59 protein-coding genes and 1 tRNA gene (1 of these 60 cut by a window edge) are annotated in these 57,671 nt (G+C 43.8%); 33 read left to right on the forward strand and 27 right to left on the reverse strand.

Annotated elements, in window-relative coordinates; genetic code table 11:
* Together MAMP_RS14925 and ylqF are read right to left on the reverse strand one after the other, a co-directional pair.
* On the reverse strand, nucleotides 1-402 hold the 5' portion of the coding sequence (locus tag MAMP_RS14925; RefSeq protein WP_007146934.1) for a Slp family lipoprotein. The gene continues 120 nt to the left of window position 1, outside the view; 402 of the gene's 522 nt are visible here — the first part of the coding sequence; the start codon lies at nucleotides 400-402; its stop codon lies beyond the left edge, outside the window.
* A gap of 51 nt (nucleotides 403-453) precedes the next feature.
* A complete protein-coding gene (ylqF, locus tag MAMP_RS14930; protein ID WP_040576637.1) occupies nucleotides 454-1,371 on the reverse strand; it encodes a ribosome biogenesis GTPase YlqF in 918 nt (305 codons plus the stop codon).
* A 157-nt stretch (nucleotides 1,372-1,528) separates the two neighbouring features.
* Here ylqF and efpL point away from each other — a divergent pair, with 157 nt between their 5' ends.
* Genes efpL through MAMP_RS14950 form a run of 4 tightly spaced genes read left to right on the forward strand, consistent with a single transcriptional unit; the run spans nucleotide 1,529 to nucleotide 3,507 of the window.
* Nucleotides 1,529-2,095, forward strand: coding sequence for an elongation factor P-like protein EfpL (gene efpL / locus MAMP_RS14935; protein WP_007146936.1), 567 nt, complete (start codon nucleotides 1,529-1,531; stop codon nucleotides 2,093-2,095).
* 9 nt (nucleotides 2,096-2,104) lie between these two features.
* Nucleotides 2,105-2,479 (forward strand): YbaN family protein, encoded by a 375-nt coding sequence (locus MAMP_RS14940; protein ID WP_007146937.1) that lies wholly within the window; start codon nucleotides 2,105-2,107, stop codon nucleotides 2,477-2,479.
* Between the two features lie 4 nt (nucleotides 2,480-2,483).
* Nucleotides 2,484-3,152, forward strand: a complete 669-nt coding sequence (locus MAMP_RS14945; RefSeq protein WP_007146938.1) for a nitroreductase — start codon at nucleotides 2,484-2,486, stop codon at nucleotides 3,150-3,152.
* A gap of 10 nt (nucleotides 3,153-3,162) precedes the next feature.
* Nucleotides 3,163-3,507, forward strand: coding sequence for a HopJ type III effector protein (locus tag MAMP_RS14950; protein WP_007146939.1), 345 nt, complete (start codon nucleotides 3,163-3,165; stop codon nucleotides 3,505-3,507).
* 71 nt (nucleotides 3,508-3,578) lie between these two features.
* On the opposite strand, the gene MAMP_RS14955 is transcribed toward MAMP_RS14950, so the two are convergent.
* Nucleotides 3,579-7,436 (reverse strand): DUF3683 domain-containing protein, encoded by a 3,858-nt coding sequence (locus MAMP_RS14955; protein ID WP_040576639.1) that lies wholly within the window; start codon nucleotides 7,434-7,436, stop codon nucleotides 3,579-3,581.
* A 132-nt stretch (nucleotides 7,437-7,568) separates the two neighbouring features.
* On the opposite strand from MAMP_RS14955, the gene MAMP_RS14960 reads away from it, so the two are divergent.
* The 4 genes from MAMP_RS14960 (at nucleotide 7,569) to MAMP_RS14975 (ending at nucleotide 9,896) form a co-directional block, all read left to right on the forward strand.
* Entirely contained in the window at nucleotides 7,569-8,366 is a 798-nt protein-coding gene (locus MAMP_RS14960) for an undecaprenyl-diphosphate phosphatase (protein ID WP_007146941.1), read from the forward strand.
* 85 nt (nucleotides 8,367-8,451) lie between these two features.
* Nucleotides 8,452-8,880 (forward strand): 50S ribosomal protein L13, encoded by a 429-nt coding sequence (gene rplM / locus MAMP_RS14965; RefSeq protein WP_007146942.1) that lies wholly within the window; start codon nucleotides 8,452-8,454, stop codon nucleotides 8,878-8,880.
* A gap of 12 nt (nucleotides 8,881-8,892) precedes the next feature.
* Nucleotides 8,893-9,282, forward strand: coding sequence for a 30S ribosomal protein S9 (rpsI, locus tag MAMP_RS14970; protein ID WP_007146943.1), 390 nt, complete (start codon nucleotides 8,893-8,895; stop codon nucleotides 9,280-9,282).
* 131 nt (nucleotides 9,283-9,413) lie between these two features.
* Nucleotides 9,414-9,896, forward strand: coding sequence for an acyloxyacyl hydrolase (locus tag MAMP_RS14975; protein WP_007146944.1), 483 nt, complete (start codon nucleotides 9,414-9,416; stop codon nucleotides 9,894-9,896).
* On the opposite strand, the gene lpxL is transcribed toward MAMP_RS14975, so the two are convergent.
* Nucleotides 9,897-10,814 carry an LpxL/LpxP family Kdo(2)-lipid IV(A) lauroyl/palmitoleoyl acyltransferase gene (gene lpxL, locus MAMP_RS14980; RefSeq protein ID WP_007146946.1) on the reverse strand — a complete coding sequence of 306 codons (918 nt, stop codon included), beginning with the start codon at nucleotides 10,812-10,814 and terminating at the stop codon, nucleotides 9,897-9,899.
* Nucleotides 10,815-10,890: 76 nt separating this feature from the next.
* On the opposite strand from lpxL, the gene waaA reads away from it, so the two are divergent.
* A complete protein-coding gene (gene waaA, locus MAMP_RS14985; protein ID WP_202796145.1) occupies nucleotides 10,891-12,159 on the forward strand; it encodes a lipid IV(A) 3-deoxy-D-manno-octulosonic acid transferase in 1,269 nt (422 codons plus the stop codon).
* Nucleotides 12,152-12,604 (forward strand): tRNA adenosine(34) deaminase TadA, encoded by a 453-nt coding sequence (gene tadA, locus MAMP_RS14990; protein ID WP_040576640.1) that lies wholly within the window; start codon nucleotides 12,152-12,154, stop codon nucleotides 12,602-12,604. The genes waaA and tadA overlap by 8 nt, the downstream gene beginning before the upstream one ends.
* Here tadA and trhP read toward each other — a convergent pair.
* The gene (gene trhP, locus MAMP_RS14995) at nucleotides 12,601-13,947 is read right to left on the reverse strand and encodes a prephenate-dependent tRNA uridine(34) hydroxylase TrhP (protein ID WP_007146948.1); all 1,347 of its coding nucleotides are present in this window, start codon (nucleotides 13,945-13,947) and stop codon (nucleotides 12,601-12,603) included. The two genes, tadA and trhP, sit on opposite strands and share 4 nt — an antisense overlap.
* Nucleotides 13,948-14,104: 157 nt before the next feature.
* Between trhP and mltF the strand changes: the two genes are divergently transcribed.
* The gene (gene mltF / locus MAMP_RS15000; RefSeq protein ID WP_007146949.1) at nucleotides 14,105-15,505 is read left to right on the forward strand and encodes a membrane-bound lytic murein transglycosylase MltF; all 1,401 of its coding nucleotides are present in this window, start codon (nucleotides 14,105-14,107) and stop codon (nucleotides 15,503-15,505) included.
* Nucleotides 15,506-15,535: 30 nt separating this feature from the next.
* On the opposite strand, the gene MAMP_RS15005 is transcribed toward mltF, so the two are convergent.
* From MAMP_RS15005 to MAMP_RS15020, 4 genes are all read right to left on the reverse strand, one after another.
* Complete coding sequence (locus MAMP_RS15005) at nucleotides 15,536-16,171, reverse strand: thiol:disulfide interchange protein DsbA/DsbL (RefSeq protein ID WP_007146950.1); 636 nt, start codon at nucleotides 16,169-16,171, stop codon at nucleotides 15,536-15,538.
* Between the two features lie 30 nt (nucleotides 16,172-16,201).
* Entirely contained in the window at nucleotides 16,202-17,359 is a 1,158-nt protein-coding gene (gene ccsB / locus MAMP_RS15010) for a c-type cytochrome biogenesis protein CcsB (protein ID WP_007146951.1), read from the reverse strand.
* 42 nt (nucleotides 17,360-17,401) lie between these two features.
* Nucleotides 17,402-19,405, reverse strand: a complete 2,004-nt coding sequence (locus MAMP_RS15015; protein ID WP_007146952.1) for a cytochrome c biogenesis protein ResB — start codon at nucleotides 19,403-19,405, stop codon at nucleotides 17,402-17,404.
* 90 nt (nucleotides 19,406-19,495) lie between these two features.
* Nucleotides 19,496-20,104, reverse strand: a complete 609-nt coding sequence (locus MAMP_RS15020; protein ID WP_007146953.1) for a c-type cytochrome — start codon at nucleotides 20,102-20,104, stop codon at nucleotides 19,496-19,498.
* A gap of 91 nt (nucleotides 20,105-20,195) precedes the next feature.
* Between MAMP_RS15020 and yihA the strand changes: the two genes are divergently transcribed.
* The 11 genes from yihA to MAMP_RS15075 all read left to right on the forward strand — a co-directional run bounded on the left by yihA (nucleotide 20,196) and on the right by MAMP_RS15075 (nucleotide 30,822).
* Entirely contained in the window at nucleotides 20,196-20,822 is a 627-nt protein-coding gene (yihA, locus tag MAMP_RS15025; RefSeq protein ID WP_040576641.1) for a ribosome biogenesis GTP-binding protein YihA/YsxC, read from the forward strand.
* 12 nt (nucleotides 20,823-20,834) lie between these two features.
* The gene (gene soxC / locus MAMP_RS15030) at nucleotides 20,835-22,091 is read left to right on the forward strand and encodes a sulfite dehydrogenase (RefSeq protein ID WP_007146956.1); all 1,257 of its coding nucleotides are present in this window, start codon (nucleotides 20,835-20,837) and stop codon (nucleotides 22,089-22,091) included.
* Nucleotides 22,057-22,608 (forward strand): c-type cytochrome, encoded by a 552-nt coding sequence (locus MAMP_RS15035; protein WP_007146957.1) that lies wholly within the window; start codon nucleotides 22,057-22,059, stop codon nucleotides 22,606-22,608. The genes soxC and MAMP_RS15035 overlap by 35 nt, the downstream gene beginning before the upstream one ends.
* Before the next feature lie 20 nt (nucleotides 22,609-22,628).
* A complete protein-coding gene (locus tag MAMP_RS15040) occupies nucleotides 22,629-25,130 on the forward strand; it encodes a glycogen/starch/alpha-glucan phosphorylase (protein ID WP_007146958.1) in 2,502 nt (833 codons plus the stop codon).
* A gap of 102 nt (nucleotides 25,131-25,232) precedes the next feature.
* Nucleotides 25,233-25,309, forward strand: a tRNA-Arg gene (locus tag MAMP_RS15045).
* 167 nt (nucleotides 25,310-25,476) lie between these two features.
* On the forward strand, nucleotides 25,477-25,878 hold the full coding sequence (locus MAMP_RS15050) for a hypothetical protein (RefSeq protein WP_007146959.1): 402 nt from the start codon (nucleotides 25,477-25,479) through the stop codon (nucleotides 25,876-25,878).
* Nucleotides 25,879-26,191: 313 nt separating this feature from the next.
* Nucleotides 26,192-27,250 (forward strand): phosphate ABC transporter substrate-binding protein PstS, encoded by a 1,059-nt coding sequence (gene pstS, locus MAMP_RS15055; RefSeq protein WP_007146960.1) that lies wholly within the window; start codon nucleotides 26,192-26,194, stop codon nucleotides 27,248-27,250.
* A 122-nt stretch (nucleotides 27,251-27,372) separates the two neighbouring features.
* The gene (gene pstC / locus MAMP_RS15060) at nucleotides 27,373-28,350 is read left to right on the forward strand and encodes a phosphate ABC transporter permease subunit PstC (protein WP_007146961.1); all 978 of its coding nucleotides are present in this window, start codon (nucleotides 27,373-27,375) and stop codon (nucleotides 28,348-28,350) included.
* Entirely contained in the window at nucleotides 28,347-29,252 is a 906-nt protein-coding gene (gene pstA, locus MAMP_RS15065) for a phosphate ABC transporter permease PstA (protein WP_007146962.1), read from the forward strand. The genes pstC and pstA overlap by 4 nt, the downstream gene beginning before the upstream one ends.
* 14 nt (nucleotides 29,253-29,266) lie before the next feature.
* Complete coding sequence (gene pstB / locus MAMP_RS15070; protein ID WP_007146963.1) at nucleotides 29,267-30,094, forward strand: phosphate ABC transporter ATP-binding protein PstB; 828 nt, start codon at nucleotides 29,267-29,269, stop codon at nucleotides 30,092-30,094.
* 14 nt (nucleotides 30,095-30,108) lie between these two features.
* Nucleotides 30,109-30,822 carry a hypothetical protein gene (locus MAMP_RS15075; RefSeq protein ID WP_007146964.1) on the forward strand — a complete coding sequence of 238 codons (714 nt, stop codon included), beginning with the start codon at nucleotides 30,109-30,111 and terminating at the stop codon, nucleotides 30,820-30,822.
* Here MAMP_RS15075 and MAMP_RS15080 read toward each other — a convergent pair whose 3' ends face one another.
* The gene (locus MAMP_RS15080; protein WP_007146965.1) at nucleotides 30,823-31,122 is read right to left on the reverse strand and encodes a hypothetical protein; all 300 of its coding nucleotides are present in this window, start codon (nucleotides 31,120-31,122) and stop codon (nucleotides 30,823-30,825) included.
* A gap of 502 nt (nucleotides 31,123-31,624) precedes the next feature.
* Between MAMP_RS15080 and MAMP_RS15085 the strand changes: the two genes are divergently transcribed.
* Nucleotides 31,625-33,397, forward strand: a complete 1,773-nt coding sequence (locus tag MAMP_RS15085; protein WP_007146966.1) for a methanol/ethanol family PQQ-dependent dehydrogenase — start codon at nucleotides 31,625-31,627, stop codon at nucleotides 33,395-33,397.
* Between the two features lie 568 nt (nucleotides 33,398-33,965).
* Here the strand turns inward: MAMP_RS15085 and MAMP_RS15090 are convergent.
* From MAMP_RS15090 to MAMP_RS15100, 3 genes are all read right to left on the reverse strand, one after another.
* On the reverse strand, nucleotides 33,966-34,802 hold the full coding sequence (locus MAMP_RS15090) for an OmpA family protein (RefSeq protein ID WP_007146968.1): 837 nt from the start codon (nucleotides 34,800-34,802) through the stop codon (nucleotides 33,966-33,968).
* 159 nt (nucleotides 34,803-34,961) lie between these two features.
* A complete protein-coding gene (locus MAMP_RS15095; RefSeq protein ID WP_007146969.1) occupies nucleotides 34,962-36,104 on the reverse strand; it encodes a PilT/PilU family type 4a pilus ATPase in 1,143 nt (380 codons plus the stop codon).
* A gap of 11 nt (nucleotides 36,105-36,115) precedes the next feature.
* A complete protein-coding gene (locus MAMP_RS15100; protein ID WP_007146970.1) occupies nucleotides 36,116-37,153 on the reverse strand; it encodes a type IV pilus twitching motility protein PilT in 1,038 nt (345 codons plus the stop codon).
* A 90-nt stretch (nucleotides 37,154-37,243) separates the two neighbouring features.
* On the opposite strand from MAMP_RS15100, the gene MAMP_RS15105 reads away from it, so the two are divergent.
* The 6 genes from MAMP_RS15105 (at nucleotide 37,244) to pyrE (ending at nucleotide 41,832) form a co-directional block, all read left to right on the forward strand.
* On the forward strand, nucleotides 37,244-37,933 hold the full coding sequence (locus MAMP_RS15105) for a YggS family pyridoxal phosphate-dependent enzyme (RefSeq protein WP_007146971.1): 690 nt from the start codon (nucleotides 37,244-37,246) through the stop codon (nucleotides 37,931-37,933).
* A 48-nt stretch (nucleotides 37,934-37,981) separates the two neighbouring features.
* Nucleotides 37,982-38,815 (forward strand): pyrroline-5-carboxylate reductase, encoded by an 834-nt coding sequence (gene proC, locus MAMP_RS15110; protein ID WP_007146972.1) that lies wholly within the window; start codon nucleotides 37,982-37,984, stop codon nucleotides 38,813-38,815.
* The gene (locus MAMP_RS15115; RefSeq protein WP_007146973.1) at nucleotides 38,808-39,377 is read left to right on the forward strand and encodes a YggT family protein; all 570 of its coding nucleotides are present in this window, start codon (nucleotides 38,808-38,810) and stop codon (nucleotides 39,375-39,377) included. Before proC ends, MAMP_RS15115 begins: the two co-directional genes overlap by 8 nt.
* A 64-nt stretch (nucleotides 39,378-39,441) precedes the next feature.
* Nucleotides 39,442-40,590, forward strand: coding sequence for a homoserine O-succinyltransferase MetX (gene metX, locus MAMP_RS15120; RefSeq protein WP_007146974.1), 1,149 nt, complete (start codon nucleotides 39,442-39,444; stop codon nucleotides 40,588-40,590).
* Complete coding sequence (metW, locus tag MAMP_RS15125) at nucleotides 40,590-41,192, forward strand: methionine biosynthesis protein MetW (RefSeq protein ID WP_007146975.1); 603 nt, start codon at nucleotides 40,590-40,592, stop codon at nucleotides 41,190-41,192. The genes metX and metW overlap by 1 nt, the downstream gene beginning before the upstream one ends.
* Entirely contained in the window at nucleotides 41,185-41,832 is a 648-nt protein-coding gene (gene pyrE / locus MAMP_RS15130) for an orotate phosphoribosyltransferase (protein ID WP_007146976.1), read from the forward strand. The genes metW and pyrE overlap by 8 nt, the downstream gene beginning before the upstream one ends.
* 3 nt (nucleotides 41,833-41,835) lie before the next feature.
* On the opposite strand, the gene MAMP_RS15135 is transcribed toward pyrE, so the two are convergent.
* Nucleotides 41,836-42,591 carry a sulfite exporter TauE/SafE family protein gene (locus tag MAMP_RS15135; RefSeq protein WP_007146977.1) on the reverse strand — a complete coding sequence of 252 codons (756 nt, stop codon included), beginning with the start codon at nucleotides 42,589-42,591 and terminating at the stop codon, nucleotides 41,836-41,838.
* Between the two features lie 29 nt (nucleotides 42,592-42,620).
* Between MAMP_RS15135 and MAMP_RS15140 the strand changes: the two genes are divergently transcribed.
* Nucleotides 42,621-43,271, forward strand: coding sequence for a hypothetical protein (locus MAMP_RS15140; RefSeq protein ID WP_007146978.1), 651 nt, complete (start codon nucleotides 42,621-42,623; stop codon nucleotides 43,269-43,271).
* On the opposite strand, the gene hisC is transcribed toward MAMP_RS15140, so the two are convergent.
* From hisC to MAMP_RS15190, 10 genes are read right to left on the reverse strand one after another with little or no spacing between them, the layout of a single operon-like run.
* Entirely contained in the window at nucleotides 43,272-44,327 is a 1,056-nt protein-coding gene (gene hisC, locus MAMP_RS15145; RefSeq protein ID WP_007146979.1) for a histidinol-phosphate transaminase, read from the reverse strand. It abuts the gene before it with no gap.
* A 2-nt stretch (nucleotides 44,328-44,329) separates the two neighbouring features.
* A complete protein-coding gene (gene hisD / locus MAMP_RS15150; protein WP_007146980.1) occupies nucleotides 44,330-45,631 on the reverse strand; it encodes a histidinol dehydrogenase in 1,302 nt (433 codons plus the stop codon).
* Nucleotides 45,624-46,268: an ATP phosphoribosyltransferase gene (gene hisG / locus MAMP_RS15155; RefSeq protein WP_007146981.1), complete on the reverse strand. Its 645-nt coding sequence runs from the start codon at nucleotides 46,266-46,268 to the stop codon at nucleotides 45,624-45,626. Before hisG ends, hisD begins: the two co-directional genes overlap by 8 nt.
* Complete coding sequence (murA, locus tag MAMP_RS15160) at nucleotides 46,261-47,544, reverse strand: UDP-N-acetylglucosamine 1-carboxyvinyltransferase (protein ID WP_007146982.1); 1,284 nt, start codon at nucleotides 47,542-47,544, stop codon at nucleotides 46,261-46,263. The genes hisG and murA overlap by 8 nt, the downstream gene beginning before the upstream one ends.
* Nucleotides 47,545-47,567: 23 nt before the next feature.
* Nucleotides 47,568-47,789 (reverse strand): BolA family protein, encoded by a 222-nt coding sequence (locus MAMP_RS15165; RefSeq protein ID WP_007146983.1) that lies wholly within the window; start codon nucleotides 47,787-47,789, stop codon nucleotides 47,568-47,570.
* Nucleotides 47,790-47,808: 19 nt separating this feature from the next.
* Entirely contained in the window at nucleotides 47,809-48,114 is a 306-nt protein-coding gene (locus MAMP_RS15170) for an STAS domain-containing protein (RefSeq protein WP_007146984.1), read from the reverse strand.
* On the reverse strand, nucleotides 48,111-48,731 hold the full coding sequence (locus tag MAMP_RS15175; protein ID WP_139031946.1) for an MlaC/ttg2D family ABC transporter substrate-binding protein: 621 nt from the start codon (nucleotides 48,729-48,731) through the stop codon (nucleotides 48,111-48,113). The genes MAMP_RS15170 and MAMP_RS15175 overlap by 4 nt, the downstream gene beginning before the upstream one ends.
* 12 nt (nucleotides 48,732-48,743) lie before the next feature.
* Nucleotides 48,744-49,211 carry an outer membrane lipid asymmetry maintenance protein MlaD gene (mlaD, locus tag MAMP_RS15180; RefSeq protein WP_007146986.1) on the reverse strand — a complete coding sequence of 156 codons (468 nt, stop codon included), beginning with the start codon at nucleotides 49,209-49,211 and terminating at the stop codon, nucleotides 48,744-48,746.
* 5 nt (nucleotides 49,212-49,216) lie between these two features.
* Nucleotides 49,217-49,996, reverse strand: coding sequence for a lipid asymmetry maintenance ABC transporter permease subunit MlaE (gene mlaE / locus MAMP_RS15185; RefSeq protein WP_007146987.1), 780 nt, complete (start codon nucleotides 49,994-49,996; stop codon nucleotides 49,217-49,219).
* Entirely contained in the window at nucleotides 49,993-50,796 is an 804-nt protein-coding gene (locus tag MAMP_RS15190; RefSeq protein WP_007146988.1) for an ABC transporter ATP-binding protein, read from the reverse strand. Before MAMP_RS15190 ends, mlaE begins: the two co-directional genes overlap by 4 nt.
* Nucleotides 50,797-51,012: 216 nt before the next feature.
* Between MAMP_RS15190 and MAMP_RS15195 the strand changes: the two genes are divergently transcribed.
* Genes MAMP_RS15195 through MAMP_RS15205 form a run of 3 tightly spaced genes read left to right on the forward strand, consistent with a single transcriptional unit; the run spans nucleotide 51,013 to nucleotide 53,315 of the window.
* Nucleotides 51,013-51,576 carry an SRPBCC family protein gene (locus MAMP_RS15195; RefSeq protein ID WP_007146989.1) on the forward strand — a complete coding sequence of 188 codons (564 nt, stop codon included), beginning with the start codon at nucleotides 51,013-51,015 and terminating at the stop codon, nucleotides 51,574-51,576.
* 7 nt (nucleotides 51,577-51,583) lie between these two features.
* A complete protein-coding gene (locus tag MAMP_RS15200) occupies nucleotides 51,584-52,570 on the forward strand; it encodes a YVTN family beta-propeller repeat protein (protein WP_007146990.1) in 987 nt (328 codons plus the stop codon).
* Nucleotides 52,542-53,315: a class I SAM-dependent methyltransferase gene (locus MAMP_RS15205; protein WP_237701237.1), complete on the forward strand. Its 774-nt coding sequence runs from the start codon at nucleotides 52,542-52,544 to the stop codon at nucleotides 53,313-53,315. The genes MAMP_RS15200 and MAMP_RS15205 overlap by 29 nt, the downstream gene beginning before the upstream one ends.
* A gap of 1 nt (nucleotide 53,316) precedes the next feature.
* On the opposite strand, the gene MAMP_RS15210 is transcribed toward MAMP_RS15205, so the two are convergent.
* The 3 genes from MAMP_RS15210 to MAMP_RS15220 all read right to left on the reverse strand — a co-directional run bounded on the left by MAMP_RS15210 (nucleotide 53,317) and on the right by MAMP_RS15220 (nucleotide 57,636).
* The gene (locus tag MAMP_RS15210) at nucleotides 53,317-54,645 is read right to left on the reverse strand and encodes a replication-associated recombination protein A (protein ID WP_007146992.1); all 1,329 of its coding nucleotides are present in this window, start codon (nucleotides 54,643-54,645) and stop codon (nucleotides 53,317-53,319) included.
* Nucleotides 54,642-55,274, reverse strand: coding sequence for an outer membrane lipoprotein chaperone LolA (gene lolA / locus MAMP_RS15215; RefSeq protein ID WP_007146993.1), 633 nt, complete (start codon nucleotides 55,272-55,274; stop codon nucleotides 54,642-54,644). The genes MAMP_RS15210 and lolA overlap by 4 nt, the downstream gene beginning before the upstream one ends.
* 64 nt (nucleotides 55,275-55,338) lie before the next feature.
* Entirely contained in the window at nucleotides 55,339-57,636 is a 2,298-nt protein-coding gene (locus tag MAMP_RS15220; protein WP_007146994.1) for a DNA translocase FtsK, read from the reverse strand.
* Nucleotides 57,637-57,671 lie beyond the last annotated feature (35 nt).

Genomic DNA, 57,671 nt, shown 5'->3' on the forward strand with positions numbered 1-57,671 from the left:
CTGAATAACCGGTAAGGTAAGCTGCTTTTGATCTACAGTGATATTTTTCTGATCGATAACCTGCCCCAGTACTGTAATAAAACTATCTGTTTTATAAACTTCAGGATCGAGAAAGTCAGCACTACGAATAAAAAAACGACCTTCACTGTCACTACTTTCGTCTGGTCGGCCAACTCGGTTAAGCGGGAACTGAACGACCAAAATTTCTGATTGCTGCTCGCTATTTTCAACAGCAATAATTTTACCGCCCCATCGAACTGTTTTACCTTGATATAAATTAATATTGTCTGCTACCTGCTTAAGTGACAAGTCCCCTTCCGCAGGCGGTTGGATTTTGGGAGACATATAACTGCATGCTGTTAGCACAGCCAAAGCTAATATGAGTATGCTGAAACGAATCATTGGCAAACCTCCTGTCATATACCTTAGTAGTTAATGAGTTTATATAAGTCGTTATTTGTTTTTTCTATTCTTTTTTCGCTCAGCCTTTTTTGCTGCTTTTTCTTCTCGGACAATCAAAACCTGTTGCCATTCTGCTTCTATCATTTGAGGTGTCTCCCAGGTGATCCTTCCCAGCATGCCTGCTCTGATCTCAGTCAGAATGATCTTAGCAGTACGATCCAAATCTACCTTACCACCAGACCTCAGACAGCCCCGTTTGATTCCAATAGCTTCCATATTCTCCAGCGGATATTCAGTTAAAGTATCCAGACCGAAGCGTTGTTTTAACTGTTCCGGATAGGCCTGCATCAAATACTCGATGGCATATAAGGCAATATCATCATTATCAATTGCTGTTTCTTTGATTGCGCCAGTCACGGCTAGACGATAACCACCATGAGGGTTTTCAAGATTTGGCCATAACACGCCAGGGGTATCATGCAAGACAACACCTTGTTCTAGTCTGATGCGTTGTTGCATTTTGGTAATAGCTGGCTCATTACCTGTTTTGGCTATTTGGCGACCGGCAAGACTGTTAATCAATGTGGACTTTCCAACATTCGGAATGCCCATAATCATCGTGTTAATCGGTCTTCCCGCTTCTGCTTTGGCAGGTACCATTTTTCTACACAGTGTCAGTAAATCAGCGATACCTTCCTGTTGCTGAGCCACCATAGTCAGCGTTTTCGTGTGATTTTCCTGCTCAAAATACTGCTGCCAACGCTCTGTGATTGTTACATCAGCCAGATCATGTTTATTCAGCAACTTGATACAAGGTTTGTCTTTGCGAATCTCTGCCAGCATAGGATTCTGGCTGCTGAAGGGAATTCGGGCATCCAGCACTTCAATAATCAGATCAACCTGCGGCAAGATCTCTCTCATTTCTTTGCTGGCTTTATGCATATGGCCGGGATACCACTGAATTGCCATTAACGTTCCTTTTTCACTACGATAGATATTGGATAACATTCTAACGCAAAGCCGTATTAACACCGATCAGCTTTACTCATTGCTAGATGGCAATTGGTTCCGCTAAGGTCTCGGTAACGTATAATGCGGAACTTTCTATGAGAATCGGAACAAGAGTATGCCCAAGGCCAGTGATCTTAAACGTGGAATGGTAGTAGAAGTACATGATGAGCCCTATGTCGTTAAAGATATTGATATTCGTAACCCATCTTCGCGTGGCGCATCGACACTATATAAAGTTCGTTTTAACCATCTTAAAACGAAACAAAAACGTGATGAATCCTTCAAAGGCGAAGACTTTCTTAAAGAGGTCGACTGTGAACGCCAGTTAGTCCAATTTTCCTATCAGGATGGCGACAGCTACATCTTTATGAACAATGAAACCTTTGAGCAATACGCTATCAATGCTGCTGATATTGAAGACGCGCTGGGCTATATCCACGATGGTCTGGATAATATCGTCGCTGTTTTATTACAACAACAACTTGTGGCTATAGAGTTGCCAGCCGCGGTTTCTTTGACTATTGTCGATACATCGCCGGGGATAAAAGGCGCTACGGCAGCGGCTCGCACAAAACCAGCAACCTTATCGACGGGCTTAGAAGTACAAGTCCCAGAATATATCGAAAATGGAGAAGTCATTAGGGTCAACACCGACACAGGTAAATTTATGTCGAGAGCCTAAAACGATCGTATGAAGACACGTATCAAACATCTTGTTTTGATTTGCTTAGGCTGGATGTTTGTCGCCTTGGGCATCATTGGTGTCATCTTGCCGTTGATGCCAACAACGATTTTTCTGATATTAGCCTTGGCGTGTTTTGCCGAAAGCTCTCCCCGGTTTCATCAAATGTTGCTCAATCACAAATGGTTCGGACCACCACTAAGGCAATGGCAACAAACACATAGCATGCGCCGGGATATTAAAAAGAAAGCCTATTTAATCATCATCCTGTCATTTGCTATTTCAATTGCTGCCGTTTGGGGCCGACTTTGGTTACAAGTCATGTTATTTACTATTGGACTCATTCTGTTAGCCTGTTTGTCTCGTGTAAAGGAATCAGACTAAGCAGATGAATACGATTGAAGCCATGCGAAAACGCCATTCTGTGCGTCATTTTTTAGATAAAGAAGTGAGTCAGCAAGATCTAATGACTCTTCTGGAGGCTGCTAGACACAGTCCTTCCGGCTCAAATACACAGCCTTGGCAAGTGGCTGTCGTCAGAGGAAAAGCAAAACAGCGTCTGGCTGATGCGATGGTTTCTGCATTTGAACAAGGTGAAACAACCGCCCCTGCCTATCAGTACTACCCCAACCCAATGCCATCTCCCTACAATGACAGACGCAAAGCTTGTGGTTTAAAGCTTTATCAGACGCTAAACATTGCCCGTGACGATAAAGCAGGGCAACGCGCGCAATGGGCAGCCAATTACCGTTCCTTTGATGCGCCGCTGATGCTGTTTTTCTGGATGGAAGGCATCATGCAAACCGGTTCATATATGGACATGGGTATGTTCATGCAATCAGTGATGCTGGCTGCGGTCGATTGTGGCTTGGCAACCTGCCCTCAGGCAGCATTAGCGCAATATCCCAATGTTGTGAAAGAACACTTATCCTTACCAAAGGATGCCATCATTCTTTCGGGCATGGCGCTGGGTTATGAAGATACTGAAGCCCAGGTGAATCAGTTTAGAACTGAACGTGAGACAGTAGAAAATTTCACTCAATTTTACGATGAATAATGGAGATAAAATGGAATTGCAGGCTTTTTTAACGCAGTTAAAAACACACCCTGAAAACATAGCGTTTGATGACACTATGTCAGTCATTGAAGCTAATTATGTATTTACTCCTACCGCATTTAAAAACGGTGGTACCACCAATGAAGCCGGCCAAAATAATGGCTCATGCAAAATTTTTGGCTTTGGCAAAATACATGCACTTAGTGTTGACGAAACCCTAGCCTGCTTTGGTCAGTATTATCGGGATGATGTGTTAGCCAATCCACACGGGGACGATCACCAAAATATTCGCCACTTTATGAAAACCGGTTGGGATGGCGTGCAATTTGAGGGTGAACCACTAACAGCACACTAGTCTTTTGATTCATATATCAAATAAAAAAGGGAGCAGATGCTCCCTTTTTTATAGTATTTTCTGCGATTAACTTAGAGTAATACGCGTTCAATACCACCTTGTTTAACACTATCGATGAAGTCTTTATGCCAGTTATCCCCTTTCAGGTGTTTGGCAATTTCAACCACAATATAGTCGGTATCAATACCCGTATCTTCACTGTAGCGGCTCAGGCCTTGTTGACAGGCTGGGCATGACGTCAACATTTTCACATTGCCATTTTTCGCCTTATCCTGCCCGGTCAGTTCCTGAATCCCCTTAGTAATTTCCTCTTCCTTACGGAAACGCACCTGCGTCGCAATATCTGGACGCGCCACAGCGAACGAACCGGCTTCACCACAGCAACGATCATTTAATGCTACTTCCTGTCCCATTAAAGTGCTGGCCACAGAGGTCGGCTGATATGTTTTCATAGGTGTGTGACATGGGTCGTGATACATATACTGAACCCCTTCCACGCCTTCCAGCTTGACACCTTTTTCCATTAGATATTCATGAATATCCAACAGGCGGCAGCCAGGGAAGATCGCCTCAAACTGATACTTCAGCAACTGATCCATACAGGTACCGCATGAGACAATGACGGTTTTGATATCCATGTAATTCAGCGTATTCGCTAAGCGATGGAATAACACCTGATTAGATGTCGAAATCGATGTGGCTTTTTCCTTATCCCCTGTTGATGCTTGTGGGTAACCACAACACAGATAGCCAGGGGGCAGCACAGTTTCAGTGCCCACTTCATACAACATGGCTAAGGTCGCCAAACCTACCTGGCTGAACAAACGCTCAGAACCACAACCCGGGAAGTAGAAAACGGCATCTGATTCATCATTGACCTTTTTCGGATCACGTAGAATCGGAATCATTTTCTCATCTTCAACACCCAACATGGCACGTGTAGTTTGTGTCGGCAAACCTGTTGGCATTGGCTTTTTCATGAAATGAACGACTTGCTCACGAATCGGCGTTTTACCTGTCGTAGGCAGGGGACGTTTTTTCTTGCTGCCTAATAAGCCTAGTGTTTTAGCAACACCATGCGCCATTTTCTGAGCCTGATACCCCCACTCAATCATGGTTTTACGCATGATTTTCACGGTCAGAGGATCGGTCGCATTCAGATAGGCCATCGATGTCCAGGTGCCAATATTTGGACGACGCTTGCCTTGTTTCTTCAGCACTTCACGTAGTTTGATACTGACATCACCAAAGTCGATATTGACCGGGCAAGGATTCAGACAGCGGTGACATACCGTGCAGTGATCCGCCACATCATTCATCTCTTCAAAGTGACGAACTGAAATACCACGGCGCGTTTGTTCCTCGTACAAGAAAGCTTCAATAATCAAGCCTGTACCAAGAATTTTATTCCGTGGTGAGTATAGTAAGTTGGCACGAGGCACATGAGTTGTACACTCAGGCTTACACTTACCACATCTCAGACAGTCTTTGATGTCATTGTTGATGTCACCCAGATCACTTTGTTCAAGAATCAACGCTTCCTGCTCTAACAGGCGTAATGAGGGTGTATAAGCATTGTCCAGACCAGAACCGGCTAATAACTTACCGGCATTGAAATGGCCATTGGGATCCACTTTCTGTTTGTACCCGGCAAAGGCATCAATGGTAGCTTTGTCGAGATATTGCATCTTGGTCAGACCAATACCATGTTCACCGGAAATAACACCACCCAAGCGCCCAGCTAATGCCATCACTTCATCGACAATGCCTTCAGCATCATGCATCATTTCGTAGTCATTAGAATTGACTGGAATGTTCGTGTGAACATTACCATCACCGGCATGCATGTGTGTGGCGACAAACAAACGACCTGAACGGTTTTCTTTATGAATACTGTCCAGCTTATTACGTAAAACACTCAGCGCTTGCCCTTGGAATAACTCTTTTAAGGGTTTTTCCATTTCTTCACGATACGAAATACGTAAGTCACGACGCTGTAGTACATTAAATAATGTATCACCGTCGAGGATATTGGCTGTAGCAGTATCAGACAGCAGATCGGCTAAATCTTTAGCAGGCTTGTCCAGGCTGTCTAAAATTTTCTGCCAGCGTGCCATGACCACATCGACATGACGGCATGCGGCTTCGTTTTTAGAATTGACGATGGCATCGTTTTCAACACTATCACTCAAATCTTTATTGCCACACTCTTTCAGTTCTTTTGGATTAGAACTCAAATAGGTTTTCACTGCTTTCGCTGTTTTTAGCTTATTGCGAGTGGACTGAACAATGTTAATACGTTCAATACCATCGTTATATTCAGATAAACGATCCAGAGGAATAACGACGTCTTCATTAATCTTAAACGCATTGGTATGTCTGGCAATCGCCGCTGTCCGAGAACGATCGGCCCAGAAACGTTTGCGCGCTTCAGGGCTGACTGCCACAAAGCCTTCACCATCACGTGCATTGGCAAGACGAACCACTTCAGAGCAGGCTTCTGCTACCGCATCCTCATCATCCCCTACCACATCAATAAGCAAGACCATCTTCGGCGCCACTGAACGCGGCGCTTTGGTTGAGTAGTCAACTGCTTTTACATAGCGCTCATCAAGATGTTCCATCCCGGCCAGTAACACGTTTTTGTTATTGTCCAGGTAATCTTTGGTCTCTACGATAGCCGGTACGGCTTTACTTAAGTCATTACCGAAAAACTCAAGACAGACCGTACGGATATAGTCAGGCATACGATGCAGAACAAAAACAGAAGACGTGATCAAACCATCACAGCCTTCTTTTTGTATGCCCGGCAAACCACCGAGGAATTTGTTTGTCACGTCTTTCCCTAAGCCAATCTTACGTAGTTCTTTGGCAGGTATTCTCATGACGTCTGGCTCACCAATAGCGGTTTTACCATCAGCTTCAAAGCGCGTTATTTTAAACTCGGCATACTCAATATCATGAATTTTGCTCAGGTTATGGTTTAACCGTTCCACTTCCATCCAGGTGGCATCCGGCGTCACCATTCTCCATGACAGCAGATTATCTAGTGCCGTACCCCACATCACGGCTTTTTTACCACCGGCATTCATCGCCACATTACCACCGATGGTGGATGCATCTTGTGAGGTTGGATCCACAGCAAACACTAAACCATTACGATCAGCTAAGTCAGAAACACGGCGTGTAACAACGCCGGCCTCAGCTCGAACGGTAGGCACTTTTTCATCACGACCAGGAATATGGCGATAAATAACTTCCCCCAGGCCTTCCAGTTTTTCAGTGTTAACCACCACACTTTCAGCCGTGAGCGGAATAGCGCCACCGGTATAACCAGTACCACCACCACGAGGAATAACTGTTAATCCTAAGTCGATACAGGCAGCAATAATTTTTGCCATTTCTTCTTCAGAGTCTGGCGTCACTACCGCTAGTGGGTATTCAACACGCCAGTCAGTGGCATCAGTTACATGTGAGACACGGGCCAGACCATCAAACTGGATATTGTGTTTTTTTGTCGTTTTGGATAAACGACGCATCACCATCTTTCTACGTTCCGCGGTGCTCAATAAATTACGTTCAAACCGCTCTACTGCTTGACGCGCACTTTTCTCCAATTGCAGAGCAAGGTCATTATTATTCTCTTCCGCGCGGATACGAATTTGATCCAGTCGATGATGCAAAACATGACGAAGCGAGCCCCAACGCTTTTGGTTTTCGACTAAATCGTCCTGAATAAATGGGTTACGTTGGATAACCCACATATCTCCTAGAACTTCAAACAGCATTTTTGCTGAGCGGCCAGTTTTGCGTTGCTCACGGAGTTGCTGCAAAACCTCCCACATTGGTTCCCCTAGGAAACGAATGACGATTTCACGATCAGAAAATGAGGTATAGTTGTACGGAATCTCGCGAATTCGGTTAGACATGTTGACAGATAAGCCTCTTTCTAAAGTAAGAGTGATGTTTAAGAGCGGCAATTTTAACACGGGCGCGACTATAATATGACCCACATAAATTAAGCCTTTTATTAAATAAGCTTCTGGACGACTGTTTTTGCCATGGATTTGTTACATATTATCGCCTTAGCCTTATTACAAGGCCTGACTGAATTTTTACCTATTTCCAGCTCGGCTCACCTTATTTTATTACCTATTATTGCTGACTGGCAGGATCAAGGATTGGCCTTTGACGTTGCCGTTCACGTCGGAACATTAACTGCCGTTATTATCTATTTCCGTCGGACAATTCGGGCCTTGATAGTGGACTGGTTTAAGTCAGTTGCGCAAAAGCAGACTATCGGTGACAGTAAATTAGCTTGGGCAGTGCTGTTTGGCACTATTCCTGTCGGTTTAGCAGGTTTATTTTTAGGGGACCTGGTAGAAACAAGTTTCCGCAGTCCACTTGTCATTGCGACAACCACTATCGTTTTTGGCCTGTTATTGGGCTGGGCAGATTGGCAAGGTAAACGCATTCGTAATGAAAATCGACTAAATTGGTTTGATGTACTTTTTATTGGCATTGCTCAGGCGATTGCGCTGATTCCAGGTACATCACGTTCAGGCATAACAATTACTGCAGGTTTGATGTTGGGTCTAACACGAGAGGCTGCAGCTCGTTTTTCTTTTCTGTTATCAATTCCGGTCATTGTTCTCGCGGGTGGTTTAAAAATTATTGAGCTTATCGAATCACAACTTGTGATAGACTGGTTTGCTTTATGTGCTGGCGCATTATTTTCTGCCGTTAGCGCCTATTTATGCATTTTCTTATTTCTAAAAATGCTTGATCGTATTGGGATGTGGCCATTCGTACTATATCGTCTGGTGCTTGGCGTATTATTGTTTTGGTTGTTTACTTAAATAAGGTTGACAGCTTTTTCCTTAGTGCGTAATATTCTCCCTCTTTATTTAGCCCGCCTGCGTAATTATCAGGAGCAACTCGCGGATGAAAACCATAAGTGCAAAACCAGCAGAAGTTCGTCGTGACTGGTTCGTTATTGATGCTGACGGCAAAACATTAGGCCGTATGGCTACTGAAATCGCACGTCGTTTACGTGGAAAGCATAAAGCTATCTACACACCACATGTCGACACTGGCGATTACATTGTTGTTATCAACGCTGAAAAACTGCGTGTAACTGGTAACAAAATGAAAGATAAAATTTATTATCACCACACAGGTCATATCGGTGGTATCAAGTCTATCTCGCTGGAAAAACAACTCGACAAAGCACCTGAGCGTGTTATCCAGACGGCTGTCAAAGGTATGCTTCCTAAAAACCCGCTGGGTCGCGCGATGTTCGGCAAACTGAAAGTTTACGCTGGCGCAGAACACCCTCATACAGCTCAACAGCCTAAAGTGCTGGAAATCTAATCGGATATTGTCATGGCAGATTCATACTACGCTACAGGTCGCCGCAAAAGCTCAACAGCTCGTGTATTCCTGAAACCAGGCAGCGGCAACATTTCAATTAACACTCGCACACTGGAAGATTATTTCGGTCGTGAAACTTCTCGCATGGTTGTTCGTCAGCCTTTAGAGTTAGTTGACATGCTTGAAAAATTTGACCTGAAAATCACCGTTCGTGGTGGTGGTAATAATGGTCAAGCCGGTGCAATTCGTCACGGTATCAGCCGCGCATTAGTCGAATACGACAACGAATTAAAAGCTGAATTGCGTAAAGCAGGCTTTATCACTCGTGATGCTCGTGCCGTTGAACGTAAGAAAATTGGTCTTCATAAAGCACGTAAACGTCCTCAATTCTCAAAACGTTAATTGTTGGCTGCTTTTGCAGATCGAAAAAAGGCTACCCTTGGGTGGCCTTTTTTTATGGCTGGGATTCTTGCCTCACAAATAATAGGCATGTTATAAAGCCTTTTTATTAAATTCTGGCATGGAACCCAACGATGAATAAACATCTTCGTAACGCCTCAATTGCACTCACCCTCCTTCTCCCTTCTATGGCTTTCGCAGAACAAGAATCACAAATGTCTTTGTCTGTGGGTGCCTTTGAGGTTTTCGATGATAATACTGCTGCTGAGATAGGTGTTGAATATCGATTTTCCCCACAAGCGTCGGCTTTTAATTTGATTCCTACCCTTGGAGCAACGTTGACTTCTGATGGTGGTTATTGGGGCTATGCTGGTGTGAGATATGACATTTATCTCAACAACAACTGGATACTGACACCGAACTTCGCTATTGCGGCTTATGAACAAGGTGGAGGGGTTGATTTAGGTTACGATATTGAGTTCAGAACAGGTGCCGAACTTGCCTATCAATTTAGTGATAAAAGTCGACTTGGCTTAGGTTTATATCATCTATCCAATGCTAATATCGGTGAGAATAATCCTGGTGCAGAATCATTAATTTTAAGCTATAGCTTTTAATTATCTGACTTTCTTATATAAACGCCCTTTTCCGTCGGGTTGAGTTTTAAAGCGACGATGTAACCAGAAATATTGTTCGGGCATCTGTCGAATTTGAGACTCAATCCAGTCATTTATACGTTGAGCATCGACGATATCATCGCCAGATGGATATGCCTCCCATGCAGGGAAAATTTGAATATGGTAACTACCATCTGAATTACGTTTAGGCACAAATGGCACCACTTCTGCCCCTGTCATTTTTACCATTCTGGCCGTTGCAGGAATGGTGGCCGCAGTCACACCAAAAAATTTGGCAAAGATACTATTTCTTGGGCCAAAGTCTTGATCAGGCGCATACCAGACAACTTTATTCTTACGTAATGCGCGCAACATGGCTCTGACATCATCCCGCATTACAATACCTTCGCTATGGTAAATTCGTGAACGCATCATAACGGCATTAAATAAGGGGTTCTTAAGATGTCTGAACATCACATAAGCCGGGGTTTGTAACATAATTAAGCGACCACCAATCTCCATACTGGTGAAATGCCCTGTTAGCAAAATAACTCCCTTTCCCTTTGCTTTAGCCGCTTCTAAATGCTCTAGCCCTTCATAAGTGACACGTCGGCGAAGTTGCCTATCAGATGCCCACCAGCTTATCGCGGTTTCGATCATCATCATGCCTGTATTTTTAAGGATTTTCTTGACGAGATATTCTCGTTCAGCATCGCTCATCTCTGGAAAACATAACTCCAGATTTCGTCGCACCACTTTTGCTCTTGAACGCATAAAGGGTTGCATCAACTGACCGAGCAGCATACCAATACGATATTGTAATTTGGCTGGCAAATACACTGACAAACGCATAAGTAACAGCCCCAGCCAACTTAACCAAAAGCGGGGATGTAGAAGTTGTTTATGGAAAATGTTCATTCAGGTTCTGTTGCTTTCACAAAGTAGCGCCTATGCTATCATTCCTGCTTACTTTTCGCTGCTTTATGAGTCTGATTTGAGAGTTTTTTATAATATCGTTTTTACTTTAGCTGTACCTTTTATCCTACTGCGTCTGTTGTGGCGAGGCACAAAAGCCAGTGCTTACTTCAAACGTTGGGATGAGCGGTTTGCAATCACCCTGCCGAGCGTCAATAAAAGTAAGTCAGTTATCTGGGTACATGCCGTTTCCATGGGGGAAGTTGAGGCCTGTCGGCCTTTGGTTGCAGCAATCCAATCTACATACCCTGAGCATCAGATCCTCATTACAACAATGACACCGACAGGTAGCACTCGGGTAAAAGCATTATATGCAGATAACGTTATTCACTGTTATCTACCCTATGACTTGCCGGTCATTATGCGTCGATTTATACAGGCTATCCAGCCTGTATTTGGTGTCATTATGGAAACTGAGTTATGGCCCAATCTTATTCATCATTGCCGTAAGCAAAATATTCCGTTGGTGTTGGCCAATGCAAGGATGTCTGAGCGTTCATTAAAAGATTATCAGCGCATCCCTTCTCTAACACGAGAAATTCTACAAAGCTTTACCGTGATAGCTGCCCAAGCTCAACAAGATCGTGAGCGTTTTATAGAGCTTGGCGCCGATAGAGATAAAGTGCATGCTGTCGGTAATCTCAAATTTGAAGTCAATTTATCTCCTACTATTGTCGAGCAAGCTGAAGCCATTCGATCAATGTGGGGGAACCGCTCAGTTTTTATTGCCGCCAGTACACATGAAGGTGAAGATGAAATTATTCTTAATGCCTCACGCCAAATCCGTGCTCAGGTGCCAGATTTATTGTTAATTATTGTTCCTCGACATCCAGAGCGATTTGATAAAGTAGCGGCTCTCTGCCAACGTGCTGGCTTCAAAATTCTTCGTCGCAGCGAAAATGGTCTCTGTCGGAGTGATATTCAGATCCTTGTCATTGATAGTATGGGTGAACTCCCTATATTTTATGCCTGCTCTGATATCGCATTTGTTGGAGGCAGTCTGGTTCCAACGGGTGGACATAATATCCTTGAACCAGCCGCATTATCTCGTCCCGTGATCGTGGGACCTCATGTCTTTAATTTTGCTGAAATTACACAGCAGTTTATTACTGCTCAGGCAGCTATCCAGGTAGATAATGCAGAAATGCTGGCTACAACGGTGATCGAATTATTAAAAAACCCTCCAAAACGCACCGCTATGGGTGAAGCCGGACAACAGTTAATCAAGCAAAGTCAGGGCGGCAGCCAACGTTTACTCAACTTAATTAAATACAATATTCATGTCTGAAAAAGACCATTATTGGATGCAGAAAGCATTAGCGCTTGCCCGTAATGCCGAAGCTCAAGGTGAAGTCCCTGTCGGTGCGATTATTGTCCTCGATGACCAAATCATTGGCCAGGGGTGGAATCAACCCATTGCTAGCCAGGATGCCACTGCACATGCTGAAATTGTTGCCTTGAGACAGGCCTGCCAGACGATGCAAAATTACCGTTTGCCAGGCTCTGAAATTTACATCACCCTTGAACCTTGCATGATGTGTGCTGGCGCACTTGTTCATGCCCGTATCGCTCGCTGTATCTACGCAACAGCAGAACCTAAAACAGGCGCTGCCGGTAGCTGCATAGATGCTTTTGCCTTACCTAATCTCAATCACCGGGTCGAATGCACAGCAAATGTTTTAAAAGAAGAAAGTAGCCAGCTCATCAAAAACTTTTTCAGAGCAAGACGTTAAAGATATCGAGCAAGTAATGCTTTCTCAGGGATATCCCCCTGATAAGGAATATAGACTTTGTGACCACTTCCAGGCGCCAGTTCAATATCATGACGTTCTTTATCTAATAACTTATCGAGTATCAGCGTTTTGTTTCCTTCAGGCATAACCAGTTCTAATTTATCACCGACAGAAAACCGGTTTTTTACATCAATCTCCAGACACTGCTTGTCAGCATGATACGCCAAGACTTCACCAACATATTGTTGACGCTCATTACTGGAATAACCATGTAAATAATTTTGCTGTTCTTGAGTCGGATGTCGTTGATAAAAGCCATCGGTATAGCCGCGGTTTGAAAGATTATCCAGTTGACCGATAAGCTCAGGGTTAAATCGACGGCCAGCCAGTGCATCATCAATCGCCTGGCGATATATCTGAGTGGTGCGGGCAACATAATAGACGGACTTGGTACGACCTTCTATCTTCAGTGAATCAACACCAATATTCACTAATCTCTCGATATGCTGAATTGCCCGGAGATCTTTTGAATTCATGATGTAGGTGCCGTGTTCATCTTCAAAAATCGGCATCAACTCGCCAGGCCGATTTGTTTCTTCTATCAAATACACTTCATCTGCCAGCGGGTGTCTCTCTTGCCCGCCACAATCAGAAAAACTGTGCTGATTCATCGCATCAAAGGCGTTAAACTCAATTTTCTGTGGCGAATCATCATTATTATCACTGGCATGCGTTTTATAGTCCCAACGGCAGGCATTGGTACATGTGCCTTGATTAGGATCTCGATGGTTAAAATAACCAGATAATAAACAACGTCCTGAATAAGCAATACATAAGGCACCATGAACAAAGACCTCCAGCTCCATATCAGGACAAAGCTGGCGTATTTCTTCAATCTCATCCAACGATAATTCGCGTGATAGGATCACTCTGGATAACCCCATAGATTGCCAGAATTTCACTGCCTGATAGTTAACGGTATTGGCTTGTACAGATAAATGAACCGGCATTTCTGGCCAGCGTTCACGTACCATCATGATTAAACCAGGATCGGCCATAATCAATGCATCTGGCTGCATTTCAATCACCGGTTCCATATCCACCATATAAGTTTTAATTTTTGCATTGTGTGGCATCAGATTACTTGCCACAAAGAACTGCTTACCCAAAGCATGGGCTTCTTCAATACCTTGTTGCAAAACAGGCAGTTTATGGAAATCATTATTACGCACCCGCAAACTATAGCGCGGCTGGCCAGCATAAACCGCATCGGCACCATAAGCATAGGCATAGCGCATGTGCTGCAAACTGCCCGCGGGTAATAATAATTCTGGCGCATTCATCGATGATTTCCCATAGAAAAAAAGTGGATAATTATAATCTAAATCTATAAAAATCCAATAAAAACAGTAGTCTCATCACAAATACAGATCGATAACGGATGCATTCAACTCAATATAAAGTAATAATCTTTGCCTGGTAAAACATTGAGGAAGCTCATTGAGACGATTGATCATTTCTCTACTTGCTATGGCCATGTTAACGGCATGTGGAGAAGCTCCACCCCAACTCGATCAAATAAAAGAGCGAGGCGAGTTGCGCGTGCTAAACCGATACAGCCTGACCAGCTATTACGTTAAGGGCAATGATGCTCTGGCGGGCTTTGAATATGAGCTTGCTGAACGCTTTGCTGATCGCCTGGGTGTCAAACTCAAAGTCATTGTGCCTGAAAATCTCGGCACCATGCTGCATATGATTGAAGAAGGCCGCGCAGACATTGCTGCCGCCGGTTTAACCGTTACCGAACAGCGTAAAGAATTATTACGCTTTGGCCCGGTTTATCATGAAGTCACACAGCAGCTCGTCTATAAACATGGCAATATCAGGCCGAAAGATATTACTGATATCGTCAACGGCACTCTGGAAGTCGTAGCCGATAGTAGTCATGTAGAACAATTACAGGCATTACAACAGGAAATACCAGAACTCTCCTGGCGCGAGAATAAAGAATTGGACAGTCGAGGCTTACTCGAACTGGTGCAATTAGAACTGATTGATTACACCATCGTTGACTCGAATGAAATGTCAGCAAATCAATCACTCTTCCCCGAACTGCGTGTCGCTTTTGATATTTCTGACCCTCAGCCATTAGCTTGGGCTATGGCCCCTACAGATGATGAATCACTTTATCTTGAGGTAGTGGATTTTTTCCATGATATTGAAGCCTCTGGTGAACTGGATAAGTTAATAGAAAAATACTATGGCCATATTCGTCGCTTTGATTATGTCGATACGCGTGCCATTCATCGTCGTATTCAAACGCATTTGCCACAATACAAAGACTTATTCAAAGCGGCAGCAGATGAATATGGTTTTGACTGGCATCTTCTGGCGGCCATGGCTTATCAGGAATCGCACTGGAATCCAGAGGCCGTTTCAAGCACCGGCGTAAAAGGTTTGATGATGCTAACGCGATCTACAGCAAAACAGCTCGGCGTGACCGATCGAGAAGATCCAGAGCAAAGTATCTTCGCTGGTGCAGCTTACTTAGCATCGTTATATAGTCGCCTGCCCGAACGTATAAAAGATCCTGACCGTACCTGGTTTGCTTTAGCTGCCTACAATACAGGTCTTGGCCATCTTGAAGATGCCAGAGTGATCACCCAAAGCATTGGTAAAAATCCGGACTCATGGTCGGATGTCAGAGAAAGCCTGCCATTACTTTCAAAGAAAAAATGGTACTCAAAAACCAAACATGGTTATGCTCGCGGCAGTGAGCCGGTGAGATATGTACAAAATACGCGCCGATATTTAAATATCATCTTACATCATGAAGATATGACCACGCCTGCAGCACCATCTATACCTGATGTAGACGAAAAATTACCTGCAGCCTTATAAAAAAAGCCCGGTGAACCGGGCTTTTTTCTATTACTTCTCAGATGATTTTTCTATCAGGAAATTCACAACGTTAAATAACTCAGGTACCCCGCCCGCTGTACTGGCATCCGTACGATAAGCACCATTAACAATAAAAGATGGTACGCCTGTGATACCTGACGTTTGGCTCATGACAAGCGCTTTTTTGACTTTTGCTTTCACACTGAAAGAATTCATTGTTTTCTTGAACTCTTCACGGTCAATACCTTGCTCAGCAACAAAATCAAGCAGTTGATCTTCAGACGTTAAACGGCGTTTTTCAACGTGAATCGCATTGAATAATTTTGAATGAATTTTATCAAGATTACCCATAGCTTCAGCGGCATAATACACTTTTGCCAACTCTAACCAGCTGTCACGGAAAATCGCAGGCACTTTCACAAAGTGTACATTTTCTGGCAATGTTTTTTTCCAGGCATCCACTTCAGGCTCTAATTTAAAGCAGTGTGGGCACGTGTAAGAAAACATTTCAACGACTTCAATTTTATTATCATCCGGTGTCGCTAATTTCTCAGTAGTCGGAAAATAATGGGTGCCTTCAACGAAATTCATCGGCACAGCAGAAGCTGCCGTTGAAACCAGGCCTAAAAATAGTCCTGTCGCAAGGGTTTTCATTAATTTCATCATCGTTGAGTATCCTTTATTTTCAATTAATTATTACAATGTGCCATACGAATGAAGGCCACTTAAGAACATATTGACACCAAGAAAGGCAAATAAGGTCACGAATAACCCAACGATTGCCCACCATGCCATAGGTTTCCCGTTCCAACCTTTCGTTAAACGCATATGAAGCCAAGCAGCGTAGTTCAGCCAGACAATTAATGCCCAGGTTTCTTTGGGATCCCATGACCAATAACCACCCCAGGCTTCTGCCGCCCATAAGGCACCTAAAATAGTTGCTAGAGTGAAGAAAGCAAAACCCAAAGCAATAGTCTTGTACATTAAGTCATCCATCAGACCCAATTCAGGCATCGCCTTAACCCAGCGGCTGTCAGGATTAACCTGCTGTCTCCATACCACCAGCAAATAGGCCACACCTATCATCGCTGCCATGGAAAAAGCACCGTAGCCAATAAAATTGGCAGGCACATGAATTTTCATCCAGTAGCTTTGTAGTGCTGGCACAAGCGGCTGAATCTCATGAGCATTTCGTTCAAAGCTATACCAGAGTTGGAAAATAACCGCGGCGCTAATCACCAATAAAACGAAGCCACCCAAACTACGGGTTTGATATCGGCGTTCATAAAACAGATATAACAAAGCAGTCACTACCGAAAAAAGAATAAAGACTTCATAGAGATTACTGACAGGGATATGGCCAATATCCGCACCATGCAGATATGACTCACGCCAACGCACCATAAGTCCGATCATACCCATCGTAACCGCTGCCCAGGTTAAGCCGTTACCGACTTTTTCTGTAAAACCGGAACGAAAAATATTGCCAGCGAAATACGTCACCGTCGCCATCACAAATAAAGCACTCATCCACATAAAGGCAGACTGACTGGCAAGTATATAATTGAGCCAGAAGTTAGATTCTCCCGCTTGCAGGTTTTGGCCATACAATGAAACAGCTATCAAGCTAAGCGCTGCAACAACCAGGCTGTGCCAACGAAACCCCGGCCAATATTGTCCAAGAAAACCCATCCCGATTGCTGTCAGAGCAATGATGGTAATTTCATAATAATCGAGAATCTCGTAATAAGTACCTATTAAACCGACACTAACTAATACCATTAACACACGCCAGAACCAGGCTGCCCATGGTGTCTGTTGCGTCGAGTTCATTGTTGAGAGGTGTGCTGTCATATATTTTGCCTCATCCCATAGCAGAAACTAAGAACATCATGCTTAGTCAGAGTTCCGCGACTCTGACTGAAGTTTTGCTTTGATATCCTCAAAATAACTATCAAATTCGCGAGGGTTTCTATTCGTCATCCCCGCCAGATAAATTTGTGATTTACCCTCTTTTTCAGTAACCCAAGCCCAGAAACGTCGCTGTGGTAAATAAAATAATAAAAACACACCCGCGATGAGGAATGCACAGCCTAAATAGACAATACTTTTTCCTGGCGCATGCGCTATTTGTAAGCCTGTTGACTGAATTTGATGGTAATCGGTTAATTGCAAAAACACGGGAGAACCGTAGCGCGGTAAACTGCCTATCGCGTCAATCGCATCCTGTAGAAACAAAATCTGAGACTGATTAACTGTCTCATTTTGTTGCAAATCCAAGCCTGAAAAGTAAATACGGCCCAACATTTCTCTTAACATCGCTAAATAAGCTGGAGCTAAGGCATCACGCTCGGATTCTGGTAAGGTTTTTTCGATAAAGTCACTCACTTCACCAAAACCACCGCGGTTAAACATCTCAACCAAGGTTTCCAATGTTTTTTGTAAACTTTGTGCTAATACGTCATCATCCGTCGTTTTTAGGCTGGCAAGCGTAGCTTGTTTCATTTCTTCAGCAGCTTGCTTAACCACGGTTTCATCATGTAATCGTTTCAGGAAATGATAGAAGCCTTCCAGACCGTCATTATCATCAGCAGGTATATATAGATAAGCAAACTCCTCTGCTGGTGAGCTACGCACACCACTTAAATAAAAATATCTGCCATCACGTTCTACCGGATTCATATAATTCTGATATTCCAATGCTTCACCGGTAGGGGCTCGAAGCTTGAATCCGACGCTTGGACCAAAATTGCGTACATTCTGCGGATTATCTTCGGTAGGATCCGGATTGATATTGAAGGGTCTAAAGTCGGTGATTTCAAGCTGCATTTCTTTATCACCCCACAACATTTGCTGAGTATCAAAGACTTTTGTCTGCAAGCTGACGGGCTCACCTTTTTCTGAAAACAAAGGCCATGCTTTTAATGTCAGCTCAGAGCCACCATCACCGAAGCTGGCCTGGTAGATGGCATAACCTTTATAGATAAGTGGGTGGTTGACCGCAATCGTCGCCTCAAGTGGCTTTTTCAAATCGGGATCATGAATGACCAAATCAGATTCAAACGACTTCGGCTGCCCGGTTGGGTAATGTTCTATACGAAACTCTTTTACTTCGATGGTGAAAGGTAAGTTTTGCACTAAATACCCATCACGCATGGCCAGATAAGCGACACTCGCTGCTCTGCCTTCCGGAATACTGACACTGCCTCTGAAGGCTTGCGGACCGACAGGAAGACGGCTTTCTTTTGGAATTTGTGGCAAGGGTAAATTACGCGTTTCAACATGAATGCGCCCCTGCCATTCGGCAAGTTTTAATGGTAAGTTGCTATCAAACAGACCGCCTACACAGATAACAATAATCGCCACATGCGTCAGTATGTATCCAAGACGATTCATGCCACCGCGCATTGCAGAGACTAAAATACTGCCATTCTTATCCGTTATTCGAGTTCTGTAACCATTGGATGAGAGTGTAGATTGAAGAGATTCTACCGTTTGTGCTTGAAGCTGAGGCACTCCCCATTCGCTACGATGATGCATTGACCGTAACGATTTCAGTTGCACATTGGTTCTCAGATTGAACATATCCTTGAACATTGAAGGCGCGTGACGAAACACACATACGGATGTCGAGATCACCAGTAAAGCTAGGATGGCTAAAAACCAAATCGCACTGTAAACATCATATAAGCCCAGCTTTTCAAAAACGTCAAACCAATACGGGCCAAACTTTATAAGATAATCAGGATAGGGTTGGTTTTGCTGAAGAACGGTGCCGATTACAGAGGCGATAGCTAGGGTGATCAATAAAGTGATCGCTAATTCCATCGTACCTAAAAAGTGGAAAACCCGCCAAGCGAAACTGCGATGAGAAACTGATGAATCCTGATTTTGTGACATGGGGTGAGCCTTGAAACGAGTTCCGTTACTCGATTTTTTAATATTCTCTGCATAGCTAACAGACTTAGCTATGCAGAGAAAATGTGACGATTATTTCAAACCAAAGACATAAGCAGAAACCGCTTTAATTTCAGCTTCACTCATTTTGCTAGCCACATCACGCATCATGCCGTTAGGGTCATTGGCTCTTTCCCCTTTAGCAAAAGCATGAAGTTGAGCTTCCACATAGGTGCTGTATTGTGATGATAATTTAGGCCACTTTGCTGCTGGCACACCATTACCATTTGGACCATGACATGCCATACACGCAGGAACGCCAGTTTCTTTATTACCCGCACGGAAGATTTTTTCACCAGCTTCGACTAAATCTTCAGAAACGGCACCAGGCGCCATTTTTTTACTGGCAAAATAGGCCGCTAAATCGGCCATATCTTGCTCTGATAAATTCGCCACCATCGGTGCCATCAATGCGTTTTGACGCTCACCGCTTTTAAAATTAGCTAATTGTTTTTCGAGGTATCCGGCATTTTGTCCGGCTAATTTAGGAAAGGCATCTGACAAACTATTTCCATCTGTACCATGGCAAGCCGCACAAACAGCCGCTTTTTGCTTACCAGCGTTAATATCACCAGCCGCCATTGCCTGAGCACTCATCGTAACTGCCACGCCAAGCATGACCATCTTCAATAATTTTTTCATTATTTTATTACCTGAAAACTAAGCTAAATCATCATCGAGAACTTTGGGTATGCTACTCTTATTAGGATAATTTTTCACCCAAAATGGTTCCATGTCACAACTATATAGAAAAGCTTATTATAACGGCAGTGCCACCGAGCTGTCCCAGCTACCGGAAGATAGTGGGTATGAGGTTGCATTTGCCGGCAGGTCAAATGCCGGAAAATCCAGTGCAATCAATTGCATAACAGGCATCAGCGCGCTAGCAAGGACAAGTAAAACGCCAGGTCGCACACAAATGATCAACTTCTTCAGCTTTGATGATCAGCGAGCTTTAGTCGATCTTCCCGGCTATGGCTATGCCAAAGTCCCTGAAAAAATGAAGTTAAAATGGCAGCATACTTTGGCTCAATATCTAGAAACACGTCAGTGTTTGCGGGGAATGATGCTAATGATGGATATTCGTCATCCATTGAAGCCATTTGATATACAAATGCTCACCTGGGCTAATCAGGCGGATTTACCGGTTCATATACTGCTGACTAAGTCTGACAAACTCAAAAAAGGTGCCGGTAAACAAAGCTTATTATCTGTAAGAAATGAATTGCAAAAACTGTCATTAAAAGCTTCTGTGCAGCTTTTTTCCTCGCTCAACAAATCTGGTAAAGAGGAAGCTATTCAAAAGCTAGATGACTGGTTTGAAGTCACTGATGATGCGATCCCCCCTACTGTTGACTAGATCTTATTAGCCATGAGCAAACAACGACTTAAAAGCCGACGTCAGTTTCTTCAAGGCACGGCTTTAAGTAGTGTTTTTCTTGGCTTTAGTTTACCCGTTAAAGCGCAGTCATCATTAACTGAACTCCAGCAGATACTGCCTGAGTCGATGCTAAAACCAGGCGCTAACTTTAGTAATTATGGGCAGCCTTCTATTTACGAAAAAGATATCATTCGCTGGATATCGGCCAACCCCAATGTGCCTGGCAACGGTGTCTCCTGGACACCTTTAGAAGAGTTACAAGGCACCATTACTCCTAACGGCCTGCATTATGAACGTCATCATAATGGTGTGCCTGATATCAATCCATCGACACATGAAATCATGATAGACGGTTTGGTCGATACCCCTTTAACCTTTTCGATTGATGCCTTAAAACGTTATCCACAAACCACAAAAATCTGCTTTATAGAATGTGGCGGTAATAGTAATGCTGGCTGGCGTAGTTCGCCCATCCAATCTGCTGCAGGTTATGTGCACGGACTTGTTTCTAATGCTGAATGGACCGGTGTGCCACTCAAACTTTTATTAAATGAATGTGGTGTCCAACCGAGAGCGAAATGGGCGATAGCAGAAGCCGCCGATGGTGCCGCACTCAATGTCAGCGTTCCTATTGAAAAACTAATGAACTATGCAATATTGGCGCTGTATCAGAATGGCGAACGACTTCGACCAGAAAATGGTTATCCTGTCCGGTTGCTGCTGCCTGGTTGGGAAGGCATCGTCAATGTGAAATGGCTAAGGCAATTAACATTAGTTGAAGAGCCTGCGATGACCCGTGATGAAACGGCTCAGTACACTGACTTATTACCTAGCGGTAAAGCTAGGCAATTCAGTTTTCCCATGCAAGCCAAGTCTCTTATTACCAGCCCTTCAGTTGGTATGACACTGCCGGATAATCCTGGTATTTACCAAGTTACTGGGCTTGCCTGGTCGGGTAATGGCAAAATCAGCAAAGTCGATGTCTCAGCTGATGGTGGTAAAACCTGGGTGGAAGCTGAGCTCCAGGCCCCAATTCTGGATAAAGCCTTCACCCGCTTTAGTCTGCCATGGCAGTGGCAAGGTCAATACGCCGTATTACAAAGCAGGGCAACGGATGAAACAGGTTATCAGCAACCGACTCGTGAAGCGCTTATCACCGAACGTGGAGACAACAGTTTTTTCCACTACAACGCTATTGTCAGTTGGGAAGTTAATGAAGACGGTCAGATTAGCCATATCTATCTTTAATAGATATCTCATCCTTGTTTTACTATTTCCTGCGACACTTGTCGCCGAGCCACTCTTTCAGCCTTTGGGCAAAGAGGCTGAACAAGCATCGCAGCAATCAGCATGGAACCTCACTATTACACCGGATGGAAAAAACTTACCCGCAGGGCATGGTAATGCACAGCAAGGGGAGCAACTTTTTAAACAACACTGTGCAAGCTGTCATGGGTTTGGTGCTATAGGCGCCAGCGCAATGCCTCTGGTCGGAGATGTCGGTTCATTAACCGAGGAGTATCCAGAGAAAACGGTAAACAGTTATTGGCCTTATGCAACAACACTTTACGACTATATTCGTCGTGCGATGCCACCATCAGCCCCTTTTTCTCTAACAAGTAATGAAATCTACGCACTTTGCGCTTATATTTTAAATCAGGATGATATACTCAAGAACGATGTGGAACTCAATGAAGTCACACTACCTCAGGTAAAGATGCCTAATCGGGATGGGTTTTCTCCCGTCTATCCAAACAAACGCTGAAATAATTTAAGGATCTGTCTATGAGCCCACGTTACGCATGTACTGCTAACCCCGCCCCAGAATTATTCAATACCGAAAAGCTAGGGATGAATAGCGATGCTCTTATCAAAGATTTCAAACGTTATTACGGTACACACTTAGCTCAGGATAAAGGTTGTGCTTCAGGTCATTACCTCTACTCATCACTGGCACTGACATTAAGAGACCGGCTGTTCAACCGCATGAAGCATACTAAGCACACCTATGCAGAAAAGCAGTGTAAACATGCTTATTATCTGTCAATGGAATTTCTTATGGGTAGAGCCATGGGCAATGCGGTTCTAAACCTCGGTTTAGAAAAAGAAACGACCAAAGCACTCAATGAACTCCATTTAAACTTTGAAGATTTAATCGAAATGGAACACGACGCCGGGCTCGGTAATGGCGGTCTCGGGCGATTAGCGGCGTGTTTTATAGATAGTTGTGCCACCTTACAACTCCCCGTTACAGGCTATGGGCTGCGTTATGAATATGGCATGTTCCAGCAACGTATCGAAAACGGTTTTCAGGTGGAAAAACCTGATCACTGGTTACAGGATGGTAATCCATGGGAACTGGAACGTCCGGAATTTACCCAACGGGTTAAATTTGGCGGTCACACCGAATATCACCCAACCGACAGTGGTGATATGAAAGTCCACTGGGTCAACACAAATGATGTACTGGCTATCCCTTTTGATCTGCCCATTCCCGGTTATCAAAATGGCACAGTTAACGTGCTGCGTTTATGGAAAGCGGGTGCCACCGATGAGTTTAACCTGGAAGACTTCAACTCAGGCTCTTATACCGAAGCGGTTGCTGCCAAAAATGAAGCTGAAAATATCAGCATGGTGCTCTACCCCAATGATGCCAGTGAGAATGGTAAAGAACTTCGTCTGCGCCAACAGTACTTCTTAGCCTCGGCCAGTCTGCAGGACATCCTCGATTACTGGGTCACGACACATGGTGAATCCTTCGATAATTTTGCTGAGAAAAATTGTTTCCAATTAAATGACACCCACCCGACTGTGGCTGTTGCCGAACTGATGCGTCTATTAATGGATGAACATGGATTAGGCTGGGAGAAAGCATGGGAAATTACTTCCAGCACCATGGCCTACACTAACCATACCCTGTTACCAGAAGCATTAGAGCGCTGGCCGGTGAATATGTTTGGTCGTCTGTTACCACGCATTCTGGAAATTATTTATGAAATTAATGCACGCTTTCTTCGTGAAGTCGCCACTCGTTGGCCTGGAGACAAAGCGCGCCTTGCACGCATGTCTATTATTGAAGAAGGCGGTGAAAAACAAGTTCGTATGGCTCATCTGGCCATCGTCGGTAGCTTCTCCATCAATGGTGTCGCGGCCTTACACTCAGAGTTACTGAAAAAAGGCTTATTCCACGACTTTTACGAACTCTGGCCACATAAATTCAACAACAAAACCAATGGTGTGACACAACGCCGCTGGCTCGCCTGGTGTAATCCAGACTTAAGTGAACTCATCACAGACACCATTGGTGATAACTGGATTACCCAACTGACTGAGCTGAAAAAACTGGAAGCCTATGCCCATGACAAGGCTTTCCAAAAGAAATGGCATGCCGCTAAACTTGCCAATAAACAACGTTTGGCAAAATTAGTGAAAGATAGCTGTGGCGTTGAGTTCAATCCTGAAGCTATGTTTGATATTCAGGTAAAACGCATTCATGAATACAAACGTCAGCTACTTAATATTCTGCATGTTATTCACCTTTATGACCGTATCAAACGTGGCGATACCAAAAATATGACGCCGCGCTGCGTACTGTTTGGTGGCAAAGCTGCACCAGGTTATGTCATGGCAAAACGCATCATCAAACTGATTAATAATGTTGCCAGCACAGTGAATAATGATCCGGATGTGGGCGATCTGTTAAAAGTCGTCTTTTTGCCAAACTATCAAGTTTCAGCCATGGAAGTGATTTGCCCAGCAGCTGATTTATCAGAACAGATCTCTACCGCCGGTAAAGAAGCCTCTGGTACGGGCAATATGAAATTTATGATGAACGGCGCGATGACTATTGGAACACTGGATGGAGCCAATATTGAAATCCGTGATGAAGCCGGCGCTGAAAACTTCTTTCTGTTCGGTCTGACTGAAGACGAAGTCACTGAGCTCAAGCCCACCTACAATCCACGGTTTATTATTGATAATGATGCCGATCTGAAACGCGTCGTCAACTTGTTAGAATCAGGCCACTTCAACCAATGTGAAGAAGGTGCTTTTGATGACATTATTGCTGCTTTCACCAGCCCCAATGACCCATGGATGACGGTTGCAGACTTCCATAGCTATGTGGAAGCCCAGCAACGTGCAGCGGAAGTCTATCAAGACAAAGAACGCTGGATAGCAATGAGTATTATGAACAGTGCTAACAGTGGTATGTTCTCTACCGACAGAACCATGGAAGAGTACAACAACGATATCTGGAAATTAGAAAAAATTAATCCACGGTTTTAATTTTGAGCGGCCAAGAGGGTGTTAACGACTCTCTTGGCTAAACACCTCTTGAGCCGTAGCAGATTATCAGCAAAGTCCGTATAATCTTCGGCTCAACTTCACGCGCCTGTAGCTCAGTTGGATAGAGTACCAGTTTCCGAAGCTGGGGGTCACAGGTTCGATTCCTGTCAGGCGCGCCACTTTTAAACAAAAAACATTCAAGCACCCTATTCCTCATTATCTGTGGACGTGACAAACGTTCTCATATCAAATGCTGGGAGACTTGCCCGAAAATCTGGGGTAATTATCAGCTGCTCAATATCATCTAAACATTTTTAATACGCTCTCCAACAATAAGGAGAGAGAAATGAATGTTTTGTTATTGGGTGCTGTCGCCATGATTACAGCCTTGATTTTATCTGCATGGTTAATGACATTTGCTCGCTGGTTCCCTATAAAAGGGATTGATGGCGACTTTTTAGTGGATTATAAAACCATGATCAGAGCGCATGTTGACTATGCGCTTATGGCATTGTTTAGTTTGGGTTTCTACGGTGCAGCTTCAGGCGCCAATATTGAGCTATCAAAGATCGCATGCCTTTGCATTGCTGTTGGTGGATTTACCAATCCGACGATTTTTGTCATCGCTGCCTTTGATACCGACTTCTGGAATAAAGCTATTTGGAAAATTTTCTCCGCGCTCAGCTTTATTGTTACAACAATTGGTTTTGTATGGATTGCCTACAGCTTTCTGATGTTCGCTATTTAGCAACAGATTGTTACGTATAAATCGTTCTAATGTTGTAATAGAGCGCCTATATATGGCGCTCTTTTTAATCTAACCTCATATTTTTATATTCATTTTATGAAACGGTATGCATTCCAGAAAATGAAATATATAAAATGTAGGCTACTAAAATAGCATCTACTTTATTAATTTTATTAAGAATTCAGCGTTAACCCTCTATCTCAATATAAAAATTTCTGACTAAGTTTGCTTTTGTCATAAATCTTTAACTTAAGGTCGTTACTCTTATCGAGTTAAAGATTTTTATTGCTTAATTAACTAGTCAGGAGTTTCTATGAAACTATTTGCAAAAAATGCAAAGTCAGTCTTTCTTATTACTGCACTTGTTGGTGCTATGTCATCAACTGTCGCCCATGCCGAACTGAAATTAAATGGTTCTGGTGCCAGCTTCCCTGCTCCACTTTATAACAAATGGTTCAAGGACTACAGCAAACAAACTGATGGTGTGCGTATTGACTATCAATCAAAAGGTAGTGGTGCAGGTATCCAAGACTTTATCAATGAAACTGTTGATTTTGCTGCTAGTGACGCAGCGATGAAAGACAGCGAAATCGAACAAGTGAAAAAAGGCGCTATTTTATTGCCAATGACTGCCGGTGAAGTTGTTCTGTCATACAACTTAGACGGCATCAAAGAATTGAAACTGCCTCGTGACGTTTATCCTGAAATCTTCATGGGTAAAATTACAAAATGGAATGATCCAAAAATTCAAGCAGCTAACCCTGGCGTGAAACTGCCTGATGAAAAAATCACTGTCGTCGTTCGTTCTGATTCAAGTGGTACTAGCTTTGTATTTACTAACCACTTATCAGCGATCAACAGTGAATTCAAAGAAGCAGTCGGTGGTTCTAAATCTCCGAACTGGCCAAGTGCAGGCACCATTGTTAAAGCGCCTAAAAATGACGGTGTAACAGCCACAATCAAACAAACTCCAGGTGCAATTGGTTATATCGAATATGGTTTTGCCAAACTAACCAAAATGCCAACCGCTGTTCTTGAAAACCAAAAAGGTAAATTTGTGAGTGCAGGTAGCGAAAGTGGTGCTGCAGCATTAGCGACTACACCTTTCCCATCAACAACTCTGCCAGGTAGCGATGTGCCAGACTTACGCGGATGGGCAACGGATCCAGCAGGTGATGACGCCTACCCAATCGCGACATTTACTTGGTTACTTGTCTACAAAAATCAAGACGATGATAAAGCAAAAGCCATGCGTGACTTGATTGAATACATGGTAACGAAAGGTCAAGAATCATCTGAATCTATGGGCTATATCCCATTACCAGAAAACGTTGTTGAGAAAGTTCGCAACGCTGCAAAAATGATTCAGTAATCAGGCAGTTGAAGACTCAGATTAAAATGCTGCAAGGACGTTTGACCTTGCAGCATTTTCTCTGTTTTAAAGACAGCATAAAACACGTTTCAAATACGAATGAATAATTGATAGGAACGCACATGGTTTACGATCCATTTAAAGAGGCAAGCAGTGATAAAACACTGTCTGCACCACCATCTACCACTGATTATTTAAAAGACTCTGTATTCCGTTCTTTTGCTTATTTTTGCGCCTTATCCATTATTCTTTTGGTCGCCTATATCATTTTTGAATTAGGCTCACAGGCATTACCTGCCATTAAAACACACGGCCTTGGTTTTATTACCGGCACCACCTGGGATACTAATGAAGGTGTGTTTGGTGTATTGTCAGAAATCTGGGGCACGTTATATAGCTCGTTTTTGGCACTACTCCTTGGTGGCTCTTTAGGTGTGGCAATTGCTATTTTCTTAACCCAGAGCTTTGTTCACGCTAAATTCGAAATGATTTTTAGAACGATCATCGAATTATTAGCTGCTATTCCTTCTGTTGTTTACGGTTTGTGGGGTATCTATGTGCTTATCCCATTAATCAGACCCGGCGCGCAGTGGTTACATGAGACATTGGGCTGGTTTCCATTATTTGGTACAGATCTTAGCGGACCAGGTCTCGCGCCCGCCGCCCTGGTTTTAGCCATTATGATTCTACCAACCGTGGCAGCTATCTCTGCCGATGCTTTCCGTCGCATTCCTTATAAAGTGAAAGAAGCGGCTTATGGCATGGGTGCAACAAAATGGGAAGTGATCTTAAAAGTCATGTTACCTACCGCCTCGTCCGGCATCTTGGCTGGTCTGGTACTGGGGTTTGGACGTGCTTTAGGGGAAACGATGGCGCTCGCAATGTTGATTGGTAACGTTAACAACATCAACTTATCGCTGTTTGCCCCGGCAAATACCCTAGCCTCACTTCTTGCATCAACCTTCCCTGAAGCGGGTCAAATTGAAATCCAGGCATTGATGTATGCGGCATTAGTTCTATTACTCATCACATTCATCGTAAATGTCGCGGGCCTTGCTGTGCAGCAATACACCATGCGTAAATTTGAGGGTAAAAAATGAGTCAATTACAAATGGAAGAGCCAGTATTACCTCCCAGAATTGAATTACCGGCGCTGGAAAAAAATCTTTTTGAGGTGAGAGCCTTAAAAAATTACTTCCTGACTTCTATGGTCTGGGTATTGGCGGTACTCGCCAGCATCCCCTTATTTTCAGTGATTTATATGCTGATTGTTCAGGGTGGCGCAAGACTGGATATGGAAGCGATTACCGCCTTACCACCAGCTGGGTTTGAAATGGGCGGTGGTTTTGGTAACGCGATTGTCGGTACTTTAACCATGGTCGGCATTGCCTCAGCCATCAGTATTCCGATTGGTATCATGGCTGCGCTTTATTTATCCATACTGAACCCTTCAAGCAAAATCGCAACTCTGTCACGCTTTTTAGCCAAAGTATTGACTGGCTTCCCTTCGATTCTAGCAGGTGTGTTTGTCTATGCCGTGATTGTTATTACCACAGGTACATACTCGGCTTGGGCAGGTGGTGTGGCATTAGCTGTGCTGATGTTACCAACAGTCACATTGGCCGCTGAAGAAGCCATGAAGCAAGTGCCACAAAAAATGAAAGATGCGGCATTTGGCATGGGCTGTACACGTACTCAAGTGATTTTGAAAGTCGTGCTACCGACGGCTTTACCAGGCATTCTGACTGGTGTGATATTGGCTGTAGCAGGTGCTGCAGGTGAATCGGCGCCATTGCTGTTCACTGCCTTATTTAGTAACTACTACATGGCTGAACTAGCTGAACCTACAGCCTCTTTATCCATACTGATTTACAACTTTTCCGGCATGCCATTTGAAAATCAGCTTGAATTAGCTTGGGCAGCCTCACTGGTACTTGTCTTACTTGTGCTGTTTTTCAATATTCTGGCCCGCGTTGTCGGCAGATCGAAATTTAAAGAATAACGGAAGGAAAATCTATGAACATGCAAACCGATACCGGTGAATTCATTGCTAAAAAGTACGAGCCAAAAGGCCCGGTTGTTTTAGACTGCCATGTAAAAAACATTTACTACGGTGATTTCAGAGCGGTCAGAGACACCACGATTCCTATTGAGAAAAATAAAGTCACCGGCTTTATTGGTCCCTCAGGTTGCGGTAAGAGTACAGTTCTACGCAGCATGAACCGGATGAATGACCTCATCGACTCATTCCGTTTTGAAGGCCACATCCAATATCACAAGCACGATATTTACAGCAAAAAAGTGGATGCTGTAATCGTAAGACGTTATATCGGTATGGTCTTTCAGTTGCCTAATCCCTTCTCGATGAGCATTTATGACAATGTCGCATTTGGTCTGAGATTAAATGGTTATAAAGGTGATGAAGAAGAGATGGTGGTCAAAGCACTTAAACGTGCAGCTATTTGGAATGACGTTAAAGATAAACTGAAAAATAGCGGTTTATCACTATCAGGTGGTCAGCAACAACGTTTGTGTATTGCCAGAGCCATTGCGACAGAACCTGATGTTTTATTAATGGATGAACCTTGTTCTGCACTGGATCCGATTGCTACGCGTCAGATCGAAGAACTGATGGTGGAATTAAAACAGCATTACAGTGTGGCCTTAGTCACACACAATATGCAGCAAGCAACACGCGTGGCTGATACAACCGCGTTCTTAGGTGTGGATATTTCACAAGGTGGCCGTACGGGTTATCTGGTGGAAATGGATGAAACTAAGAAGATTTTTGAAGACCCTCAGCAGTTGTTAACTAAACAATACGTGCGAGGTGAGTTTAGTTAAGCTAAACCGTTATTATGGGGTCATCATCATTTAATACAGTTCATAATGCAACGCACGATCTGACAAGCAATATCGCTCGACTGGATATTGCTGCTGTCAGGTCACGTCTGCTTAATACGAAAAAAAACTTCGATAAAATTAATGAAACACTCAGTGTAAAAAGAACGCCGCCTTCAACAGAAGTGATTGAAAACCTGGTCGCAGGTTACGCCAAGATCGACTTTTATCTGGCTAATGGTATAGAACTTTTCGCTATGGGTAACTCACACCTGTTGTTAGAGTTGAACCACATTGTTCTTTATCACACTTCATCAATATCTAAACAAGAGTCTCAACATCAGTTTGAGGCAACAAAAGCCCACTTTTATGCAGCTCGCAATGGCGGAATTGGTCAACTCATGGATTGGTTAGCCTTAAACCAACATACCAATATCTGGAAACGAACAGCGGGATTGTTTACCAATATTTTGAGTCAGCCACAGCTGTTTCTGGAAGGAAATCACCGTACAGGCTCGTTAATCATGAGCTACCTACTCATGAGAGAAGGATATCAGCCATTTGTATTGTCTTATGATAATGCCAGACATTTTTTTGAGCCTGCCGAACTGACAAAAAAACGTCGCAAGAAATCATTAGTCGACGATTTTATTTATCTGCCAAAACAAACACGCAAATTTGCCAAACTGCTGAAAGATGAGCAAAAAAGACAATCTTTCCTGCAAACTTGACTAGTGATAGCGCGTGTTAGATTTTTTTTCTTTTAATTCGCCCCGGTTAGCTTCGATAATTTTTTGAAATTTCTCGGGATCTTTGCGAAGAATATCAATGTATTCTGTCACCAACTCGTGCCAGTTATTACCGCCATGGATAGAAAACTTCTCTAAAGCCAGCAACAGAAACTTGGCCGCTACTCTGAGTTGTTTGCTATCTGCCTCACCATACCAATCGAGTAACTCTTCATAGAGCGCCTCAATTTTTTCCAGAGGCGTGAACTCTACAATCATATCTTGAGAATCTTTTTTACTCATAATTAGCGGCTTTTATTTCTTGAATGGTTCAAATGGATAGAGGTCGCGTTAGCTGGCTCATTCTGAATTAAGCAGACTGAACACCAGAGAAATCAGCCTTTAGTATATGTATTATATCGAAATATCCGTGACCGAATCTGAATAAAATCAGGCTAAATCATCTCAGCATCACTTTGTCTTTTACAGTTAAACCACTAACTAAACAAACACTTTACGATCATTACCGCTCAACAGATTCAAAGTAGAAAAAACAACGTTGTATAGAAACTGTCCACTTGTCTGAGATTCCAGACAGCATTTATTTATGGAAACAAGTGCAATTAATTCCTTTTTTTGACTGTTAGTCTTTCCCAACCCCTCGGGGATTATCAAACATGATTTTGTGTTTGGTAAATGATGACTTATAGAAAAGCCCTATGTTTTTTTATACGTCAGCGTTTGGTACAGGAGTGGCGACTTCAGCTTCCGCCACTCCTTTATCTTAAGATTGAAGGGAAAACTTATGAAAAAAAAAACAATATCTCTGGCACTGATGTCAGTGGCTCTGCCTATTACAAGTTATGCAGATGAATTGCTTTCTATGCAAAAAAACCCAAATGAATGGGTAATGTCAGCAGGTAACTACGCCAACCACCGTTATAGTGAATTGACAGATATTAATAAAGATAACGTCAAAGATCTGAATATGGCCTGGTCATTTTCTACAGGCGTATTAAGAGGTCATGAAGGTAATTCACTTGTTATTGGCGATACCTTATATATTCATACGCCATTTCCAAACATTGTGTATGCATTAGATTTGAACAATGACGGTGCTATCAAATGGAAATACGAACCAAAACAAAACTACGATGATACCGTGCCGGTTATGTGCTGTGACGTCATCAATCGTGGTTTAGCTTACGGTGACGGCAAAATCTTCCTTAATCAGGCGGATACCACATTGGTAGCACTTGATGCTAAAACGGGTGAAGTCATTTGGTCTGATAAACGCGATGATCCTAAAGTAGGTGCAACTAACACCGGTGTTGCTCATGTATTTAAAGACAAAATCGTAGTGGGTATCTCTGGTGGTGAGTTTGGTGTTCGTGGTTATGTTCAGACTTATGATTTAAATGGTAAGTCTTTATATAAAGCCTACAGCACAGGTCCTGATGCAGAAATGTTAGTGGATCCAGAGAAAACAACTTCAATGCTGAAACCTATCGGTGAAAACTCATCTTTAAAAACATGGCAAGGTGATCAGTGGAAAATTGGTGGTGGTACCACTTGGGGTTGGTATTCTTATGATCCTGATCTCAATCTGTTCTACTACGGTACGGGTAATCCATCGACATGGAACCCATTACAACGGCCTGGTGATAATAAATGGACCATGTCATTGTTTGCCCGTGATTTAGATACTGGCATGGCTAAATGGGTTTACCAAATGACGCCACATGATGAGTGGGATTACGATGGTGTAAACGAAGTCATTCTGGCCGATCAGAAAGTTAAAGGCAAAATGTACAAAACAGCGGTTCACTTTGACCGTAACGGCTTTGGCTACACCATGGATCGTGCATCAGGTGAGTTATTAGTGGCTAACAAATTTGATCCCTCTGTTAACTGGGCAAATAGCGTTAATCTGAAAACAGGTTTACCTGATCGTAATAAACAGTACTCACCAGAATATAACGGTGAAGACACAAGCACGACGGGAATTTGCCCGGCAGCACATGGTGCTAAGGACCAACAACCTGCCGCATATTCACCAAAAACCGGCTTGTTCTATGTACCTACCAATCATATTTGTATGGATCTGGAACCGTTCCAAGTGGAATATTTAGCCGGTCAACCGTATGTTGGTGCTGAAGTAAATATGTTCGCCGCTGAAAAAGACAATATGGGTAACTTTATTGCCTGGGATGCTCGCGAAGGTAAAATCGTCTGGTCAGATAAAGAAAGATTCTCTGTATGGTCAGGCGCACTGGCGACGGCCGGTGATGTTGTCTTCTACGGTACATTGGAAGGCTACCTAAAAGCAGTAGATGCGCAAACTGGCCGTGAATTATGGCGCTTCAAAACCCCATCAGGCATTGTAGGTAACGTGAACACTTACAAACATGATGGCAAACAGTACATCGCTGTATTGTCAGGTATTGGTGGCTGGGCAGGTATCGGTATGACCAATAACCTGGAAAATGATACTGATGGCTTAGGCGCTGTAGGTGCCTATAAATCTCTATCAAGCTGGACTTCATTAGGCGGCGTTCTGAGCGTCTTCAGCTTATAAAATGCCAGCGTAGTAATACAAAGCTCGACACAGTGCAAAAAACTCCGGTGATAGAAATATCATCGGAGTTTTTTTATGTGTATCTGTTTATTTTGTCTTCGTGCCAAATAAAGATTCTGTTACCGTTCTATTCACTCTCTAATCCCTTTTTAAGTTCATTTTCTTAAGGCAAAAAAAAGCCCTCATCAAAAAACTGAAAGGGCGAAGGGAAAACCAATGAAAGCCGTAAAGCTGGTATCAATAATAGAGAAATAAAGGCTCTCTCAATATAGGAAAAACTCCCTTTATCTCTCAGTAAACTCATTTTAAGGCTTTCAGACAACCGTTCTTATCCTATCCAAGCCCGAACCTTCCCACTCATTTATCGACAACAGCAGAATTATCCACTCACGCAACAAGAACCTCTTTTTGAATATACAAAAACAACAAAGATAAAGAGGAAAATGATTGCCATAGTATCTATATTAAAATGCAATATTTAAGACAAGCATGCTGAAGCTTCTCACGTCAGATAAAAAAAAGGCCCTGCAAGCAGGGCCTTTTCTACATCAATTGATGCTGTCTTGTTTTATTCGTTTACAACGAAGTCAACACGACGGTTTTTCGCTCTTCCAGCTTCTGTATCGTTGGTGGCAACTGGGAATTTTTCGCCCATACCGACTGGAATCAGGTAGCTACCGTTAATACCACGTGAAGTCAGGTAATCAACAACAGACTGTGCACGTTCTTGTGACAGTTTTTGGTTGTAAGCTTCACTACCGATGCTATCAGTGTGGCCTTCAACACGGACTTCAACAACACTGTCAGTATCTTTCAGAACAGCTACCGCTTCTTCAAGAATTTGTTTCGCATCATCAGTCAAAGTTGCTTTATCAAATGCGAAGTTAACACCTTCTAAAGACAATACTTTTTCACCTGCTAATGGGCAACCATCTTGGTCAACGATAACGCCTTTCGGTGTGTTAGGGCACAGATCTTTATAATCAGGCACTGCATCACCATCAGAGTCTAACGCACAACCTACACGGTCAACAGTGACACCAGGAGGAGTTTGTTGGCACATATCAATACCGTCATAAACACCGTCTTTATCAGTGTCATATGCGCAACCATTTTGGTCGACTAAAGCACCTGGAGGTGGTTCTACAGCACAGACAGGTTTTTCAACAGCTGCCACTTCTTGTTCTTCATCACCGTTCGGGCAGAGTAATAGCGCTAACATTGAACCGACAACTGCGCCACCAGCAGAAGCATCAGAGTCACCAACAGCAGCACCAGCAGCACCACCAGCTAAAGCACCACCAACTGCACACATAATGTTTTGGTTAGTTGTTTTCGGGTTACCCGCACAACCAGCCAGCAATGCTATTGCAAAAGCTGCTGACAGGAGTTTTGTTAATTTCATATTGCCTTCCTTTTCCGTAGAAAAATAAACGAACACGTCTTAAAATTGATTTGCTCAATACCGAGTGTGGTACTTTCGCTACATATTAAACCAGTATTTGCCTGACGTCTAATAGATCTTATAAGTCATAGTGTGAACTCTGTGTCAAAAAAACAACAATCACATACGCCCTATCACATCTTCGGGTTCAGCTTGTAATGACAAACTGGAAACTGAACTATCTTTGGCTAATTCGCCGGACTCCATGCCTAGCTTGATCATTAAGCGTACTTCATTGGCTGAATCGGCATTACGTAAAGCTTCTTCGTAGCTAATATCACCTGCTTTATATAAATCATAGACAGCTTGATCGAACGTCTGCATCCCAAGCTCTTTAGAACGTTTCATTACTTCTTTGATTTCATAAATCTTGCCTTTCTCAATCAAATCAGCAATCAGCGGCGTATTAAGAAGTACTTCAACCGCAACAGCCCTGCCCGAGCCATCCTTTTTAGGAATGAGTCTCTGAGCAATAACCGCTTTAAGATTTAATGAAAGATCCAAAAATAATTGTTGATGACGCTCTTCAGGGAAAAAGTTGATAATCCTATCCATTGCCTGATTCGCATTATTAGCGTGTAAGGTGGATAAACAAAGATGGCCGGTTTCTGCAAAGGCCACACCGTAATCCATGGTCTCACGTGTACGTATCTCACCAATCATGATGACATCCGGCGCCTGACGCAGTGAATTGCGTAAAGCCACTTCATACGAATCAGTATCAATCCCCACTTCCCTTTGTGTCACCACACATCCGGCATGCTTATGATCAAACTCAATAGGATCTTCAATCGTCAGAATGTGGCCTGTACTGTTTTGATTGCGATAACCGATCATCGCCGCCAAAGTGGTTGACTTACCACTGCCTGTCGCCCCGACAAATATGACTAAGCCACGTTTTGTCATCGATAATTCTTTGATGACCTGAGGCACATGAATTTCTTCAATGGTAGGAATTTCATCTTTGATACGGCGCATGACCATAGCAATTTTATTTCGCTGGTAAAGCGCGCTGATACGAAAGCGACCTGCACCTTTAGTCTCCAGTGCATAATTACACTCTTTTTCACGTTCAAATGTTTTTTTCTGAGCATCTGACATCGTGCTCAGTACTAAATCTCTGGCCTCATCATCCTGCAGTGCTTCCTGAGAGAGCGTTGCCATTCGGCCATTCACTTTCAAGGTAACCGGGCGGCCAGCGGTAATAAATACATCTGAGGCATCATGTTTCACAGCGGCTTTTAGTATCGTGACAATTTCCATATCACACTCCTCTAACGGAATAAGTCTTTATTAACAGCACGTGGTAATGCCTCTTGTTTGGTGACCTTTTGTCGTCTGACTAAATCCTGCAAACACTGATCTAAGGTTTGCATTCCAATAGCACCGCCCGTCTGAATAGCCGAGTACATCTGCGGTACTTTGTCTTCTCGAATCAGGTTTCTGATAGCCGGAGTACCAATCATAATTTCATGTGCAGCGATGCGTCCGCCTCCCACTTTCTTCATCAATGTCTGGGAAATAACGGCACGCAATGATTCTGACAACATGGAGCGCACCATGTCTTTTTCCGCAGCAGGGAAAACATCAATAATCCGGTCAATAGTTTTGGCTGCCGAAGATGTATGTAAGGTACCAAACACCAAATGCCCGGTTTCTGCGGCTGTCAGCGCCAGTCTGATTGTCTCCAGATCACGTAACTCACCGACCAGGATAATATCCGGATCTTCACGCAGCGCACTTCGAAGTGCTTCACTAAAGCCATGTGTATCACGATGCACTTCACGCTGATTAATCAAACATTTTTTACTTTGATGCACAAATTCGATTGGGTCTTCAATCGTCAGAATATGTTCATTATCTTTTTCATTTCGATAATTAATCATGCCGGCCAACGTAGTGGACTTACCTGAACCTGTAGGCCCGGTGACCAACACAATACCGCGATGATTATCCGCGATGGTTTTAAAAATATCGGGAGCGCCCAGTTCTTCCAGACTGAGTACTTTTGATGGAATCGTTCTGAAAACGGCAGCAGCACCACGGTTCTGATTAAACGCATTAACACGAAAACGTGCCAGCCCCGGTACTTCAAATGAAAAATCAGCTTCAAGAAATTCTTCAAAATCTTTACGCTGTTTATCATTCATAATGTCGTAAATCATCGCGTGGACATCTTTATGTTCCATCGCCGGCAGATTAATGCGCTTGATATCACCATCCACACGAATCATTGGCGGCTCACCTGACGAAACATGTAAATCCGAAGCATTGTTTTTTGCGCTGAACGCAAGCAATTCAGTAATATCCATCAACGATTCCTATGCGGTTTGGTGTAGTCTAGTTAATTCAAAATTTAAGCAATGAGTATAAAGGTATCGCGCCCTTATGAGGCTTGCAACATGACAGATGTAAAAAAACGTTTCCAACAAATTCATCACGAAATAAGCACATCGGTATCAGCGGCAAAACGTGATCCACAATCGGTGCAGTTACTGGCTGTTAGCAAAACATGGCCAGCCGATGCCCTGCGTGAAGTAGCCGCATTAGGCCAACGCCAGTTTGGTGAAAATTACCTGCAGGAAGCCTTAGATAAAATTGACGCTTTAGCCGATCTTGATTTGGAGTGGCATTTCATTGGTCCTATCCAATCAAATAAAACCCGTGATATCGCCGGGCATTTTGACTGGGTTCAGAGTGTCGACAGAGAAAAAATTGCCCGTCGTTTAAATGAGCACAGACCTGACTCACTGGCACCACTCAATGTCTGCATACAAATCAACATTGACGAAGAAGAGACCAAGTCCGGTACCAGCCCAGAAAAGTTACTGACATTAGCTGACTACATTGCAACACTCGATAAGCTCAATCTAAGAGGACTGATGGTGATTCCCTCGCCCAAAAACTCCGTCGCAGATGAAAAAGACAGCTTCTCACGTGCTTATGAACTTTTTCAGCAATTACGTCATAAATACCCGCAGGTAGATACCTTATCTATGGGAATGACAGCAGACATGTCTACAGCCATCGCTTGCGGCAGTACAATGGTACGTATTGGTACGGCATTATTTGGACAACGTAATAAGCGTTAGCTCTTCAATGTGACAGACTCAGATGATACATAGATATAAGGTGAACAAATGAAACAATGCACGATCGCATTTATTGGTGGCGGCAATATGGCGCGTAGCCTGATTGGTGGCCTGATAAGCAATCAATTTACTGCAGAAAATATTCACGTTTCGGATGCGAATACCGAAGCTCTGGACAATTTAGCCTCACGCTACAATGTAAAAACCTTTACTGATAATCTCGCCGCGATTGCCGATGCAGATGTCGTCATCCTGGCAGTGAAACCGCAACAGCTGCAATCGGTTATTCGACAAATAGCACCCGCATGGCAGCAGGATAAATTACTCATCTCCATCGCTGCCGGAATCAGGCTGGATGACATTTCTCGCTGGTTAGACTTTGATGGTGCTGCTATCGTCAGAGCCATGCCAAATACACCCTCGCTGGTTCAGGCAGGCGCTACCGCGCTCTGTGCCAATAATTATGTGACTTCTGAACAACATGAGCTGGCCGAATCCATGCTAAGAGCTGTTGGTCTGGCTCTATGGATTAGTGATGAAAAACAGATGGATGCCGTCACAGCCTTATCTGGCAGCGGACCAGCCTATTTCTTCCTGGTACTTGAAGCCCTGCAAACAGCAGGAATGGAGTTAGGTCTTCCAGAAGAAACTGCCAGATTATTAGCACTGGAAACCAGTTTCGGTGCTGCTAAAATGGCACTGGAAAGTGATGAATCGGCCTGCGTGCTTCGTCAGCGAGTCACCTCACCAGGTGGCACAACAGAACGTGCCCTAGATGTGTTTGAACAAGGTGATTTGCGAGGCTTGTTTAAACAAGCACTCACAGCGGCAGCGCAGCGGGCTGATGAACTGGCTGAACAATTAGGACAAGACTATGACTAGTAGTTATATCAGTAATCCGCTTATTTTTCTTATCGATACCCTCATCTATTTATACATGGTTGTTGTTGCGCTGCGCTTGATTATGCAGTGGGCCCACTGGGAGTATCACAATCCTATGGTGCAGTTTATTATCAAACTCACCCAGGTACCGGTGAAGTTTCTTCGCCGTTTTATTCCTGCCGCAGGTCGTTGGGATACGGCCACTCTGGTATTACTGATTGTTGTAGCACTGATAAAAATCATTGCCGTTGGCATGCTCGCTGGCGTATTACCCAAAGGTCTTTTCTGGCTGACAATACTCTTTGCAGAACTATTTCAGCTGTTTATCAATATTTTCACCGTCAGCATTATTATCGAAGTGATATTAAGTTGGGTCACGCCCGCAGGAAGTTATAATCCGGTGGCGCCCTTAGTCGGTAAGATGAATGCTCCCTTACTTCGTCCAGTTAGAAGAACCATTCCGCCTGTTGCAGGTGTAGACTTATCTCCACTGTTTGTATTACTGGGATTACAAGTTTTATCGATGTTAGTCATGCCGCTATTAGCAGGTCGCTATATATGATCCAGATTGCGCTGCCACGGCAGTCTGATTAGACTTAACGCTTTTTTACGGGAATCAACCATATATGCCGGAATCTATACCAGCTGACTCTGTTGGTCTGGTGAAACCATCGACAATTCATATCGATACGCCACTTCAGCTTGACTGTGGTAAGACACTACCAAGTTATGACTTAGTCTATGAAACCTATGGCTCATTGAATGAGAATGGCAGCAATGCTGTATTGATTTGTCACGCCCTTTCAGGTGATCACCACGCCGCCGGTTTCCATACGATGGAAGATCGCAAACCCGGTTGGTGGGATACGGCTATCGGTCCCGGCAAGGCGATTGATACCAACCATTTTTATGTGGTGTGTCTGAATAATCTGGGTGGTTGTAAAGGCTCCACCGGTCCAAACACGATTAATCCTGAAACGGGCGAGTTATATGGCCCTGACTTTCCTATCGTTACCGTCCCTGACTGGGTTCGAAGTCAGGCGATGCTTGCTGATCGACTAGGCATTCAGCAATGGGCAGCCGTCATTGGTGGCAGCCTCGGTGGCATGCAAGCTTTGCAGTGGTCAATCAGCCTGCCCGAGCGTGTTCGGCATGCTATCGTCATTGCCGCCGCCCCTAAACTATCAGCACAAAATATTGCCTTTAATGAAGTCGCCAGAACCGCAATAAAATCTGATCCTGATTTCCACGATGGTTATTACATAAAACATAACACCTTGCCACGTCAGGGACTTGGACTCGCACGTATGCTGGGGCATATCACCTATCTTTCAGATGAAGCAATGGGTGAAAAGTTTGGCCGTGAATTACGTAATGGTGCTATTCAATATGGCTATGATGTTGAGTTTCAAATCGAAAGTTATTTACGTTACCAAAGCACCAGCTTCGTTGAACGCTTTGACGCAAATACCTATTTATTAATGACTAAAGCACTGGATTATTTTGATCCTGCCCAGGCGTTTAACGATGATCTTGTCGCTACCGTTGCGAATATTCAGGCTAAGTCGCTTATCATCTCATTTACCAGTGACTGGCGCTTCTCACCTGAACGCTCAAAAGAAATCGTCAACGCCATGCTGGCTGCCGGTAAATCCGTCTGTTATGCCGAAATTGAAGCTCACCAGGGCCATGATGCGTTTTTAATGCCCATACCTCGCTATTTGGAAATCTTTGGCACCTATATGCAACAAATTGCTGCGGAAGGAGTGAAATAATGGCCTTACGTGTCGATCAGCAAATCATCAGTGACTGGATTCCTGATGGCGCCAAAGTGCTGGATTTAGGTTGTGGTAACGGTAGCCTGCTTAAACATCTGCAACAAAGAAACATCACCGGCTATGGCTTAGAAATCGATAACAGTAAATTTGCTGAATGTATCGAAGCTGGGATCAATGTTATCCAGGCAGATCTGGATGAAGGTTTAGCGCAGTTTGCTGATCAGAGTTTTGACTTTGTTATCTTGTCACAAACCTTACAAGCGATTCAGCGCCCTGACTTTTTATTGCAAGAAATCGTTCGTGTTGGCAAAAATGGCATTATCGGTTTCCCTAACTTTGGTCACTGGCAATGCCGTGTGCAATTAGCACTAGGTGGAAAAATGCCGGTCTCCAAAACACTTCCGAATGCCTGGTTTGAAACACCAAATATTCACTTATGCACAATCCAAGACTTTGAGAACCTTTGTGCTGATCATCAACTCAAGGTTCATAACAGAAGCATTGTTAACCACAACAATAAAGACAGCTTAGGAATACGATGTCTGCCTAACTTATTTGGTCAGGTCGCGATTTACCGAGTTCAAAAACAACATGATTAAACAATATCAAAAAGAATTTATCGAGTTTGCCATTGCCACAGGTGTTTTGCGGTTTGGTTCATTTACACTGAAATCTGGTCGTCAAAGCCCCTATTTCTTTAACAGCGGCTTGTTTAATAGCGGTGCCAGTCTGGCAAAACTCGGTCGGTTTTATGCTCAAACCATTGCTGACTCTGGACTTGAGTTTGATGTGTTATTTGGACCAGCCTACAAAGGCATACCACTAGCCTCTACCACCGTGGTCGCCTTAGCCGATCAGCATAATCAAGATATGCCTTATGTCTTCAATCGAAAGGAAATCAAGGATCATGGCGAAGGTGGTCAACTGGTTGGCGCTGAACTGAAAGGCAAAGTCCTTATTATCGATGATGTTATCTCCGCCGGCACCTCAGTCAGAGAGTCTGTTGAGATAATCCGTGCCGCTGGCGCAGAACCCGCCGGTGTTATTATCGCTTTAGACAGACAAGAACGCGGTCAGGGTGAGCTTTCTGCCATACAAGAAGTTCAGGCCGAACATAATATTCCTGTATTGAATATCATTTCTCTGAACGACCTTTTAGGCTACCTTAAAGATAGCCCTGATTTTGGCGAGTATTTACCAGCAGTCACCGCATATCGCGAACAATTTGGTGTAGCCTGAACATCAGCCGTAAATTAATTTCGCGGATATAAACAAAGTCACAATTTCAAAAGCACGTTTAATCCAGCGGTTACCGTGTTTTATTGCCAGATGGGATCCGAGATAACCGCCCAATAAAGAGCCAAGTAGTAATGCGGGAAGCCAGTCCCAACGAATATCCCCCAGCAGTCCTAATGTGATAGCGCCTGCGCCATTCCAAAACAGACCGACCATTATCAGCGTGTAGGCAACTGCACGCTGATAATCCATACCAAACCACCCTACCAGCCATAGTGTCACGAAAAGTCCCGTACCTGAGGTTAGAGAGCCATTTAAGAAGCCTATCAGGAACAAGACCATTCCACCGCTAACACAGCCGATCCAGTCTCGGTGTACAGGTTCATAGTTTTGCCCTAACTGTGGTTTCAAAATTGAGTAAATTCCCAAGCCACCAGTCAATATTCCCAGCGCTATCTCTGCCATACGATCGGGAATGAGCAAAATAATATTTCCTCCCAGCACAACTCCAGGCAACCCTGTCAATAACATTAAAACAACAAACTGTCGTTCCAAACGACTTGTTTTCAAATATCGCAAAACAGCTCCAACACCCAAAGCGACGCTGGCCACTTTATGGGTTGCTAAAGCCACAGAAAAACTTAAACCAAGGAAGATTAAAACGGGAAATTGAATAAGGCCGGCACCACCACCTGAGAAGGCAGAAAAAGTATTGGCTACCAATGAGACCAAAAACAAGATAAATTGATCAAGAAAATTCAATTGTTGACTCCAATCACGCAGACAAGATCATGATACGTAAACTACCCCTGTTGATATTTTGCTCTATATTCAGCCTTTCAGTCAGTGCAGGTCAGTTGTATCGCTTTCCTGATGAGAACGGTGTCATGACTCTCAGCACAACATTACCATCAGCCGCATCGCAAAAAGGCTACGATATTATTGATGCTGAAACCATGCGGCTGATTGAACGCGTTCCCGCAGCCTTAACTGAGCAGGAACTACTCGAGCAGGCCGCCAAACAAAAAGTCGAAGAAGAAGCACGTATACAAGCAGAAGAACAGGCCAAACAGGCAGAAGAAGCTCGACAGGCACAACAATCTTACGATAAAACCTTACTGATTACTTATCGTTCTGAAGCAGATCTTATTCGCGCTCGTGATAGTGATATTGCTTATAGGCAAGAACAAATTGCTATGCATCAACAAAAACTCCCTGAGCTCAAACAATATCTCTATGAACTACAAAATGAAGCCGCTCAGCGTGAGCTAAGTGGGGCGAAAGTCACCGCCAATATGCAAAAACGCCTAGATGCAGCTAAAGAGGAAATTCAAGTCAGACAACAAGCTATTACCGAACTTAAAGCAGAAATTACAGAGTTACAGTCGAAGTATCAGCACGATCTTGAACGTCTTAATTACCTGCTTAAACGTAAACAGTAACTAGACTAAGGTATCTAAAACAGATAATAACTGCTGATTTTCACCCGCTGTACCGATAGAGATTCTTAAAAACTGATTAATTCTCGGCTTAGTGAAGTGTCTGACGATAATGCCTTCTTTTCTGAGCCCGGCAGCAATTTCTACAGCATCTACCTGCTTGTGTGAAGCAAAAACAAAGTTTGCAGCAGATGGCAGGACATCAAATCCCAACTCCTCAAGACCTGCTACCACTTTATTCCGCTCATCGATCACCGCTTGGCAGGTTTCATTGAAATAAGCTTTATCATTCATTGCAGCAACACCAGCTGCAGAAGCCAGGCTGTCAACAGGATAAGAATTAAAACTATCTTTAACTCTGATTAATCCTTCAATAAGATCAGCTTGACCAATCGCATAGCCAACTCTCATTCCAGCCAGCGAGCGTGATTTTGACATGGTCTGCACGATTAACAGGTTGGGATAATCTTTTACCAGACTAACCGCAGACTCACCACCAAAATCAATATAGGCCTCATCTATTACCACAACAGACTCAGTATTGTTCTGTAACAGTCGTTCGATTTCAGACAGTGCTAATAAGCAGCCTGTTGGCGCGTTGGGATTGGGAAAAATAATCCCGCCATTGATGCGATCATAATCATCAACATTAATACTAAAATCATGACTAAGTGGAACAGTGTCATAGCTTATCTGATAAAGCTGACAATACACCGGGTAGAAGCTGTAGCTGATATCTGGGAATAGAATAGGTGCTTCTTGTCTGAAGAATGCATTAAAAACATGCCCAAGCACTTCATCAGAACCATTTCCAACAAATACCCAAGCAGCATCAATCCGATAAAAATCAGCAATCGCTTGGCGTAGCTCGGCCGATGTAGGATCCGGATATAAACGTAAGCGATCACTTGCCGCCATGCGAATAGCCTCAATCACTTTTGGTGATGGGCCATAGGGATTCTCGTTGGTGTTGAGTTTAGTCAAATTGGCCAGTTTAGGTTGTTCACCTGGCACATAAGGGTCTAACTCATTAACAAAACCGCTCCAAAAGCGACTCATGATTAATCCTTAAGACGATATTCTGCTGAACGAGCATGAGCTGTAAGACTTTCACCACGCGCTAAAACCGAGGCGATCTGACCTAAACTCTGTGCGCCTTGTGCAGATACCTGAATCAAACTGGAACGTTTTTGGAAGTCATACACACCCAGCGGCGAACTGAATCTTGCTGTTCTTGATGTCGGTAATACGTGGTTAGGTCCCGCACAATAATCACCCAAAGCCTCAGGTGTATAGCGGCCTAAGAAAATAGCACCTGCATGACGGATTTTCTTTGCCATTTCCATCGGTTCATCGACAGATAATTCTAAGTGTTCAGCGGCGATAAAGTTGGCAACCTCAACAGCCACATCCATATCGTCAACGTGAATAAGCGCTGCACGATTTTTGAGTGATGTGGAGATAATCTCTTTACGTTCCATGGTCGGCAAAAGCTTAGCAATTGAAACTTTGACTTTTTCCAGGAAATCGGCATCAGGCGATATCAATATCGATTGAGCATCTTCATCATGTTCTGCCTGTGAAAACAGGTCCATGGCAATCCAGTCAGGATCGGTTTTACCATCACAAATCACCAAAATCTCAGAAGGTCCGGCAATCATATCAATACCAACGGTACCAAAAACCATGCCTTTTGCAGTAGCCACGAAGATGTTACCCGGCCCCACAATCTTATCCACCTGTGGAATAGTTTCTGTACCGTAGGCCAGTGCAGCTACAGCCTGAGCACCACCCACAGCAAAGATACGATCGACGCCTGCAACGGCTGCCGCTGCCAGTACTAACTCGTTGACTTCACCATTCGGTGTCGGCACCACCATAATTAGCTCTTGTACCCCAGCCACTTTTGCCGGAATCGCATTCATTAATACAGAGGATGGATAAGCGGCTTTACCACCTGGTACATAGAGTCCAGCCCGGTCTAAAGGTGTCACCTGTTGTCCAAGCAAAGTACCGTCTTCTTCCTTATAGCTCCACGAACTCTGTTTTTGATGGTCATGATATTGACGCACACGCTGTGCTGCTGCTTCAAGCGCTTGTCTTTGTTCTGCCGGAATATTTTCTAATGCTGCTTTTGCTCGCTCCAGAGAAATCTCAAGATCAGACATTTTTTCAGCAGTGACATGATCAAAACGACGGCTATACTCGAGCACGGCTTCATCACCACGTGATTTCACCTCTGCAAGTATTTCCTTAACAATGTCTGTTACTTTGTCATCTGATACACCTTCCCAGGCAAGAATTTCTTCAAGGGAAGACCAGAAATCAGCTTGTGATGCACTGAGCTGTTTTAATTCAATCATTGTTTTGTTCTCTAACCGCGTCTCTAATGTGTTCAATAAAAGATTGCATTCGTTTATGTTTCATTTTCATCGATGCTTTATTGACCACTAATCTAGAACTTATATCCGCAATATGTTCCATCGGAATCAAACCGTTAGCACGTAAGGTGTTACCTGTATCGACTACGTCAACGATTCGGTCTGCCAGGCCAACCAACGGAGCCAGCTCCATTGAACCATAGAGCTTGATAATTTCAACTTGCTCGCCTTTTTCAGCATAGAAACGGCGAGTACTCTCAACAAATTTGGTGGCTACACGCAATCTACCAGAGCTCGGCTCAACATCGGGCTTACCCGCAGTCATTAATTTACAGCGCGCGATTTTCAAATCAACAGGTTCATATAGTTCAGCGTGCGGATGTTCCATTAGAACATCTTTACCCGCCACACCAATATCGGCACCGCCGTATTCAACATAGGTAGGCACATCAGAAGCCCTGACAATAATTAATTTTACATCAGGCAGGTTGGTATCAAGAATCAGTTTACGACTGGTTTCAGGATCATCAACGGGCACAATTCCTGCTGCTGCAAGTAAAGGTAAGGTTTCTTTGAAAATGCGTCCTTTTGATAAAGCAAGCGTCAACGTATCAGACATTATCTGACCTCGCAGAGCTCGGAATACGACGAATCTTCGCGCCTAACTGCTGCAACTTCTCTTCAATACATTCGTAGCCACGATCGATGTGGTAAATACGCTCTACTACCGTTTCACCCTCGGCAACCAAAGCAGCAAGAACCAGACAGGCAGATGCCCGTAAATCAGTCGCCATTACCGGTGCTCCCGTCAGATAATCACGGCCTTTGCACACCACAGTATTGCCTTCAATTTGTAAATTAGCCCCCATTCGTTGCATTTCTTGCACATGCATAAAGCGGTTTTCAAAAACCGTTTCAACAATAGTGGCCTGGCCTTCAGCAATACTATTCAACGCAGTGAACTGAGCCTGCATATCCGTTGGGAAAGCTGGATATGGTGCTGTTCTAATATTCACAGCTTTAGGTCTATTGCCATGCATGTCGAGAGAAATCCAGTCATCACCGACGCTGATGGATGCCCCAGCCTCTTCAAGCTTTAACAAAACAGACTCTAATTGATTGGCATCAGTATCTTTTAACTTGACTCGTCCACGGGTCAATGCGGCTGCAACGAGATAAGTACCTGTTTCAATGCGGTCTGGTAATATCTGATATTTGGTACCTGATAATGACTTAACACCCTCAATCACAAGTGTGGCGGTTCCGATGCCAGATATTTTTGCCCCCATTTGATTCAGATAATTGGCTAGATCGACGACTTCTGGCTCTCTGGCTGCATTTTCAATGGTGGTAGTACCTTGCGCTAAAGTGGCCGCCATCATCAGATTCTCAGTACCGGTAACGGTAACCTGATCCATGAAAATATGCGCCCCTTTCAACCCCTTACCACTTGTGGCACGGATATAACCATTTTCAACACGTATGTCTGCACCCATTTGCTGTAAGCCACGCAGATGTAGATCGACCGGACGTGAACCAATCGCGCAGCCACCAGGAAGTGATACGTCTGCTTTGCCATATTTTGCTAATAACGGCCCAAGCACCAGAATAGAAGCTCGCATGGTTTTGACAAGATCATAGGCCGCTTCGGTGTCAGTCAAGGTAGTTGGGTCAATAACAACACCAGACCGTTCATCAACGGTAAGTGTGACCCCCATGCGACCGAGTAACTCAAGTGTAGTGGTAATATCATGCAAATGTGGCACATTACCGATACGCACAGCAGAGTCAGCCAGTAATGCCCCCATTAAAATGGGTAATGCAGCATTCTTAGCACCTGATATACGTATTTCACCGTCTAGTGCTACACCGCCACTAATAATCAATTTGTCCATAACAGTCTTTGTATTGTCTACTGCTAGGCCGCAGAAGTTTTTAATGATAGAGCGTGAATTTCACCACTGGTAAATTTATCTCCCAGCGTTTCTTTCACCATTTTATGTTGTTGTACTAAAGTTTTACCTGCAAAAGATGGACTGACGACGCGAGCATCAAAGTGCTGTCCATCATCACCAAATACCTGTACTTCGGCATCAGGTAATCCGGCTTCAATCATTTGTTTAATATCAGATGCTTTCATGAGTTTATAGCTTTCAAATTTATTTTAGTGGCAGCAATTCATCTAAGCCAGATGCTTTAGCAATAGCGTCCATCTGTTCAGGTAAATGCTTGAATGCGATTGATTTCTTGGCTTTTTTAGCCGCTCTCATCCAATCTACTAGTAAAGCCAAACCTGCGCTGTCAGCCTGAGTGACATGTTGTAAATCAATTTCAATGTCGTTTACCGCATCGAAGACACCTTTTGATTCTGTTAAAGCAATCTTTGCTGACTCAAGTGTCATCTCTCCGGTCACTACAAAACGCTTAGAGTGCTCTTCGTATTTGATAGCAAACAATTCGCTCATGATTTTAATTTTGCATTACGGTCAGCTAAATCACTGATCAGATTATCAACACCTTTGTTACGAATCTGTGTAGCAAAGCTTGAGCGGTAATTTGTGACTAAACTTACGCCATCAATTTTCACGTCATAAACTTTCCATGCATTGTCATCATTTTCATACAACGCCAATGACATAGGAATCGGAGGACCTGCTGGTTGAACGACTTCCATAGGCACAGTCACCCGTTTTCTGGAGACATCATCACGGAAAGGTAACAAGCGGATTTCTTCATTTGTATATTCAAGCATAGCGGTTGAATAGGTTCTGATAAGTAGCAGTCGGAACTCTTCAACGAATTTAACTCGTTGTTCATTATCTAGCTGGCGCCAGTTTTTACCCAAAGCCAGTTTGGACATTTTTTCAAAATCAAAATACGGCATAAGAATTTGTTCGACTAACGAGTAAATCTTATCCGGGTTGTGGTTTAGCTCAGCTTTATTATCTTTCAGTGCTTTTAACATTTCATCGGATGCATTTTTAACCAATGCTTGAGGCACAGGCATACTATCCGCCGAAACCGTTAAACTTGTTGCAAGAAAAAAGCCTGCCATCAGAGACAAAATATATTTGCTTATCATTTTCGTGTTCATTTATTCGTTGCCTTCAGCTTTACTGTATAAAAACTGGCCGATAACTTGTTCAAGAACCAGTGCTGGTTGAGTAAGTGTTATGACATCGCCATTTTTTAAAGATTCATCTTCAGCACCAGCAACCAGACCAATGTATTGCTCACCTAATAATCCAGCAGTGTAGATACTGGCTGATGTATCGAGCGGAATATTATCAAACTGGGGATAAATATTAAGTGTGACTTTGGCATCAAATGTCTTTGGGTCAAGACTGATATCAGCAACACGTCCGACTCTCACTCCTGCCATCGTGACCGGTGAGCGAACTTTTAAACCACCAATATTTCCAAACTCAGCTGTTACCTGGTATCCCTTTTCTTCCGTTAAGTCACCGAGGTTGCTCACTTTCATTGCCAGCATAAATAACGCAGCAATACCCGCCGCGACAAACATTCCAACAGTAATTTCAGTACTCTTACTCTGCATCATTCTCTCTAATCTCCAAACATCAACGCAGTCAGTACAAAGTCCAGTCCCAAGATAGCAAAGGCTGAATGTACTACTGTACGAGTTGTCGCTCTACCAACACCTTCTGACGTTGGCACCGCATCATACCCTTCAAATAAGGCAATCCATGTAACAACAAGACCAAATACGACACTTTTGATCACGCCATTAAAAATATCTTCAAATAAGTCTGTTTTGGCCTGCATCTGAGACCAGAAAGCGCCATCATCAACGCCGAGCAAGCCATGACCGACCAAAAAGCCTCCCAACACACCCACAGCACTAAAAATGGCAGCGAGTAAAGGCATCGAGATAATCCCAGCCAAGAAACGGGGAGCAATAATTCGCTTTATTGGGTCAACAGCCATCATTTCCATACCTGACAACTGTTCTGTACTTTTCATCAGGCCTATTTCGGCAGTCAGTGCAGAACCTGCACGACCAGCGAACAATAGAGCACTGACTACAGGTCCGAGCTCTCTTACCAGAGACAGAGAAACCATGACACCAAGTGACTCTTCTGCACCAAAATCGACAAGCGTATTATACCCTTGCAGTCCGAGTACCATACCGACAAATAAACCAGAAACCAGGATCAGCATCACCGAAAGAACACCGATCGAAAATAACTGCTGTATAACGAGCGAAAACCTCAAAAACAGACCAGGTATGCCTGCTAACATCGCCACTAATAATAGGTGGGCACGTCCAAGACGTTCGAATGAGCCGAGTCCCCATCGTCCAAGACTTCGAATATAGTTTATCATGCATTATCCTCAGGATTGAGTAAGTCCTCAGCGAAGTCGGGGCCAGCGTAATGAAATGGAACTGGGCCGTCCGGCAATCCCTGCATGAACTGCTGAACCCATTGTGAGCCCGAACGTTTCAACTGCACAGGAGAACCGTGTTCGATAATTTTACCCCCTGACATAAGGTAAATATAGTCAGCAATTTCAGCTGTTTCAGCCACGTCATGAGAGACAACAATACTGGTTAATTTCATGGCATCGTTAATACGATGAATCAGATTAACGAGAGTTCCCATAGAGATAGGGTCCTGGCCTGTAAATGGTTCGTCGTACATGATCATCATAGGCTCCAGCGCAACAGCCCGAGCTAACGCTACACGTCTGGCCATACCACCAGATAACTCGTTTGGTGAAAGATGACGGGCATTACGAAGCCCTACGGCCTGTAACTTCATCAACACCAAGTCGCGTATCATCGATTCCGGCAGGTTGGTATGTTCACGTAGCGGAAATGCGACGTTATCAAAAACATTAATATCCGTTAATAGGGCACCGCTTTGAAATAGCATGCCCATACGTTTACGAAGCTCATAGAGCTCAGAGTGAGATAACTTATGAACATCCTGTCCATCGACTTCTATCGTTCCCTTATCTGGGCGTAACTGACCACCAATCAGCTTTAGTAAAGTGGTCTTACCGGTGCCACTTGGTCCCATGATAGCTGTAACCTTACCACGCTGAATGTCGATGTTTACGCCATCAAAAATGACTCGGTCACCACGATAAAAGTGCAAGTCCCTGATTTTTATCAGTGGCACAGGCTTCTCCGCTTGTCTAGTAGAATATAAAGGTCGTTAATTTTCATTAATATGCGTGACTAAGTCAAATATCCTTGTGGAAAATGTTAAATAGTTCCGATACAGTGTGCAGTCCAACTTATGGTGATACGTGTTCGATGACATTTGTTCAGACTGTGTTCAGGATGGCTTTGTTAACGTCACTGTCGGATTTATTGAAAAACGGAGATAGAAATAATGAAAAAAATATTACAGTTTTTTGCCATTACACTTGCTGTATTACCGATGATTGCAAGTGCACATGGTCCAACAAGACAATCTGTTAAAGAATCTGTCTTTATCAATGCTTCACCAGAAAAAGTATGGGCCGTGTTAAGCGACTTTACCGCAATTGATAAATGGCACCCAGCTGTGGCAAGTGTTGAAATGCTAAGTGATAACGAACGTAAATTAACACTGAAAGGTGAAGGTCATCCAACCATCACTGAAAAATTAGAAAAGCTTGATAACGACAAAATGATGATGATCTACAAAATCGAAAAAATGAGCGTTATCAAAACAATTACATATAACAGCAAAGACACACCTTACTACACTCTGCCTGTAAATAACTATAAATCTTGGTTATCAGTCAAAGCGAAAGATGGTGGTTCTGAAGTCACTTGGAAAGGTAAATTCTATCGTTCATTCATGGATAACCCTCCAGTACCAGAAGGTCAAAGTGATGAAGATGCTGTTAATGCCGTTAAAGGTGTTTACACATCAGGTCTGAACAACCTGAAAGCGATGCTGGAAAAATAATTCCATCATGTGGTTTCAAAATGCTCAAAAGGCGACTCTTCTCAGGGTCGCCTTTTTTCTTTCATTCTGCTTCATTCTAACTAGCTGTGCTGATGATAAGCCAGAGTATGCGCTGATTACCAATCAACTATCGAGTAATGTCAGCGTCATCGATCTCAGCACACAGACCGTTATCAAAACCATTCCTGTCGGTGAACACCCAGCTGGTATTAGTGTCAGCCCATATCATGATATGGCTTTTGTCACTAATCCAGACGGACAAACGATTTCTGTGCTTGATTTAAAGTCGCTTACTGAACTCCGTCAGATAAAAGTCGGGCCTGGACCTGTTGGTGTGACATCTTCTAAGGATGGTAAACGCGTCTATGTAGCAGACTGGTACGAAAATAATATTCGAATTATTAATCCTGACTCGGGAGAGTTAATCGATACGATTGCAGTTGGAAAGTCTCCTGCTGGTCTTGTCAGTGATGGAAAACGTCAGCGGCTATATGTGGCTAATCGCGATGATAACAGTGTGTCATTCATTGACCTCAACAATGACGAGGTCACCCACACCGTCGATGTAGGTAATTCGCCATTTGGAGTGGCCATTTCACCTGATGGCTCTCGTGTTTATAGTGTCAACGTTGAAAGTAGTGATGTCACTGCCATTGATACTAAAACAGCCAAAGTCATCCAAACTATTCCTGTCGGAGAATGGCCTTATTGCGCGGTTGTTAGTCGTGATAATAAAAAGCTGTATGTCATCAATCAGGATGAGGCGACCATCTCTGTAGTCGATACCACTTCTTTCAACATTACCAATACTATTGAGATTGAAGATACACCTGAAGGTATAGATATTAGTGCCGATGGTTCACAGCTCTATGCGGTAAACTGGGGAAATAATACCGTTTCTGTAATTGATACAAAAACAGAAAAAGTCATTAATTCCATTGAGACAGGCAAGGGGCCTCGCTCCTTTGGACAGTTTATTACCACCGTTGAATAATGAACTAGATAGTCTCGTGGCAGTGACTTCAGCAGCACTGCCACGAGCAAAACTTCTCGAAACAAAACTTTCTGTGCCTATTAAGGTACTTGATAAGTCATTTGTACAACTATTGGTTGAAGAGCAGCGATTGAGTTTGCAGGTGCCTGATATCGGTAAGCCTGTTTTTATCAATTTCAGCTCAGGCAAATATGATCATCGCCGTAAATTCGGTGGTGGCAAAGGACAGCCATTAGCCAAAGCCGTTGGTATGAAACAAGGACATACCCCCAAAATTATTGATGCCACAGCTGGCTTTGCCAGAGATGCTTTTGTATTAGCCTCTTTAGGAAGTACAGTCACGATGCTTGAGCAAAGTCCAGTGATAAGTTTGCTGATTGAGGATGCATTACAACAAGAAGAGATGGAAGATGAGGTGAGACACATCACTCAGCGAATGACTATCCATCATGCCAATGCCATCGATTTTTTATCGACTGTACAGGAACGTCCTGATGTCATTTATATGGATCCCATGTACCCCAGCCGGGATAAATCGGCCTTAGTGAAAAAAGAGATGCAGGCGCTACACCAGCTTATCGGACCAGATACAAATAGTGAAGAATTACTCTCGGTAGCGAGACAGGTAGCTCTGCGTCGAGTTGTGGTGAAACGTCCCAAAGGCGCTGAGTTTGTTGGCAATCAGAAACCGAGCGCCAGTATTCAGAGTAAAAATACCCGCTACGATCTCTACGTCAATAGCTAGATTATTTCTGCCGAGCCTGCTTATCCATAGCTCTGAGTCGCTCTAATTTCTCTGCTATTTTTATTTCAAGGCCACGATTAACCGGTTGATAATATTCCCGCTCACGCATTGAATCGGGGAAATAGGTTTCCCCAATAGCATAAGCATCAGGCTCATCATGTGCATAACGATACTCTCTGCCATAGCCCAGCTCTTTCATCAATTTGGTGGGCGCATTACGTAAATGTACCGGTACTTCAGCCGAGCCATGGGATTTTGCATCATGCATGGCGGCTTTAAAAGCGGTATACACCGCATTACTTTTGGGTGCACAGGCAAGATAAACAACTGCTTGGGCGATGGCCAATTCACCTTCTGGACTCCCCAGCTTGTCAAAACTTTCCCAGGCATCCAGCGCAATGCGTAAGCCTCGGGGATCGGCATTACCAATATCTTCAGCTGCCATTCTGACCACTCTGCGCATCAGGTATACAGGATCACAACCACCATCCAACATGCGACATAACCAATAGAGAGCCGCATCAGGTGCTGAGCCACGCACGGATTTGTGCAAGGCTGAAATTTGATCGTAAAAAGCTTCACCCCCTTTATCAAAACGTCGAATCGTCCCGGATAAGACTTCAGCAAGGTCATGCTCATCCACCGCTTTTTGACCTTTGCTATCAGCCAAATCCACGGCTATTTCAAGTAGATTTAACACTCTGCGACCATCACCATCTGCCGTTTGTGCTAACTGATCACGTAATGACTCGCCAACTTCGATGCCTCTGTCAGCAAGTCCCAACTCCTCATCTGACATTGCCCGGTCAATGATTTGGCGTAAATCCTCAGCTTCTAATGATTTAAGCACATAGACCCTAGCACGGGATAACAAAGCGTTATTTAATTCAAAAGAAGGATTTTCTGTGGTGGCACCAATAAAGGTGAACGTACCATCTTCAACATAAGGTAAAAAAGCATCTTGCTGCGATTTATTAAAGCGATGTACCTCGTCCACAAACAACATGGTTCTGCGGCCACGCTCCTGCAATAACTGTTGAGCGCGTGCAACGGCGGCTCTTACTTCTTTCACCCCAGCTAACACTGCCGAAATGGTAATAAACTCAGCATCACAATAACCTGCAATAAGTTTAGCTAAGGTAGTTTTACCTGTTCCGGGTGGGCCCCAAAAAATCATGGAATGAGGATGACCAGAAGCAATTGCCTGACGCAGCGGCTTACCTGCACCCAGCAAATGTGTCTGTCCAATATACTGGTCAAGCGTCTTTGGACGCATGCGATCCGCAAGAGGCCGTCCAGCTAAGTCATCAACTTGATCAAACAAACTCACTGCTGCGCTTCACCTACAATGTCTATGCCTTCGGGTGCACTAAATTTAAAAGTATCTTTTTTAAACTGCGGATTAATCTTCACCTGGCTGAACATTAAGCGAGTTCTTTGATCAAAGCTATCACGCATGATCATTTGCTGTAACTCATCTTTATTAAAGGCCAGCATCACAGACTGAAAGTTACTGCCGCTCTGTTTAGGTGTTAACTCTACCCAGCTTAGACCATCATCAGATTTGAGGTTACGAATATTGTAGCTATCTTCAGGTAAAGCCTGCCCCGATAATAAGGTAGCCGGTGTATCTTCCAAGGCCTCGTTTTGTGCCTTAACCGTGACTTGTTCTAAATCAACATCATAGAACCAGACATTCTGGCCATCAGCAACGATATGCTGTGGGTATGGGTCATTGTAATCCCAACGAAATTTACCCGGTCTTGCCAATTGGAATTCGCCCTGAGCCTGTTCAACTAAATTACCATCTGGATCCAGAACGGTTTGCTCAAAATGGGCCTGAAATGTATTCACTTGTTTAACAAAATGATCAAGCTTTTCTGTGCCGCTCATATCTGCCATGGCAACAACAGGAAGCAACAATAGCAAAAAGCCTTGTGCTAAATTTTTTATGGTCATTCAATGACTCCGAAAGATAAATTGCATGTTCTACTGACTCTGGATTGCCAGTCTGGTTCCTGAATTAGTCGCGTGGCGGTGGTGCCAGAACTTCACGACTACCATTACCCTGCATGGCGGATACAACCCCAGCCGCTTCCATCGCCTCGACGATTCGAGCTGCACGGTTATAACCAATTTTCAACCTGCGTTGAATACCTGAAACCGATGCCCGGCGACTTTCCACCACTATCTGCACGGCCTGATCATAGAGAGGATCTGACTCAGCATCACTTGGATCACCAATCGCACTATCGCCGTCATCACTGCTCTGATCCTGAGTGATTTCTTCAAGATAATTGGGTTGTGAGTTTTTCTTTAAATGCTCGACCACGTTATGTACTTCATGATCATCAACAAACGCTCCATGAACACGTTCAGGAAGTCCGCTACCTGGCGGTAAGTAGAGCATATCGCCCTGCCCTAAAAGTTGCTCAGCGCCCATTTGGTCAAGAATCGTACGTGAGTCAATTCGCGATGACACCTGGAATGCCATCCGTGTTGGAATATTGGCTTTAATCAAGCCGGTAATAACATCCACAGAAGGTCTTTGTGTTGCCAGAATAAGGTGAATACCGGAAGCCCGTGCTTTTTGCGCCAAGCGTGCAATCAATTCTTCGACTTGTTTACCGACCACCATCATCATGTCAGCAAGCTCATCAATGATCACCACAATAAACGGTAATGGCTCTAAGGTAGGTCCTACCTCACCGGGCTCAACATCAATGGTCGGATCTTTAATCGGTTCACCACGTTCAATCGCATCTCTGACTTTTTTGTTGTAACCAGCAATATTTCGCACACCCAAAGCAGCCATTAATGGGTAACGACGTTCCATTTCAGCCACACACCAACGCAAGGCATTAGCGGCTTCTTTCATATCGGTCACGACAGGCGCTAATAAATGCGGAATATCTTCATAGATAGATAATTCCAGCATTTTCGGATCGACCATGATCATACGCACATCATCAGGAGTGGCTTTATATAACAAACTCAGAATCATGGCGTTCACGGCGACTGATTTACCCGACCCTGTTGTCCCCGCCACCAATAAATGCGGCATTTTTTCTAAGTTAGCGACTACCGGACGGCCGGCAATATCTTTACCCAAGGCCATCATCAGCATTGACTTGCTATTTTCATACTCTTCACAGGACAGAATTTCACGCAGGCGAACAATTTCCCGACTCTCATTAGGGATTTCTAAGCCCACCACTGGTTTGCCTGGAATCACTTCAACAATCCGAACACTACTGATGGAAAGTGCTCTCGCTAAGTCTTTCGCAAGTCCACTGATGCGGCTGACTTTAATACCTGGAGCGGGCTGCAATTCAAAGCGGGTCACCACCGGCCCTGGCTGAACTTCAACAACCTGAACTTCCACGCCAAAGTCTTTCAGTTTTAACTCAACCTGACGTGACATCGCCTGCAATACTTCTTCACTATAGGCCTGCTTACTGGGTTGAGCCATATCCAATAAAGCCAGTGCCGGCATGCCTGGCGCATCAGGCGTTTCGAATAAAGGCACTTGTTTTTCTTTTTCTTCGCGTTTGCTTGGCTCTTTTTTGTCTATGACAGGCTCAATACGTACTTTTGCCTTATGCTGTAACTTTTCTTTCTGCTGCAAGAAGGTTTCTTCGCGTTTTTGACGAGTGCGCTTAGCATCCAGTTCTTCTCTGATTTCACGTAACCAGCGGGCCACGTGAATTGCGACGACCATCGCCATAGCACCGAGCTTATCAATGACCATCAACCAAGACAGTCCGGTAAAAAGCGTGACCCCTGTCAGTAACACCGCCAGCAATAATAAACTGGTACCAGAAGCACCAAACACTGACTCAAATCCATGCCCAACGACTTCACCTAGTACACCACCAGCACCCAAGGGTAATAACGCGGCATAGTCAGTCAAACTCAAACTTGAGAGGCCACTGGCGGCAGCTAAAGCCATTAATAACCCCACCATTTTTAATACCCAGAAATGCAACGCATCTTCGGTATCAGCACGTTTACCCCAGCTAAATAATAACCAACCACTGAAGCCAATCATCAATGGCGATAAATAGGCAGGAAAACCAAAGCCATACAGCAACGCATCGGCTAACCACGCACCAACAATGCCACCACTATTGGCAATAACATCATCGGTTCCGGTAGTTGACCAGCCTGGATCAGTCGGTTGGTAAGACCATAAAGACAACAGTAAGTATGCCGCTATTGCGACTGACAAAATCAGTGCTGCCTCACGCAGACGGAAGCCGACTGCGCCAGAGTTGAGTTCTTGTTTCTGCTTGTCATTTACACGTGTCGACTGTGTCACTGTGATATTTCCAACCCTGCCAATAAATTAACGCT

Origin of the sequence: Methylophaga thalassica MP (genome assembly GCF_000214595.1) — a bacterium.
Classification (GTDB): Bacteria; Pseudomonadota; Gammaproteobacteria; order Nitrosococcales; family Methylophagaceae; genus Methylophaga; species Methylophaga thalassica.

Bases quoted from the DNA above. Each gene is read 5' to 3' on its own strand.
- ylqF (WP_040576637.1), bottom strand. From the start codon at position 1,371: ATGGCAATTCAGTGGTATCCCGGCCATATGCATAAAGCCAGCAAAGAA.
- efpL (WP_007146936.1), top strand. From the start codon at position 1,529: ATGCCCAAGGCCAGTGATCTTAAACGTGGAATGGTAGTAGAAGTACAT.
- MAMP_RS14940 (WP_007146937.1), top strand. From the start codon at position 2,105: ATGAAGACACGTATCAAACATCTTGTTTTGATTTGCTTAGGCTGGATG.
- MAMP_RS14945 (WP_007146938.1), top strand. From the start codon at position 2,484: ATGAATACGATTGAAGCCATGCGAAAACGCCATTCTGTGCGTCATTTT.
- MAMP_RS14950 (WP_007146939.1), top strand. From the start codon at position 3,163: ATGGAATTGCAGGCTTTTTTAACGCAGTTAAAAACACACCCTGAAAAC.
- MAMP_RS14955 (WP_040576639.1), bottom strand. From the start codon at position 7,436: ATGTCTAACCGAATTCGCGAGATTCCGTACAACTATACCTCATTTTCT.
- MAMP_RS14960 (WP_007146941.1), top strand. From the start codon at position 7,569: ATGGATTTGTTACATATTATCGCCTTAGCCTTATTACAAGGCCTGACT.
- rplM (WP_007146942.1), top strand. From the start codon at position 8,452: ATGAAAACCATAAGTGCAAAACCAGCAGAAGTTCGTCGTGACTGGTTC.
- rpsI (WP_007146943.1), top strand. From the start codon at position 8,893: ATGGCAGATTCATACTACGCTACAGGTCGCCGCAAAAGCTCAACAGCT.
- MAMP_RS14975 (WP_007146944.1), top strand. From the start codon at position 9,414: ATGAATAAACATCTTCGTAACGCCTCAATTGCACTCACCCTCCTTCTC.
- lpxL (WP_007146946.1), bottom strand. From the start codon at position 10,814: ATGAACATTTTCCATAAACAACTTCTACATCCCCGCTTTTGGTTAAGT.
- tadA (WP_040576640.1), top strand. From the start codon at position 12,152: ATGTCTGAAAAAGACCATTATTGGATGCAGAAAGCATTAGCGCTTGCC.
- trhP (WP_007146948.1), bottom strand. From the start codon at position 13,947: ATGAATGCGCCAGAATTATTATTACCCGCGGGCAGTTTGCAGCACATG.
- MAMP_RS15005 (WP_007146950.1), bottom strand. From the start codon at position 16,171: ATGATGAAATTAATGAAAACCCTTGCGACAGGACTATTTTTAGGCCTG.
- ccsB (WP_007146951.1), bottom strand. From the start codon at position 17,359: ATGACAGCACACCTCTCAACAATGAACTCGACGCAACAGACACCATGG.
- MAMP_RS15015 (WP_007146952.1), bottom strand. From the start codon at position 19,405: ATGTCACAAAATCAGGATTCATCAGTTTCTCATCGCAGTTTCGCTTGG.
- MAMP_RS15020 (WP_007146953.1), bottom strand. From the start codon at position 20,104: ATGAAAAAATTATTGAAGATGGTCATGCTTGGCGTGGCAGTTACGATG.
- yihA (WP_040576641.1), top strand. From the start codon at position 20,196: ATGTCACAACTATATAGAAAAGCTTATTATAACGGCAGTGCCACCGAG.
- soxC (WP_007146956.1), top strand. From the start codon at position 20,835: ATGAGCAAACAACGACTTAAAAGCCGACGTCAGTTTCTTCAAGGCACG.
- MAMP_RS15035 (WP_007146957.1), top strand. From the start codon at position 22,057: ATGAAGACGGTCAGATTAGCCATATCTATCTTTAATAGATATCTCATC.
- MAMP_RS15040 (WP_007146958.1), top strand. From the start codon at position 22,629: ATGAGCCCACGTTACGCATGTACTGCTAACCCCGCCCCAGAATTATTC.
- MAMP_RS15050 (WP_007146959.1), top strand. From the start codon at position 25,477: ATGAATGTTTTGTTATTGGGTGCTGTCGCCATGATTACAGCCTTGATT.
- pstS (WP_007146960.1), top strand. From the start codon at position 26,192: ATGAAACTATTTGCAAAAAATGCAAAGTCAGTCTTTCTTATTACTGCA.
- pstC (WP_007146961.1), top strand. From the start codon at position 27,373: ATGGTTTACGATCCATTTAAAGAGGCAAGCAGTGATAAAACACTGTCT.
- pstA (WP_007146962.1), top strand. From the start codon at position 28,347: ATGAGTCAATTACAAATGGAAGAGCCAGTATTACCTCCCAGAATTGAA.
- pstB (WP_007146963.1), top strand. From the start codon at position 29,267: ATGAACATGCAAACCGATACCGGTGAATTCATTGCTAAAAAGTACGAG.
- MAMP_RS15075 (WP_007146964.1), top strand. From the start codon at position 30,109: ATGGGGTCATCATCATTTAATACAGTTCATAATGCAACGCACGATCTG.
- MAMP_RS15080 (WP_007146965.1), bottom strand. From the start codon at position 31,122: ATGAGTAAAAAAGATTCTCAAGATATGATTGTAGAGTTCACGCCTCTG.
- MAMP_RS15085 (WP_007146966.1), top strand. From the start codon at position 31,625: ATGAAAAAAAAAACAATATCTCTGGCACTGATGTCAGTGGCTCTGCCT.
- MAMP_RS15090 (WP_007146968.1), bottom strand. From the start codon at position 34,802: ATGAAATTAACAAAACTCCTGTCAGCAGCTTTTGCAATAGCATTGCTG.
- MAMP_RS15095 (WP_007146969.1), bottom strand. From the start codon at position 36,104: ATGGAAATTGTCACGATACTAAAAGCCGCTGTGAAACATGATGCCTCA.
- MAMP_RS15100 (WP_007146970.1), bottom strand. From the start codon at position 37,153: ATGGATATTACTGAATTGCTTGCGTTCAGCGCAAAAAACAATGCTTCG.
- MAMP_RS15105 (WP_007146971.1), top strand. From the start codon at position 37,244: ATGACAGATGTAAAAAAACGTTTCCAACAAATTCATCACGAAATAAGC.
- proC (WP_007146972.1), top strand. From the start codon at position 37,982: ATGAAACAATGCACGATCGCATTTATTGGTGGCGGCAATATGGCGCGT.
- MAMP_RS15115 (WP_007146973.1), top strand. From the start codon at position 38,808: ATGACTAGTAGTTATATCAGTAATCCGCTTATTTTTCTTATCGATACC.
- metX (WP_007146974.1), top strand. From the start codon at position 39,442: ATGCCGGAATCTATACCAGCTGACTCTGTTGGTCTGGTGAAACCATCG.
- metW (WP_007146975.1), top strand. From the start codon at position 40,590: ATGGCCTTACGTGTCGATCAGCAAATCATCAGTGACTGGATTCCTGAT.
- pyrE (WP_007146976.1), top strand. From the start codon at position 41,185: ATGATTAAACAATATCAAAAAGAATTTATCGAGTTTGCCATTGCCACA.
- MAMP_RS15140 (WP_007146978.1), top strand. From the start codon at position 42,621: ATGATACGTAAACTACCCCTGTTGATATTTTGCTCTATATTCAGCCTT.
- hisC (WP_007146979.1), bottom strand. From the start codon at position 44,327: ATGAGTCGCTTTTGGAGCGGTTTTGTTAATGAGTTAGACCCTTATGTG.
- hisD (WP_007146980.1), bottom strand. From the start codon at position 45,631: ATGATTGAATTAAAACAGCTCAGTGCATCACAAGCTGATTTCTGGTCT.
- hisG (WP_007146981.1), bottom strand. From the start codon at position 46,268: ATGTCTGATACGTTGACGCTTGCTTTATCAAAAGGACGCATTTTCAAA.
- murA (WP_007146982.1), bottom strand. From the start codon at position 47,544: ATGGACAAATTGATTATTAGTGGCGGTGTAGCACTAGACGGTGAAATA.
- MAMP_RS15165 (WP_007146983.1), bottom strand. From the start codon at position 47,789: ATGAAAGCATCTGATATTAAACAAATGATTGAAGCCGGATTACCTGAT.
- MAMP_RS15170 (WP_007146984.1), bottom strand. From the start codon at position 48,114: ATGAGCGAATTGTTTGCTATCAAATACGAAGAGCACTCTAAGCGTTTT.
- MAMP_RS15175 (WP_139031946.1), bottom strand. From the start codon at position 48,731: ATGATAAGCAAATATATTTTGTCTCTGATGGCAGGCTTTTTTCTTGCA.
- mlaD (WP_007146986.1), bottom strand. From the start codon at position 49,211: ATGATGCAGAGTAAGAGTACTGAAATTACTGTTGGAATGTTTGTCGCG.
- mlaE (WP_007146987.1), bottom strand. From the start codon at position 49,996: ATGATAAACTATATTCGAAGTCTTGGACGATGGGGACTCGGCTCATTC.
- MAMP_RS15195 (WP_007146989.1), top strand. From the start codon at position 51,013: ATGAAAAAAATATTACAGTTTTTTGCCATTACACTTGCTGTATTACCG.
- MAMP_RS15200 (WP_007146990.1), top strand. From the start codon at position 51,584: ATGTGGTTTCAAAATGCTCAAAAGGCGACTCTTCTCAGGGTCGCCTTT.
- lolA (WP_007146993.1), bottom strand. From the start codon at position 55,274: ATGACCATAAAAAATTTAGCACAAGGCTTTTTGCTATTGTTGCTTCCT.